The organism is Scrofimicrobium canadense (genome assembly GCF_009696615.1).
In the GTDB taxonomy this organism is placed as follows: domain Bacteria; phylum Actinomycetota; class Actinomycetes; order Actinomycetales; family Actinomycetaceae; genus Scrofimicrobium; species Scrofimicrobium canadense.
The window spans coordinates 57,672-115,342 of the sequence record NZ_VULO01000012.1 but is presented as its reverse complement, the minus strand read 5'-3'; the positions used below and the strand labels follow the sequence as shown (position 1 = coordinate 115,342).

General features: G+C 53.6%; 49 protein-coding genes, 1 tRNA gene, 1 pseudogene and 1 riboswitch (2 of these 52 cut by a window edge). Of the genes and pseudogenes, 19 read left to right on the top strand and 32 right to left on the bottom strand.

Going from position 1 to position 57,671, the window contains the following annotated elements; all coding sequences use genetic code 11:
• The 4 genes from FYJ24_RS10440 to FYJ24_RS10420 all read right to left on the bottom strand — a co-directional run.
• A protein-coding gene (locus tag FYJ24_RS10440; RefSeq protein WP_154546139.1) for a TetR/AcrR family transcriptional regulator crosses the window boundary here: on the bottom strand, positions 1-345 show its 5' portion. 267 nt of this gene lie to the left of the window's left edge; 345 of the gene's 612 nt are visible here — the first part of the coding sequence; the start codon lies at positions 343-345; the stop codon falls past the left edge of the window.
• Positions 346-496: 151 nt separating this feature from the next.
• Positions 497-1,270 (bottom strand): hypothetical protein, encoded by a 774-nt coding sequence (locus FYJ24_RS10435; RefSeq protein ID WP_154546137.1) that lies wholly within the window; start codon positions 1,268-1,270, stop codon positions 497-499.
• A gap of 282 nt (positions 1,271-1,552) precedes the next feature.
• Positions 1,553-2,218 (bottom strand): GNAT family N-acetyltransferase, encoded by a 666-nt coding sequence (locus FYJ24_RS10425; RefSeq protein WP_154546133.1) that lies wholly within the window; start codon positions 2,216-2,218, stop codon positions 1,553-1,555.
• Positions 2,218-3,429 (bottom strand): molybdopterin molybdotransferase MoeA, encoded by a 1,212-nt coding sequence (locus tag FYJ24_RS10420; RefSeq protein WP_154546131.1) that lies wholly within the window; start codon positions 3,427-3,429, stop codon positions 2,218-2,220. Before FYJ24_RS10420 ends, FYJ24_RS10425 begins: the two co-directional genes overlap by 1 nt.
• Before the next feature lie 57 nt (positions 3,430-3,486).
• Here FYJ24_RS10420 and FYJ24_RS10415 point away from each other — a divergent pair, with 57 nt between their 5' ends.
• The 3 genes from FYJ24_RS10415 to mscL all read left to right on the top strand — a co-directional run bounded on the left by FYJ24_RS10415 (position 3,487) and on the right by mscL (position 5,145).
• Positions 3,487-4,026 carry a 5-formyltetrahydrofolate cyclo-ligase gene (locus FYJ24_RS10415; RefSeq protein WP_318656658.1) on the top strand — a complete coding sequence of 180 codons (540 nt, stop codon included), beginning with the start codon at positions 3,487-3,489 and terminating at the stop codon, positions 4,024-4,026.
• 72 nt (positions 4,027-4,098) lie between these two features.
• The gene (locus FYJ24_RS10410; RefSeq protein WP_154546129.1) at positions 4,099-4,734 is read left to right on the top strand and encodes an SAF domain-containing protein; all 636 of its coding nucleotides are present in this window, start codon (positions 4,099-4,101) and stop codon (positions 4,732-4,734) included.
• Between the two features lie 3 nt (positions 4,735-4,737).
• On the top strand, positions 4,738-5,145 hold the full coding sequence (gene mscL / locus FYJ24_RS10405) for a large conductance mechanosensitive channel protein MscL (protein WP_154546127.1): 408 nt from the start codon (positions 4,738-4,740) through the stop codon (positions 5,143-5,145).
• 181 nt (positions 5,146-5,326) lie between these two features.
• Here mscL and FYJ24_RS10400 read toward each other — a convergent pair whose 3' ends face one another.
• The 6 genes from FYJ24_RS10400 to FYJ24_RS10375 all read right to left on the bottom strand — a co-directional run bounded on the left by FYJ24_RS10400 (position 5,327) and on the right by FYJ24_RS10375 (position 13,419).
• On the bottom strand, positions 5,327-9,400 hold the full coding sequence (locus tag FYJ24_RS10400; protein ID WP_154546125.1) for a DUF4011 domain-containing protein: 4,074 nt from the start codon (positions 9,398-9,400) through the stop codon (positions 5,327-5,329).
• Positions 9,401-9,410: 10 nt separating this feature from the next.
• Complete coding sequence (locus FYJ24_RS10395; RefSeq protein WP_206192651.1) at positions 9,411-10,355, bottom strand: hypothetical protein; 945 nt, start codon at positions 10,353-10,355, stop codon at positions 9,411-9,413.
• A 289-nt stretch (positions 10,356-10,644) separates the two neighbouring features.
• Positions 10,645-10,717 (bottom strand) — tRNA-Arg (locus tag FYJ24_RS10390).
• Between the two features lie 43 nt (positions 10,718-10,760).
• Positions 10,761-11,684 (bottom strand): universal stress protein, encoded by a 924-nt coding sequence (locus FYJ24_RS10385; RefSeq protein WP_154546123.1) that lies wholly within the window; start codon positions 11,682-11,684, stop codon positions 10,761-10,763.
• A 93-nt stretch (positions 11,685-11,777) separates the two neighbouring features.
• Positions 11,778-12,518, bottom strand: coding sequence for a C40 family peptidase (locus tag FYJ24_RS10380; protein WP_318656657.1), 741 nt, complete (start codon positions 12,516-12,518; stop codon positions 11,778-11,780).
• 6 nt (positions 12,519-12,524) lie between these two features.
• Positions 12,525-12,682: riboswitch (cyclic di-AMP (ydaO/yuaA leader) on the bottom strand.
• 101 nt (positions 12,683-12,783) lie between these two features.
• A complete protein-coding gene (locus FYJ24_RS10375; RefSeq protein ID WP_154546165.1) occupies positions 12,784-13,419 on the bottom strand; it encodes a metal-dependent transcriptional regulator in 636 nt (211 codons plus the stop codon).
• Between the two features lie 147 nt (positions 13,420-13,566).
• Here FYJ24_RS10375 and FYJ24_RS10370 point away from each other — a divergent pair, with 147 nt between their 5' ends.
• Positions 13,567-14,664, top strand: a complete 1,098-nt coding sequence (locus FYJ24_RS10370; RefSeq protein WP_154546121.1) for a phosphoserine transaminase — start codon at positions 13,567-13,569, stop codon at positions 14,662-14,664.
• Between the two features lie 12 nt (positions 14,665-14,676).
• Here FYJ24_RS10370 and FYJ24_RS10365 read toward each other — a convergent pair whose 3' ends face one another.
• The 5 genes from FYJ24_RS10365 to FYJ24_RS10345 form a co-directional block, all read right to left on the bottom strand.
• Complete coding sequence (locus tag FYJ24_RS10365; RefSeq protein WP_154546119.1) at positions 14,677-15,888, bottom strand: MFS transporter; 1,212 nt, start codon at positions 15,886-15,888, stop codon at positions 14,677-14,679.
• A 9-nt stretch (positions 15,889-15,897) separates the two neighbouring features.
• Positions 15,898-17,337, bottom strand: a complete 1,440-nt coding sequence (locus FYJ24_RS10360) for an NCS2 family permease (RefSeq protein WP_318656655.1) — start codon at positions 17,335-17,337, stop codon at positions 15,898-15,900.
• A 111-nt stretch (positions 17,338-17,448) separates the two neighbouring features.
• Complete coding sequence (locus FYJ24_RS10355) at positions 17,449-18,204, bottom strand: DUF3027 domain-containing protein (RefSeq protein ID WP_318656654.1); 756 nt, start codon at positions 18,202-18,204, stop codon at positions 17,449-17,451.
• Positions 18,197-18,574 (bottom strand): cold-shock protein, encoded by a 378-nt coding sequence (locus FYJ24_RS10350; protein WP_318656653.1) that lies wholly within the window; start codon positions 18,572-18,574, stop codon positions 18,197-18,199. Before FYJ24_RS10350 ends, FYJ24_RS10355 begins: the two co-directional genes overlap by 8 nt.
• Before the next feature lie 151 nt (positions 18,575-18,725).
• Positions 18,726-19,172, bottom strand: a complete 447-nt coding sequence (locus FYJ24_RS10345) for a pyrimidine dimer DNA glycosylase/endonuclease V (protein ID WP_154546117.1) — start codon at positions 19,170-19,172, stop codon at positions 18,726-18,728.
• Between the two features lie 74 nt (positions 19,173-19,246).
• Between FYJ24_RS10345 and FYJ24_RS10340 the strand changes: the two genes are divergently transcribed.
• Together FYJ24_RS10340 and FYJ24_RS10335 are read left to right on the top strand one after the other, a co-directional pair.
• A complete protein-coding gene (locus FYJ24_RS10340) occupies positions 19,247-21,172 on the top strand; it encodes a TPM domain-containing protein (protein WP_154546115.1) in 1,926 nt (641 codons plus the stop codon).
• Between the two features lie 43 nt (positions 21,173-21,215).
• Entirely contained in the window at positions 21,216-21,944 is a 729-nt protein-coding gene (locus FYJ24_RS10335) for a PspA/IM30 family protein (protein ID WP_154546113.1), read from the top strand.
• 181 nt (positions 21,945-22,125) lie between these two features.
• On the opposite strand, the gene FYJ24_RS10330 is transcribed toward FYJ24_RS10335, so the two are convergent.
• Positions 22,126-22,455: a hypothetical protein gene (locus FYJ24_RS10330; protein WP_206192650.1), complete on the bottom strand. Its 330-nt coding sequence runs from the start codon at positions 22,453-22,455 to the stop codon at positions 22,126-22,128.
• A 41-nt stretch (positions 22,456-22,496) separates the two neighbouring features.
• On the bottom strand, positions 22,497-23,087 hold the full coding sequence (locus tag FYJ24_RS10325) for a hypothetical protein (RefSeq protein WP_154546109.1): 591 nt from the start codon (positions 23,085-23,087) through the stop codon (positions 22,497-22,499).
• Between the two features lie 156 nt (positions 23,088-23,243).
• On the opposite strand from FYJ24_RS10325, the pseudogene FYJ24_RS13030 reads away from it, so the two are divergent.
• A pseudogene (locus FYJ24_RS13030) lies at positions 23,244-23,333 on the top strand (hypothetical protein); the annotation flags it as partial.
• Complete coding sequence (locus FYJ24_RS10320) at positions 23,328-24,200, top strand: LacI family DNA-binding transcriptional regulator (RefSeq protein ID WP_225872123.1); 873 nt, start codon at positions 23,328-23,330, stop codon at positions 24,198-24,200. The pseudogene FYJ24_RS13030 and the gene FYJ24_RS10320, both read left to right, overlap by 6 nt.
• A gap of 95 nt (positions 24,201-24,295) precedes the next feature.
• On the opposite strand, the gene FYJ24_RS10315 is transcribed toward FYJ24_RS10320, so the two are convergent.
• The 12 genes from FYJ24_RS10315 to FYJ24_RS10260 all read right to left on the bottom strand — a co-directional run bounded on the left by FYJ24_RS10315 (position 24,296) and on the right by FYJ24_RS10260 (position 43,528).
• Positions 24,296-24,904, bottom strand: coding sequence for a response regulator transcription factor (locus FYJ24_RS10315; protein ID WP_154546105.1), 609 nt, complete (start codon positions 24,902-24,904; stop codon positions 24,296-24,298).
• Positions 24,901-26,127, bottom strand: coding sequence for a sensor histidine kinase (locus FYJ24_RS10310; protein WP_154546103.1), 1,227 nt, complete (start codon positions 26,125-26,127; stop codon positions 24,901-24,903). Before FYJ24_RS10310 ends, FYJ24_RS10315 begins: the two co-directional genes overlap by 4 nt.
• 17 nt (positions 26,128-26,144) lie before the next feature.
• Positions 26,145-26,972, bottom strand: a complete 828-nt coding sequence (locus FYJ24_RS10305) for an ABC transporter permease (RefSeq protein ID WP_154546101.1) — start codon at positions 26,970-26,972, stop codon at positions 26,145-26,147.
• Between the two features lie 26 nt (positions 26,973-26,998).
• Positions 26,999-27,922 (bottom strand): ABC transporter ATP-binding protein, encoded by a 924-nt coding sequence (locus tag FYJ24_RS10300; RefSeq protein WP_154546099.1) that lies wholly within the window; start codon positions 27,920-27,922, stop codon positions 26,999-27,001.
• A 199-nt stretch (positions 27,923-28,121) separates the two neighbouring features.
• A complete protein-coding gene (locus FYJ24_RS10295; protein ID WP_154546097.1) occupies positions 28,122-30,911 on the bottom strand; it encodes a glycoside hydrolase family 43 protein in 2,790 nt (929 codons plus the stop codon).
• Complete coding sequence (locus tag FYJ24_RS10290) at positions 30,908-32,143, bottom strand: RCC1 domain-containing protein (RefSeq protein WP_154546096.1); 1,236 nt, start codon at positions 32,141-32,143, stop codon at positions 30,908-30,910. The genes FYJ24_RS10295 and FYJ24_RS10290 overlap by 4 nt, the downstream gene beginning before the upstream one ends.
• An 80-nt stretch (positions 32,144-32,223) precedes the next feature.
• Positions 32,224-36,573 carry a glycoside hydrolase gene (locus FYJ24_RS10285; protein WP_154546094.1) on the bottom strand — a complete coding sequence of 1,450 codons (4,350 nt, stop codon included), beginning with the start codon at positions 36,571-36,573 and terminating at the stop codon, positions 32,224-32,226.
• Positions 36,574-36,805: 232 nt separating this feature from the next.
• Positions 36,806-38,305, bottom strand: a complete 1,500-nt coding sequence (arfA, locus tag FYJ24_RS10280; protein ID WP_154546092.1) for an arabinosylfuranosidase ArfA — start codon at positions 38,303-38,305, stop codon at positions 36,806-36,808.
• A gap of 46 nt (positions 38,306-38,351) precedes the next feature.
• On the bottom strand, positions 38,352-40,124 hold the full coding sequence (locus FYJ24_RS10275) for a glycoside hydrolase family 35 protein (protein ID WP_154546090.1): 1,773 nt from the start codon (positions 40,122-40,124) through the stop codon (positions 38,352-38,354).
• Between the two features lie 73 nt (positions 40,125-40,197).
• Positions 40,198-41,571 carry an ABC transporter substrate-binding protein gene (locus FYJ24_RS10270; protein ID WP_154546088.1) on the bottom strand — a complete coding sequence of 458 codons (1,374 nt, stop codon included), beginning with the start codon at positions 41,569-41,571 and terminating at the stop codon, positions 40,198-40,200.
• A gap of 86 nt (positions 41,572-41,657) precedes the next feature.
• On the bottom strand, positions 41,658-42,569 hold the full coding sequence (locus tag FYJ24_RS10265; RefSeq protein ID WP_154546086.1) for a carbohydrate ABC transporter permease: 912 nt from the start codon (positions 42,567-42,569) through the stop codon (positions 41,658-41,660).
• A complete protein-coding gene (locus FYJ24_RS10260) occupies positions 42,569-43,528 on the bottom strand; it encodes a carbohydrate ABC transporter permease (RefSeq protein ID WP_154546084.1) in 960 nt (319 codons plus the stop codon). The genes FYJ24_RS10265 and FYJ24_RS10260 overlap by 1 nt, the downstream gene beginning before the upstream one ends.
• Before the next feature lie 181 nt (positions 43,529-43,709).
• Here FYJ24_RS10260 and FYJ24_RS10255 point away from each other — a divergent pair, with 181 nt between their 5' ends.
• Complete coding sequence (locus FYJ24_RS10255) at positions 43,710-44,732, top strand: LacI family DNA-binding transcriptional regulator (RefSeq protein ID WP_206192649.1); 1,023 nt, start codon at positions 43,710-43,712, stop codon at positions 44,730-44,732.
• Here the strand turns inward: FYJ24_RS10255 and FYJ24_RS13025 are convergent.
• Both FYJ24_RS13025 and FYJ24_RS13020 read right to left on the bottom strand, forming a co-directional pair.
• Positions 44,671-45,036, bottom strand: coding sequence for an ATP-binding cassette domain-containing protein (locus tag FYJ24_RS13025; RefSeq protein WP_318656652.1), 366 nt, complete (start codon positions 45,034-45,036; stop codon positions 44,671-44,673). The genes FYJ24_RS10255 and FYJ24_RS13025 overlap by 62 nt on opposite strands.
• Entirely contained in the window at positions 44,994-45,263 is a 270-nt protein-coding gene (locus FYJ24_RS13020) for an ATP-binding cassette domain-containing protein (RefSeq protein ID WP_225872116.1), read from the bottom strand. Before FYJ24_RS13020 ends, FYJ24_RS13025 begins: the two co-directional genes overlap by 43 nt.
• Positions 45,264-45,522: 259 nt before the next feature.
• Here FYJ24_RS13020 and FYJ24_RS10245 point away from each other — a divergent pair, with 259 nt between their 5' ends.
• The 3 genes from FYJ24_RS10245 to moaA all read left to right on the top strand — a co-directional run bounded on the left by FYJ24_RS10245 (position 45,523) and on the right by moaA (position 47,471).
• The gene (locus FYJ24_RS10245) at positions 45,523-45,807 is read left to right on the top strand and encodes a DUF2249 domain-containing protein (protein ID WP_206192648.1); all 285 of its coding nucleotides are present in this window, start codon (positions 45,523-45,525) and stop codon (positions 45,805-45,807) included.
• A gap of 111 nt (positions 45,808-45,918) precedes the next feature.
• Positions 45,919-46,455 (top strand): MogA/MoaB family molybdenum cofactor biosynthesis protein, encoded by a 537-nt coding sequence (locus tag FYJ24_RS10240; protein ID WP_154546080.1) that lies wholly within the window; start codon positions 45,919-45,921, stop codon positions 46,453-46,455.
• Between the two features lie 26 nt (positions 46,456-46,481).
• Entirely contained in the window at positions 46,482-47,471 is a 990-nt protein-coding gene (gene moaA, locus FYJ24_RS10235; RefSeq protein WP_206192647.1) for a GTP 3',8-cyclase MoaA, read from the top strand.
• Positions 47,472-47,488: 17 nt separating this feature from the next.
• Here moaA and mobA read toward each other — a convergent pair whose 3' ends face one another.
• A complete protein-coding gene (gene mobA / locus FYJ24_RS10230; protein ID WP_154546076.1) occupies positions 47,489-48,136 on the bottom strand; it encodes a molybdenum cofactor guanylyltransferase in 648 nt (215 codons plus the stop codon).
• Between the two features lie 183 nt (positions 48,137-48,319).
• Between mobA and FYJ24_RS10225 the strand changes: the two genes are divergently transcribed.
• The 7 genes from FYJ24_RS10225 to narH form a co-directional block, all read left to right on the top strand.
• Positions 48,320-48,739, top strand: a complete 420-nt coding sequence (locus FYJ24_RS10225; RefSeq protein ID WP_318656651.1) for a TOBE domain-containing protein — start codon at positions 48,320-48,322, stop codon at positions 48,737-48,739.
• Positions 48,730-49,539 carry a molybdate ABC transporter substrate-binding protein gene (gene modA, locus FYJ24_RS10220; protein ID WP_318656659.1) on the top strand — a complete coding sequence of 270 codons (810 nt, stop codon included), beginning with the start codon at positions 48,730-48,732 and terminating at the stop codon, positions 49,537-49,539. Before FYJ24_RS10225 ends, modA begins: the two co-directional genes overlap by 10 nt.
• A complete protein-coding gene (locus tag FYJ24_RS10215) occupies positions 49,526-50,335 on the top strand; it encodes an ABC transporter permease (protein WP_206192646.1) in 810 nt (269 codons plus the stop codon). The genes modA and FYJ24_RS10215 overlap by 14 nt, the downstream gene beginning before the upstream one ends.
• Complete coding sequence (locus FYJ24_RS10210) at positions 50,332-51,399, top strand: sulfate/molybdate ABC transporter ATP-binding protein (protein ID WP_206192645.1); 1,068 nt, start codon at positions 50,332-50,334, stop codon at positions 51,397-51,399. Before FYJ24_RS10215 ends, FYJ24_RS10210 begins: the two co-directional genes overlap by 4 nt.
• A 162-nt stretch (positions 51,400-51,561) precedes the next feature.
• Positions 51,562-52,914 (top strand): nitrate/nitrite transporter, encoded by a 1,353-nt coding sequence (locus FYJ24_RS10205; protein ID WP_154546069.1) that lies wholly within the window; start codon positions 51,562-51,564, stop codon positions 52,912-52,914.
• A gap of 14 nt (positions 52,915-52,928) precedes the next feature.
• On the top strand, positions 52,929-56,627 hold the full coding sequence (locus tag FYJ24_RS10200; protein WP_154546068.1) for a nitrate reductase subunit alpha: 3,699 nt from the start codon (positions 52,929-52,931) through the stop codon (positions 56,625-56,627).
• Positions 56,627-57,671, top strand: the 5' portion of a protein-coding gene (narH, locus tag FYJ24_RS10195) for a nitrate reductase subunit beta (protein WP_154546067.1). The gene runs 569 nt beyond the window's last position; 1,045 of the gene's 1,614 nt are visible here — the first part of the coding sequence; it begins with the start codon at positions 56,627-56,629; its stop codon lies off the right edge, out of view. Before FYJ24_RS10200 ends, narH begins: the two co-directional genes overlap by 1 nt.

Genomic DNA, 57,671 nt, shown 5'->3' with positions numbered 1-57,671 from the left:
GCCTAAACCATCAGAATTAGCTACTACCAACAGGTGACGACGCACTTTGTCACGGGACCGCCCATCGACAACTCTAATGAACTTCAAAAATGTCCAACAGAGGCACTCCAGTGCACCCATATGCAACGGTGCAGAGCTAACTAGGCGAATTAGCAGTGGGATGTCAATGTCACTGATCAACACATGAGCTCGCGTCGGAAAATTGCGAAAAAATGTCATATGGGAAACGCCAGCAGATTTGGCAATCTGCGCAACCGTTGTGTTGTCGTACCCTTGAGCTTCGAAAAGAGCATAAGCCTCAGCACTAATGTGACGGCGAGTTTGTTCTCTCTTACTCAGTCCCATAGTGACTCCTAGCTGAGCTTACAGGACCTGTAAGCGCGTATAATTCCTTACCCCAAGTCTAACTACCTAAATAGGCCCAGCAACTCAGAGGTAGCAGATAACCATAGAATTCGCCGGAAACACGCCACTAAGCCAGTATAAGTATTTCGTCCTATTGAGCGCGGCGTGATTCCAAAACAGCGTTTAGGTCGAACGTGAAGGTGGCGGGCGCGGGCTCACTCTCTTGTGGAAGTCGAGAGGCTGCCACAGGGCGTCCTGGGACTGCCTGGACAACAGGAATTCCGCGTAAATCCGTATCAGCATGTACCGACCTACGTTGCACTTTCTCTTTCGTGAGATAGGTAGGTTGAGGAAGCTGCTGGACATCCCAAGTACGTTGATCTGGCACTGTCTTGACCTGTGTCAGTTCCTCATCAGTGCGCTCTGAACGTACCCCATCGTCTCCCTCGACGGAAGAGATTTCGGCTATTGGTTCGGATAAGGTGATAGTTGATTCAACAACGTTCTTTTCTATTTCATCACGACGCGTCTTTATTTCCTCACCACGGGGTCGCTTACTGGGTGTTTCAACGCTCCCTGATACCCTACGAGTCAATGCTTCCAGCCGTTGCAGTTCATCGGAATCAGCTTTTTCGTTGCTGATAGCTGCCATCCGTGACGCGACAATATTTCCTGCGAGAAGGACCCCGGGCAATAGAAGGAACCACCAAGAAAGCACCGAAAACGCTCCGAGTATGGTAAATAGAACAACGAGACCAACACTGAAGCAGAAGGTAACAAACCTTCTGCGGCCAGCGGCAGCAGCGGAAGAAATCCGTGCAGCTCGTTTCGCACGCAGCGTCGCCAACTCTCTAGCTGCAGCGGCGTCAAGCCTGCGAAGCCTCGCACCTGGACTCACTGGTCTCTGCGGAACTTTGGTAGCCACATCCGTTCCTTCCCTCTGTGGTGACGGTAGCAGGATCGGAGCTGAATGATACCCCCGACTCGCGGAGCCCTGTCTATTCTCACCCTGGGGAGTGACCACACGCATTGCCCTGGAAAACCGGTCCCCCTCCCGCGACAGCATTACTGCTCGACGCTTAGAGGCCAGCATCGGAGTGAGGTACAACCCCAATACGACACACAGCGCTAAAAGCGTCAACCCAGCAATACTCACGTAAATAGAGTATTGGTTTACTACGCAAGCTGGGGGAAGCCACGCGGGTGTTTACTGTCTCTTCCTACGCAGTCTCTCTACGAGAGGCTCTTGCTGAAGCATTTCACGGTCGACACTAAAACCAACGTGGTCACGCCACTGACCACCAATACACATAAAACGTGGTTTAAGACCTTCGCGGCGCAGCCCAATACTGTGACAGAGCCGCAAGGACGGCTCATTTTCTGGGCGAACGTTTATCTCCAGACGGTGTAGACCTAACTGCAAAAGCGCCATGTCGATAACTGCGGCTACCGCAAGTGACGTGATGCCTTGCCGCGCCCACTGTTCGCCTATCCAATAACCCAGGACGCCTTGGCTCATAGCACCGTGTTGCACACCAGCAATCGAAATAGTCCCAGCAGCCTCTTCATCGGCTTCAATCACCATGTAGAGACCCAGAGAATCTCGCATCTGTTTTTCACAACGACGTTGGTATCCCCCCATACCGGGCAGACGCTCTGTAGAGCCTGGCGGCAAAGTTGCTTCCCACGGGGAGAGCCATGCGCGATTGGCTCTCCGCACGGATTCGATGGCTAGATAGTCACGACCGATAGCAGGCCTGACTACCAAGTGATCAACAGGTGTCCCTGGCTTGAGGTCACTACCAGAGAACTCGACCGCGAGGTGCTCAGGATCGTGACCCCATATCTGGGGTTTGGCGCCAAAAAATCCCATCAGTCCAACACCAAACAGCGCAATGCGTCCCCTGCCTGCACATTGGTGACGTCTTCGGGAACAACAGCGAGAGCATTTGATTCAGCTAGGGCAGAAAGCCATAATGCTTCGGGCGTTCCCATCACCTTAGCCGTGTAGCCGTTTTGTGGGCCACCCGATAATCGGACACGAACAAATTCCCTGCGCCCTCTGGGTGAATACCACGCCCTATCGACACGGGCTGAAACCGTGGGTCGAGAAAGATTCGTCCATCCCTGCATCCTCCGCAATGCAGGTCTGACATACACCTCGAAACAGACATTTGCTGATACAGGATCTCCAGGCAGGCAAAATATAGGAGTTCCCGATCCAACAACTCCTACGCCAAGAATATGGCCTGGCCACGCAGCTACTCCGTCGAATCGCACAGTCCCCAGGCCACTAAGTACCTCACGAACCGTATCACCCGATCCGAAAGAGATCCCTCCCGTAGTGATAATCAGGTCTGCACGAACCAATTGGTCTTCGATAGTCTCTGAGAGGATCCTATGGGAGTCTGGAACTGCGGCGACTCGGAAGACTTCTGCGCCCGCATCGGCAATTGCGGTAGACAGAGCATGCCCGTTGGCATCAAAAACTGTGCCCGGCCGAGCTTCATGCCCAGGTTCGACCAGTTCATCGCCAATCGAAATAATCACTACACGCGGACGAGGGTGCACGGTTACTCGAGAGCGCCCCACGCCAGCTAAAAGAGCAACCTGGCGGGAGCCAACACGCGTGCCTTTACGTAAGACGGTTGCTCCCTGACTCACGTCCTCGGCTCGTCTTCGAATGTTCTCGCCAACACCTGGTGCCGTACCGATAGCAACATTTGCGACTCCATTATCGGTAAATTCCAGAGCAATAACTGCATCAGCGCCTTCTGGAATTGGCGCGCCCGAAGCAATACGAATTGCTGAGCCAGGAACCAAAACGATTGGATTAATATCCCCAGCGCACACTTCTGCAACAACGGGTAGCAAAATGGGTGCGCCCGCCCGAGCATTGACAAGATCGCTACTGCGAACCGCATACCCGTCACACATAGATAGATCTGCAACTGGAACATCGAAGGGTGCTTGCACGTCTTCAGCCAGAACGCACCCCACCGCGTCAGCCAGGAGGACGTCAAGCGGCGGCTGCTGTACCGCGTGGTCCAAACAGTCTTGATAGAACTCGGTAACACTGCGCATGGTTCCAGTCTGGCAGAGCAAGCGCTCAGTGTCATATGCCTGGCATAGAGTGGAAGGGTGACTGATGATACAGATAGTAAAGACCGGTGGCGCCGAGTACTGCGAGCGCGGCGTCGCATTCGCGTGCTACGAGGAGATACGCCAGCGATCTCAACATCGGTTGCGCGGCTGGTAGCCTCGCTGGGTGCCCACCATGTCGCCTCATACGTACCGATGCCGGACGAACCGATTCCTGGAGTGGACGCGGAATTTTTACCTCGGCTATTTTCGGCCGACGGCCCGCTTCCTATTGGGAGCTGGGGAACTGGGCCTTTAGAATCGCCTCGCCCTCAATGGCCGTCGCAGCCTCAGCATCCCACCGATGTCCTAGGCGCAGACCTGGTTCTTGTGCCTGCTCTTGCCGTGGATATTTCAGGGGTACGCCTGGGAAAAGGCGGGGGATGGTACGACCGTACTTTGGGTGAGTTTTCTGCTCCCATCTATGCCGTGGTCTGGGCTGACGAGGTGTATCCACCACACACTTTGCCCCGTGCCCCCCATGACTACCCCCTTGACGGTTGCGTAACAGAAGAGGGGATTCATTCTTTCCACATGTGAAGGAACGCCGGTTTTCCACAATCTGCCAGAACGGTATTGTGCCCAGGTCAAGTGCGCTCACATACTGGCTCCATGAAACCCCATTGGAAAGAAGCCGCCTGGCAACTGCGCACCGCCTTTGTTGGAATAGCCGTGACAGTTGTCTTGGTGTTGACCATTTTGGCAATCCGTGGCAATTCAGAGACTGTCACCGCTTGGGTAAATGAACGCGACATATCGGAGGGCCAGACTGTTGCCGATGCCAGTCCGACACCAGTGGCGCTTCCACCAGGTGCCATTCCAGCAAGTGCACTCACCGATCCTGGTGATGTGAGCCAAGCCCGCTTTGCATTGCCTCTGGAGGCAGGCACAGTGCTCACTGAAAGACAACTGTTGGGTTCGCCGCTGTCACGCAGTCTAGGCTCTGACGAAGTGGTTATCACACTGCCCATTCCGCCCTCCCCCGCGCGCACTTTGCAAGTGGGCGATAGCATCGACCTATGGGGCACCAGCCCCGATTGTGTGGAGGTCACATGTGCTCCTTCGCTTCTTGCGGAAGCAGCGCGCATCGTGGACATCACACAATATGATGGAGCTGACTGGGGCGAGACGGAACATACGGGGATAACTGTGATACTCAATCGTCAGCACGTGGGTGCTGCTTTAGGTGCTGTATCACAAGATACTTTGCATTGCGTCCTGCGCCGGCCACAAGACTTGGAGGGGTAGCCCATGCTTAGCGGGTTTAAGGAGTTTATTGCACGTGGCAATGCCATTGACTTGGCCGTCGGCGTCATTATTGGTGCAGCTTTTACATCTGTTGTTGATGCAATAGTCAATAGTGTTTTCAATCCACTTATTGGCGCTCTTTTCGGCCAACCGAATTTTGACAGTCTTCTCAGCTTTGAAATTCAAGGCTTTGGAGAGCCTGCGGTGGTGAGTTTCGGGGCTGTGCTTTCGGCTCTTCTCAACTTCCTCATCGTCGCTATCGCACTCTACTTCTGTATCGTGCTGCCGCTGAACAAGCTAGCCGAGATACGAGCCGCAAAAGATGAAGACCCAGAAGAAGAGGAACTCTCGCAGGAGGCGGCTTTACTGGTGGAAATCCGCGATGCTCTTCAGAGATCTGCCAAAGAGTAGCCCGAGCAACGCTATTACCTAGAAGTCAGGCTCCCTCCAATGAGGGGGCCTTTCTTCTAATAGCCGTCGATCATTGTCAGTTTCTTTGTTGGTATCACTCTGGGGAGATTCTGACCAGGAAGGCAATCCCATGTCTAGCCTCTTCTGGTCAACTCGACTTATTTTCTTGACGAGGCGACGCCTAGGAGCGGTTGTCATTGTGCTGTTTCCGGCATCGTTTTATGACGTTGGATAGGACCGCATCAATCTGTGGTCCATGTCTGCCCAGTTCTAACGCCAGGCGCAGTTCTTCTACGGCCTCTTTATCACTGAGGTCTGCGGAAGAGAGAACCCAGTGTGCCATTTCATCAAGCTGGTCGTCTCCATATGCGGCCAGCGGCAAACCTGGAGCAATTGCCGGACGTATACCGCGCGTCTGAGATGTCTCTTGTCGATCGCGGACCGGCTGCTGAGATGGCGGTTCTTCTGCGTGAGTTTCCTCAGGTTCAGCATCTTCTGATGTCGGTTGAAGAATGCCCGTAACATCATCCTCAAAAACAGTCATTACTGTTCCTGTAGGGGCGTTATCAAAGAGGCTGTCAGTTTCTATAAGCTGGTCTTCAGGAACTTCTGTTGTATCGGCGCCACGCTGTTCATCGACAGCATCCAGCACCAATCGCACAATAGCTTCGGCTTCACGGTTGGGATCAATGAATACCGCCATTGACAGTTCTCTACGAACCTTCCACCCCTGGGATTCAAGAATCTGAGGTATCAGCCGATCCCGAACCCGTTGAGAAGGCTCATTCAAATACTCGTCGTCATCAGTGAGAATAGCGACCAAGAGTTGACCTGGTGCTTCTGGATGTCCAATTGCTAGAGGGATACGCATCCCTCCCTGGAATCCAAGGTTCGGAACTACATCGAGTCCAAGCCGATAGAGTCTCTCAGCTAAGTCCACCAAAAGGTGGTCGGGGGCCGCTTCCGTTGTCGGCCACTGTCCCGCGGATTCTTCCCCTTCACCCAATCTCAAGAGGGCCCTCAGCATCCTTGCACCTGGCTGTCGCAGACGTTCAGGATCGAGTTCGTCCGCTGACATCGCTGAGACCACAGTGAGGTCTCCCCGAGCACCGTGCAGTGCCTTCGCAAGAAGCAACTCGCCTCCCGGTTGGGAGTAGGGACCAAAATCGTGGATAACTCGACCGTGCGGGGTCTTTGCATATCCGACGGCTACGAGAAGATGGTCGGGCTGAATATCCTCCGCCTCGTCAACACTGAGAACCGGAACTTCCTGGGGGAATTCCTCAGGCGAACGCGAAACAGCACGTCCCAGTGCAGAAATAATACGATCTGCGTGGCGTTCATTGAGCGCCACGACAGCCAGTGATTCTCCTTCACGTTCTCGCGCGTGCTCACGGATAAGTTCGACAATACGGTCGACTTCTGCTGTCGACGACTCGATGGCGTGCTTTCCAGGTGCTGGCATACCGGTGCCCTCGACAACAACGGTGCGCACTGAACTTGCACTATGGCGGCCCGGAACAGACACTGAGTGTCCTGCAACACCAAAGTCGGACAGCAATTGCAAGACACTATTAGTCAGCGGGCGACTGGGACTATCCACCTTCACCGTCGGCAAAATGTCTTCTAGTGCCTGCACAGTAGGAGTATCTACCGATCCCACAACGATCACTTGCCTACCCCGCGCAATAATCGGGATGAGTTCTGCCAACTCTAGTCTCTCAACGCCCGCCAATATGACAGTGTCAACGTGGCGTCCCCAAGGGACCACGTGAGATGCGAGAGTGGGCGCCGTGATCACAATGGGCATCAGTTGCCACGCCATTGGCACCCGCGCATAATACGTTGCCGCGCTGGCAGGTGTGGCAAATGCCTGGCTTGCCTTGACGTAGGCATCAGCTTGAGTAGCTAGTGCCCCGGCCCTCCTGCGCAATATCTTGTGCCGTATGGCAGGTCCTAACGATGCAACTTGTGCCTCATCCAACTCACGTTCTTCAGACAGAGCATTCTGGAGGCTAGCCGGGTCCAAACCGCCCAAGCGTGGTTCTTCAGCCAACATGAGACCCAAAGCTGAAGCCCACCAAGCCAAGTCCAGCTCTAGACTTAGCATTTCGCCGTCTACGCCGCGCTCACGCAGGTCTGCAACCAACTCACCCAAGCCTATTTCGTCAAGCGCCTGGAGTGTCCTCACTCGAGCAGGGAGTTCTCGCGCCCCTTTCGAATCCTCCAACAACGTAGATATGAGTGTGGAGAGATCCTCGACATCCATATCCCACACATCACCGTATGCCGGAGCCAAATAGGGTTCTACAACCTTCAGATCTGCTTGCAAGGTATTGTTCAGTTCCACAAGAGAGTCAAAGTTTGCGGGCAACCTGGGCCAGCTACCCTCTTGGGCAATCTCACGCCACTCTTCACGCCTAGCTTGAGCCAGCATTAACTCTTCATGAAGATCTGGCACATAGCGTCCAGGAATCTGCAAATCTTTCGCTTGTGATACGAGGCGTCGACGTTGAGAACCTCTCATCTGGATCCCGCGTTCTTTGCGCCACTGTTTCGTAGCAGTGGCAATTACCATGTCAGCCGCGGAACGATCAAATATTTCCGGTTGGAAAACATCCAGCGATTCACGAATCCCACCCAGAATGCGGAGTTGATCCGACCACTGCCGCACCGTATAGGGAGTGATGAGTCCCGCCTCGCCAGAGACTGCACTCATCTGCATGCGCGTACGCGGAAGAAGATCCTCATTCAAACGCTCTAATGCGGCCAATGCCTGCTGGACAACCTCAGGGTCAGAAATCTCAACAGCGTTCCACCAACTCTCAGAGGAAGTGGGTGCGAAGACTCCCAATGCAGAAGCCTGCGCCAATAGATCGCGGGCTTGCTGGCCTTGATCAGCGGAGATTGCCGAAAGAACATCAGCAGGGAGCCGCACAGTTGTGCTGGGACCACCGGGGATCGACGTGAGATCGGTCAGTTCTTGCAGGGCATCAACCGCCGAAACGCCCCACTGGGGAAACACTTCGTGCAAAGAACTGGTGTAGTCAGCCAGAGACTCTCGCACGCGGCGCAAACGAGTCCGCATCTCGTTGACGGCATCAGCGTCAAACGTATCAGAGGCATCCATAAGAGCCGTCTTGAGTGCTTCTCTTACCTTTTCCGCGCTCTCACGAGATGACTGAATGACATGCGAGACGTCACTGACTCCCTGGTCCTCCAGACACTGTTGAATCTCCCTACTCAAGACCGGCGACCCCGTGACTACCAGCACCTGGTCACCTGCCCCTGCATGCTCAGCTGCTATCGACGCGGCCACATGAGGTGTTCGCTGTCCGGATGAGCGGATGAGTAACGAGTAGCCTGCGGTTGCCGCCTCGATGACATCTTGCATTGCAGGAGTTTGATCGCCTATCCCCTTTTCGCCCCAGGGGTCACGATCATAGGGATTGGGGTCAGGAAGTGTCACTTCAAGTTCCGCCTTCGCCCCCTGGTCACCAGCTAATGCCCGCGCAACTGGCGAAAGGCTAAGCCACTGTGGAGCACCCAGCTCACGCAGTAAAGCTGAAGTGGGGTGCACAAAAATCCCCAGAGTCAGCGTTTCCAAGACCTCAAGGCCCGGAACGGCGGCCGCAGCTGAACGAATCATTGCGATGCCATCGGTCGGTGAAAATCCAGTGGGAGAACGCACACCATCAAGGAGTTGGGCTGGTTCGATAGGAGCGCCCTGCCTGGCCAGCATATCGAGCAAACTGTTCGATACCTCAACACCAGGTCGCAAATCGAGAGTGATTTCTCCGTCGTCTTCAACCGTGAGCTCAACGGGCCGCAAAATAATTGGAACCCTACGCCTACGCTGTCCCTCCACCCACGTGGCAGAACCAATAGCCAGATGGATTGTCGCTGACCCGTGCTTATCAGTCATTTCCTGAGCTTGGCGGACTATCCCCATCACTGCAGCCGTGGCTTGTGCTAAGTCGACCTGGTCACGCACAAGTGCGGACAGCTTCGTGGGGCGCTCCGCGTAAAGCCGGGCTAAACCAGCCGGGTGCGGACTAGTGAGAAGTACCCTCGCTGGCCGATCTGCCCCTAACTCAGCTCGCACTTTCTTTGCTAACTGAGCGCGCCAAGCACCTGCCACCTCGCGAAATGGTGGGACACTTGCGGGCGCCGGGGACTGACTCGACGTCACCTCATCCAATGAGGTGGGTGCGTCAGGCAATTTCTCACCGCGACCAAAGATGCTAAAGCTCACGTGCCCCACTTTAACCGGCAACGATGGCTGGGGTGTGCAGGCGCGCCTTGGTATGGGCAATCACGGATGTTTTAGCAAGCAACTCAATGTGAGGCCGCCACAGCATGAAAATCTCCGACTGAGGTCCCGCCGCCAGGAGAAAAGAAAACCCTTTCGTATCCCCAGGATGTTGAGTGTCATAGAGAAGTGGGCGCAAACCACCTACTGCAGGAACATCTGATGGTGGAAGTATTGCCGAACAAGTAATCCACCGATCGTCACTGTTGGAATCTTGAAATTTCACGGTAAATGAGGCAGCCATTCGCGATGTGTTAGGTACCGGTAACGGCGCCTTTAACACTTCAGATTCAGTGAGAGTCCCTGCCCTAAGTAACGTTGAAACTACGCCTGCATTACGTTGCCGATGCTTTTGGGTGATGAATCTTCCCCATAAACTCATCAGTGCAAAAAGACTTAGTAGGCCAGGCAACCACCATTGAGCTGAATAGAATATCCACTCTCCAATTCCCCACGGCTCATCGCTGGAAAAAGTAGGATCAACTGCGACGCCAACGGCATCGGGCTGAGTCCACAGCATTGTCGAGAACCACGTTCCCAAGGCAAGCCCTATCAAAATTGGCGTGGCAGGCCCTAGTAACGCGTAATAGTTGGTTCTTCCCGTGTATCGGTGATTCCATTTCCCATATTGGCCTGCAGCAATAATCGAGGCGATTATACCTAGGGGAAGTCCCCATCCCCTCACTGCTACAGGAATTGTCGTGTCCCAATTGCCAAACACGCTGTTGATGTTCATCACCCGAAACTGGTCAAAAACTCCGCCGAATGCAAACCCGATAACACCTGCAGCAAGCATGAGAAATACACCGAGAACAAGTGTTGCAAACAAAGCACTTGGTTTTCCCACGAAAGTTGCATTCTTTCGCGCTTCTGCCTCTTGAGGATCTATTAAACTCACCCCGAAAGCATAGCGCTGTCTCATGCCCCCACGTACGGGGTCATAAAACTGTAAACGGAGCCGTATGCCGCACCGGCAGCTACCACATCGCCCAGGACGCGGAATTTGGAAGCGGAGTCACTCCGGCAACGATCTCAGATAGTTCAATGTGCATGGCGAGGCTTAGCACATTGGTATTCCCCTTGAGGGTTTAATGATGGTAGGTGTTTCAGACGTTGTGGCACGCCACAAAAAGAATAGAAACACCTGCGGGCACAGCCCCACCAAAACACTACGAGCTGTTTTGAAGTGCCCCCGAGACGATTCGAACGTCCGACCTACCGCTTAGGAGGCGGTTGCTCTATCCCCTGAGCTACGAGGGCCTGCTGCCTGATCAGGCAAGCGAGGACTAGCCTAACACGACCTCTACAGTCGATCCCACGCGGTGGTCGGATTGGGACGACGGTCACGGTGACGCGATGGCACCGTCATCACTGGGCATGTCGAGTGGTGCAGCACCGTATTAGACGTCGACCCAAGCAGCATTCCCGCAAAACCGCCACGCCCACGGGTTCCTACAACCACTAGGTCTACCGCGGTGGAGAATTCAGTGAGCAAAGCTGCAGGACTTCCATCTAGAGCATGACGGGCAACTTTCAGCTCCCTGCCTGCAAGAGCCTGTTCAATAGCCGCATCAAGGCCATTATGGATGTCTTCAATGAGGGCTTTACGATCAACAGCAACAGGCATCCACGACATTGCGCCCCCACCGGTCGCAATCGGTACAGCAGTAATCACTGTCAGTTCGGCGCCCCATGCTATTGCCACGTCGACTGCAGTACACAAAGCAGAGGAGGCCACATCGGAACCATCCACGCCGACCACGATTCTTTCAATCGGCATGAAAGGTTTGCCAGAGACGTGTTCAGGCACCATTGCTACTGCACACCGCGCATGAGCTGGCACAGAAGAGGATACTGATCCGAGGAGACGATCGGCTAAGCCTCCACCGCCTCGCGAAGATATAACAAGGAGGTCTGCCTCCGCAGAGAGTTCAGTAAGTACCACACTGGGGTCTCCCACCTGAACAATTTCTTCAACGTCAATGGGGTAGTCCGACACAGATTTCGCGGCTTCACTGACAACTTGTTCCGCTCCAAGCTTCAAAGCGCGGTCGTCAACAAGTGCGAAACCACCGTCGAGTGCGGCTGCGCTGTACGACGCCATCGAGTAAGCGCATACAATGCTGAGCCTGCCACCCAATTTTTCGGCCTGAGCAGCTGCCCATTGGGCTGCCGCAAAAGCGCCTTTAGAACCATCTACGCCGACGATTACTCTTTGAAGAGTCATGTGCACCTCCAGTGTTATACCTCTATTGTGCCCTAGACCACAGAAAAGCGGCACCGATTTCTCGATGCCGCTTCATCTATGCACTATTTTAGGTTAGCCAATACGGGCAAAAGTAGCACCGGGGCGCACATCCGAAACCTGAGATAGAGTTCCGTAATTGAGTGCTTCCACCATTCGACCATTGCCAATGTAAACCGCGATATGTCCTGGATACCAGACCACGTCACCCGGTGCAGCTTCGCTAGAAGGAATAATCGTTCCCATTCCTAGGATGCCCTCAGACTGATGAGGAACGTAAATTCCTACAGCAGCAAAAGCCATCTTGACCAGACCTGAGCAGTCAGCTCCGCTGAGGCTCTCGCCACCCCACGCATAGGGAATGCCGGTGAGGCTCAGCGCGGCTGCAGCCACCGAAGAGTTGTCAACAACGGGAACAGCCGCTGAAACCGCGGTTGTCTCATTTCCGTAGTCTGCCTCATAGGTTGTTTCGTTGGTCTCTTCAACAACCGGTTCTTCAACTACGGGTGCTTCAGCTACTGCTGAAACTTCTTCACCGGAGTCCCAGGTGGTGTCAAGAGAAACAATTGTTCCAGTCCCAGTATCACCTAGGGTGCTCACCAGCTTATCAACGGCTGCATCAACATCCGAGTCAGCAGGAGGTGTCGGCACGGCGTTGGCACCGGCGACCGCTGTGAGAGCCAGTCCAGTGGCAGTCACTGTCGCAGCGCCGCGGGCAGCTACCTTGCCCAGACTGGGCGTGTCGTAAAAATTCGTAATGGGAGTGATTGGGCGATTGGCCAAACGGTGTCTGGCCACATGCTTCACTGTTGTCACTAAGGCATATTCTCCTGTCTAAGCCTACGAAGTTAGCTGTCGGGTTAGGGCCGGAGCGCCCCGTCCTGGTGGACTTCACCCCTGCGAACTTTTTCGCGGTGGTTCCCCCGCTCTGCGTCATTCTTGGAAGCTAGCTCGGGACGCAGACTCGGCTGACGAACTAGCTCCAGCGCTTCCAGTAGGAAGTGCCGAGTAACAAGCTACCACTGTCCGCGACGAAATGTCACGTTTTGGTATCGACACATCGCTATGCGGCCTGCCACTATTAATTCACCACAAAGAAATGCGGAGCTAATTGGGAAGTAAGTCCTATAGAAAGCTCGGGATTATCCGCGACGGAAACTACATAGACATCAGCATCGTGTTGGACTGCCACTGCAGTTCCAACGCCTATTCCACGTTCCTCAAGGTCTTCCAATAGACTGCGTTCGGCCTGAATCGGCTCGCCAATACGAGCAACTGTGAAATTGCTCCCGTCCCGGGCGGCTTCTTCCAGACTCATCTCACCTTCCACCGGATCGCTTGCGCCAGGGATCGGGTTCCCGTACGGATCCACGGTGGGTGAGTTAAGGAGCGAGTTAAGCTTCTCTTCCACCGCATCAGACATGACATGTTCCCAGCGGCATGCCTCTTCATGTGCCAAAGTCCACTCCATGCCAATGACATCCACTAAGAGTCGTTCGGCGAGGCGATGCTTTCGCATCACCTCGATCGCTTTCTTGCGACCTTCCGGTGTCAGTTCGAGACGTCTGTCTCCTCGCACCCACACCAAACCATCGCGTTCCATCCGCGCTACTGTCTGAGACACCGTAGGACCAGAGTGACCTAGCCGCTCAACTATGCGAGCGCGCAACGGAGTCACACCGTCCTCTTCCATTTCGAAGACCGTTTTGAGGTACATCTCCGTGGTGTCGATAAGGTCTATTGAAGCCACCTCAGCCACCCCTTACACAATTATTAATACTGCATTCTGTCATCCACTTTATGTCCTTGGCCGCCAGTTGGTCGCCTCATTGGCTTCGGGCTGAGGCAAGCTACCGTTATCACCATGAATAAGCGCGGTATCCCCCCTCACAGTATTCGACCCCTCGATGGAAGGTTTGGCGCTGGCCCCTCGCTAATCCGAGCCGCACAGCTCAAAAAAATGTCCACTGCGCCTCAGTGGGGAACCAGCCATCGAAAAGCTCCTGTGATGGATATCGTACGATCGATTCAAGAAGGTATTTCTGAGCTCTTTTCGTTACCAGATAGTTACGAAATCGTTTTGGGCAATGGGGGAGCGACGGCATTTTGGTCGATTGCCACAGTCTCACTCATTCGCCAGCGCGCGCAGATGGCGGCTTTTGGGGAATTTGGTTCCAAGTTTGCCGCCGATGCAGCTTCAGCTCCGTGGCTCACGGTAGACGTGAGCGAAGCTCCTGCAGGAAGCGTGGCATTCGTCAACGATGGAGAGGGCGACGTAGGCGCGTATCCCCATAATGAAACTTCGACGGGCGCTACTTCTCCGCTCTATCGGACTGCTCAGGAACTGACTTTGGTCGATGCCACATCAATTGCGGGTGCCAGTGTTGTCGATCTTTCTCTTGTCGATGCCTACTATTTCTCGCCGCAGAAATGCTTTGGCTCTGATGGTGGTCTTTGGGTGGCGATTCTTTCCCCTGCCGCTGTTGAACGGGCTTTCCACCTGGCCGAGGCGACAGACCGCCCTCACCCTGGATTCCTGGACCTCAAGTCGGCTATCGTCGCATCGCGCAAGGCTCAAACAGTTAATACTCCAGCTATCGGCACACTCTTACTGCTCAATGAGCAGGTGCAGTGGATGCTATCCGAGGGAGGGCTTCCTGCAATGGCTTCAAGGGCGCAACAGGGAGCCTCGCTTATCCAAGCATGGGCAGAAAACCGAGATTACGCTTCACTATTCGTTGACAACCCTCAGTGGCGGTCCCCCGTGATCACGACAGTTGATCTGGACGAGTCGATTCCCGTTACAGAACTTGCATCCGCTTTACGTGATGCTGGAATCGTTGATATAGAGGGATACCGAGGATTGGGCCGTAACCAACTGCGGATAGCCAGTTTTCCGTCTATCGCAACCGACGATATTCAAGCGCTTCTTGATTGCCTAGATTGGGTAATCGGCAGGTAATAGATCGGTTGGCTATGCGGGGCGAAAATGTTTACGGCCCCATACGCCAACGATGAGACCCACGATGATACAGGTGATTGCACCAATACCGAGTGACCACCGCGCGCCGAACACCTCACCAACCCACCCGACAATGGGCGCTCCGATCGGTGTGGAGCCCAAGAAAATCATTGAATAAATTGCCATGACGCGGCCGCGCAATTCGGGAGGCGTGGAGAGTTGCACAACCGAGTTCGCTGAAGTAATAAGGGTGAGGGATACCAGCCCCAAGGGAATCGATAGCGCAGCAAACCACCAGTAGCCAGGTGACAGTGCCAATGCACCTTCCATGACTCCGAAGAGGATCGAAGCAATGACTATCATCCTTAATCGTGGGTGGGCTCGGCGCGCGGCAAGAAGCGAACCAGAGAGCGACCCAACAGCCATAAAAGTCCCTAATGCGCCATAGGCATCAGCTTCCATACCGAAAACTTCAGTTGCCATCATTGCCGACGTCATCTGGAAGTTAAGCCCGAATGCGGATACAAACCCCATGATGACCATGACAAAGATGATGTCGGGGCGACCCTTGACATACCGTAAGCCATCGAAAGCGGAGTCTTTTTTTCCAGGAGTTCGCTCTGGTGGAAGATTCAATTCGTCGTGCCGCATCAACTCCAATGTGAGAATTGGGACCATGAAAAGTAGCGCATTGACTAGAAATACTGGTCCGATCCCAATCCAATGGATCACCAGTCCCGAAACCCCAGGTCCAATAAGGCGCGCCAGGTTGAAGGCAGATGATGACAGTCCCACCGCATTGGGGAGTTCCTTTTGCGGGACTAGCTCAGAAACGAATGCTTGACGCGCTGGAGTGTCCATTGCCTGCGCGATACCGCCTCCCAGGGCAAAGGCGTAGACCATCCACAATTCAGCGGTTTCAGTAACAACAAGAATCCCAAGGATTAGCCCCAACAGCCCTGTCACGGATTGAGTCACTTGGAGCAGACGCCGGCGGTCAACACGGTCCGCCAAGATACCGGTCCATGGTGCCAGCAAAAGAAGTGGAAGAAACTGAAGGGCCGTGACGATCCCCACTTGGAAGCCACGGCCATCAGTCAATACGGTGAGAACCAGCCAGTCCTGCGCTACTCTTTGCATCCACGTTCCAGTAGATGCTACAAGATTTCCAGCTATCCATAGCCGAAAGTTGTAATAGCGCAGGGACCGGAAGGTCTTAGACAATGTTCTCCTTTATGCGCCCAAGAGACTCTGGATGGGTCCCAAGGCAAAATAGATCACGAAGAGTACGGACACAATCCACATTAGCGGGTGAATCTTCTTTGCGTGTCCCTTAGCAATCTGAATCACTACATAGGCGATGAATCCTGCCCCAATACCCACCGAAATTGAGTAAGCAAAAGGCATCAATGCGATAGTGAGGAATGCGGGAAGCGCCATGTCTGTGCGGGACCAGTCAATTTCTGTCACCTGCGTCATCATGAGGAAACCGACGAATACCAAAGCAGTTGAGGCTGCCTCGCCCGGTACCAGTGCGACGAGTGGCGAGAAGAAAATTGCCAGCAAGAAGAGAGCTCCCGTGACAACCGATGCGAAGCCAGTACGAGCTCCTTCCCCTACGCCAGCGGTGGACTCCACATAGGCAGTATTAGAAGAGACTCCGCTCAGGCCCCCTGCCATCGCGCCAAGAGAGTCAATGACCAGAATCGACATTGCCCGAGGAGGAACGCCCTCTTTGTCAAGGAGTTTCCCCTCCGAGCCCACTGCCACCATCGTTCCCATGGTGTCGAAGAAATCAGCCAGCATCAATGAGAAGATGAGTAACACTACCGAGAGAATTCCCAGCTTGTTGAAGGCGCCAAAGAAGTCAATAGCACCCAGCGATGAGAAGTCCGGTAGTGAAATTGGTGAGCCTGTAAGCTCAGGAACTGTCTGACCCCAACCGGTGGGGTTGTTCTCATCTTGCAAAGGCACATGCGCAAACAGTTGGATGATGAATGCCACGACTGTCGCAATGACGATTCCTATCAGCAGAGCGCCCGATACTTTGCGCGCGAAAAGAACCATAATCGCAAGCAGCCCGATGAGGAATACGACAGCAGGCCATCCGGCAAGCGACCCATCGATCCCCAGCTGGACGGGGGTTCCACCGGGCCGAATGATTCCCGCGTTAATAAAGCCAACAAAGGCAATAAAGAGCCCGATCCCCACCGAGATTGCCGACTTTAGTTGTCCTGGAACCGCCCGGAAAACTGCCTCACGGAAACCAGTGAGAACAAGCAGCAGGATAACAACGCCCTCCCAGAAAATGAGGCCCATTGCCTCTTGGAAAGTGAGGCCAAGCGCCCCGCAGAGAGAAAACGCAACCATGGCGTTAAGACCCATGCCCGCCGCGAGTGCCATGGGGAAGTTGGCCACGACACCCATTGCGATAGTGAGAACACCTGCAACAAGTGCCGTGCCTGAAACCAAAGCTGGCATGGGAATACCAGCTTGCTCGGCAGCGCCTGAAAGTATGATCGGATTGACGACCAGAATGTAGGCCATCGCGAAGAAGGTGACAAGGCCCCCTCGTACTTCGCGCCCTACGGTGGATCCGCGTTCACTAATGCGGAAGAAACGATCAAGAGCATTATCGCTCTTGGACTGTGTGGTGGTGTTTGCAGTACTCACCCAGGTGAGTCTGTCACTATAGGGCACCAAGTCCAAGCGAGTTTCACAACTATTCCTTTCAGGCGTACCTTCAAGGGAAAGTGATAGAATTACTTTTTAATAACGTAGCTGCTATTCGCGCAGTTCTGTGATCTCAATTTCACTATCATTGATGCGCGAGGGAACTATGGGCCATTGCGGCCTACGTCTCCTGGTATCTGTCTCAGAATGCGCCCCACAAGAATGCTCCAAGGCAACAACCGTGCCATCGTCAGCAGCCCAAGCATTCGCACACACGCCAAAGACCTGTCCCAGTGATCCCCCCATTTTAATAAGGAAGCCACAGGTGCCACACGTAGCCCCTGGCTTCACCCCAGAGGTCGGCCCGCGCTCTGACGCGTACCAACGTTCAGCTGCCTCACTGAGACCGTCTGGGGAAAGGACTCTGGTACGGCCAAAACCCATTTCATCAATGCCGAGGGCATCCATGGTCTCTTCATCTGTCTGCTCAAAGCCAGAGATGAGTCGAGGATCATTGGCGTTGTATGGCAGCACATCGTCACGGCTAACATCGCCGGGAAGCAGACGATCTTCCCAGGGAATCCACGGCGGCGCTAGAAGAGCACCATCACCTGGAACCAAATGAATTTCGCACACTGTTACAGTTTTTGCGCGAGGTGCCCGTGACAAAGATACCTCCCACACCCATCCCGGGTATCCCGGGTCTGCACACTCAAACCGGTGAACTGCTAGCCGCTCAGCTACCATTTCGGCTTGGACGTGCATGCCCACCGATGTTGGTTTGGCGAAGGCCTCCACAGCCTCGCGGGCAGTGTTCTGCGCGTCAAGGAGCACCGCATCTTTGCGCGGAGGGGTTAGCTTAGGCACCAAAATCCTCCGCTACGGCACGCAGCACTTTTGCGATTTGCCGTGAGTTCTCCGGGTATTTCCCGCGGCGCAGCGAATTAGAAGCCGAATCGAGCACCTTAATCAGGTCCTCAACTACAGTCACCAAGTCCTGTGGCTTACGACGATGAACACGCGCTAACGAGGGGGCCTCGACCGGCACTGACACAGAGATAGCCTGGGGGCCTCGGCGCCCCTCAGCAATTCCGTATTCTAGGCGCTGGCCTGCGCGAGGAGCGGGCAACTCAGGAGGAAGCGCCGAGGCGTGCAAAAAAACCTCAACACCGTCGTCTCCGCCGATGAAGCCAAATCCGCGCTCTTCATCGAAGAACTTCACTTTACCGGTTGGCACTTAGCTCACCCTCTCGAATGCAATATACGTCCATGCCATGATAGTCCCTTACCCCCATATTGGCGTACCCCACGCGTCACGCTGCACCGGTTTTTCTCCCACAAGCGAAGCCCATGGCATCAAAGTAGCCGCATTCGAGCTCGCAGTCTCTTCACGTTGCCGACTTGCCGACCACTTCCCAAGCCTCAACTGGGCCATCGACCAGATAGAACATCCGATGTAGTTCGAGGTGTTCGCCAACGGGCCATTGTTCCAGTTGCTCCGGCGAGCGCATGAGCAACTTATTGCGTAAATGCTGCAGTTCATACTCAGCTTGTCCTCGCGTGACGACAATTGACTTTTCTGCGAGTCTGCCTGATGCGATCTTCGAACCGTCGAAATGATAGCCCCGGCTAGTGGCTTCCAGGTGAATTCCCTCTAAGTATGTCCCTATTGCGCTCATCGGATCCAACGATTGTCGAAAACGAATGAGCTGCGGATGATTCCGATACCCTTTGGTATTTCCCAATAGCACGGCTTGAGCTAGGAGTGCCTCACGCCAGCACGCCAGAAGTCCTTGTCTGTCTAAATATCCGGGGGAAATACTCCATAACCGCATACACGTATTCAACCACGGTGTTCATCGACCGTAATATGACGCAATAATAGATAGGGCATACCCAAGGAGGCCCCGTGAAGCGACTGTCCGCTCTCATTGCCACATTGATGCTGGTGCTATTCGCTACTCCCGCGATGGCAACAGCACCTATCAATCTTTCAGATCGTATTAACGATCCTGCGGATTTTCTCTCATCTAACGAAAAGGCCCAACTACGTACCACTGTGGACGAGAACGCTAAAGAAGGTGTTCCTTTGGTGGCAGCAGTCGTCGATAGTTTTGGGGACATGACTCCTCAGGCTTGGTGTGAGGCGTCTGCTGTACAGTCCGGCACCTCGCGTAACACGGTGGTCTATGTGGTGGCTTTTGAAGACCGTCTGGCTGGCTACTGCCCCGGCTCGGATGTGAAACTTTCCGATTCTGCATTAGAAAGCGCCTTCCAGAAAGCAACCACTGAACTGGGGAAGGCGAACCCACTCACCTCTGCAGCATATGTGGCATCGGTCGAAGCTTTTTCACAAGGCTTAGGTTCAAGCGGTGCCTCAAATATGGGGGTGATCGTTGTCATCGTCATCGCAGTTGCTGCGATTCTCGGACTCGTATATTTCTCATCGAAGAGGAAACAAGATCGTCTTCGGTCGAGGTCATCTGTGGCAGCTACTCCTCAAAAGCAAAAAGAACAAGTTGCTAATGCGAAACAACAGCTTCTTTATGCGGACGAGGCGCTTCGCGGCGCAGAGGAAGAACTAGAGTTTGCCCGCGCCCAATTCGGTTCACTCAATACTGATGCTCTGTCCGACGCCATTGCCAAGGCGAAACCTCAGTTGCAACAGGGGTTCGCACTTCTCAACACGATGGAGCAAACAGCGGCATTACCAGCTCAATCGAAGATTGCCGCGCAAATCCTCACCTGTATTCGGGAGGGAATGACCCCGGTTAAGGCCGCCCTTGACCAGCTTAAAAATAAGCAGGATCGACAGTCCACGGTTACTTCGGAGATTGTCGAGGAGAGGCAACGCCTCGATGAAGCTCGTGAACGCATTCCCGTCGCTCAACGTGAATTGGTGTCCTTGAGCTCGGCGTATTCTGAAGATGCTCTTTCCTCTCTTACCCCCCGACCATCGCAGGCAACGGCAGCACTGGACGCAGCAGCACATGCCCTTGACCAAGCCAACGCAGTGGCGTCGACAAATCCAGCAGCTGCAGTTGAGAACGTTGATTTCGCAGCGGGACAGATCCGACAAGCCTTGTCGCTTTTGCAGAGCATCATGGATGCACGCAGTACCCTCGAACGTTCCACTCAGCTTTTAGGCAATGCAGTGGCGTCAATTTCTTCTGATCTTGACGACGTCGCAAAACTGGCGGCCGACCGCGAGAGTTTCGCTCCTTTGGTAGCAGATGCGAAGTCTGCGATAGCTGCCGGGCAGGCTGCCCGGTCTGGTAGCGGTGATCCTCTGGCTGCTTTGGAACAGTTGCGTGTCGCCGAGGATGCTCTGGACCAAGCCTTGGCACCTCTGCGATCTGCTGCCGAGCAAGCCGAGCGTTACAAGAGCCAAGCGCAGGCTCGAATCCAGTCAGCAGAAATTCTGGTTTCCCAGGCAGAATCCCACGTGGCTGCTGCGCGGTCATATGCCTCACTTGACCAACGCTCGCAAGCCGCAAATGCGCGCGCCTTCTTAGCGCAGGCGAAAGCTAGTATCACCTCTGACCCTGCCGCGGCTCTTCAGCAGGCTACTCAAGCAGAAAGTGCGGCACGTGCGGCTATGTCCGGGCCGAGTCAGCCCCCCAATCAAGGTGGCGGCTTTGATATAGGAACAGCCCTCCTATGGGGGATGATCCTGGGCGGTAATAATCGCGGGCGCGGATCGTCATGGGGCGGAGGATCCTCCTGGGGTGGTGGTCGTTCCAGTGGCTTTGGTGGTTTCGGTGGTGGCAGTGGCGGTGGCTTCAGTGGCGGCGGGGGATTTTCCGGTGGACGAGGCGGATCATCCGGGTTCTAGATAAGATCAATGTGAAGCAGTCAACTAGTAAGAGAGTGAAAACATGGCCCAAAAAGAATCAATCTTTGGACGCATCTCCCAGCTACTCAAGGCCAATATCAATGCGCTCATCGACAAGGCTGAAGACCCCGGCAAGATGATTGACCAGCTCATTCGGGACTACACCAATGAAATTGCTGAAGCGGAACAAGCTGTAGCCCAGACCATTGGTAACTTGCGTCTGGCGGAAAAGGACTACGACGAAGATCAGCGAGCCGCCGTCGAGTGGGGCCAGAAAGCGGTAGCTGCCTCCAATAAAGCTGAACAGTGCCGTACCTCAGGTGACACTGCTGGCGCGGACAAGTGGGATAATCTGGCTAAGGTCGCTATTGGCAAACAGATTAGTTTTGAGGAGCAGGCAAAGAGTGCCGAGCCCCTGATCGAATCACAACGCAAAGTTGTAGATCAGCTCAAAGACGGTCTCAACCAAATGAAGACACGCCTAGCAGACCTCAAGAATCGCCGAGATCAGCTGGTTGCCCGGCAAAAAACCGCTGAGGCACAGGCTAAGGTCAATGATGCAATCGGAAGCATCAATGTTCTCGATCCCACCTCGGAGCTTTCACGGTTCGAAGACAAGATTAAGAGAACTGAGGCTCTGGTCGCTGGCCAGCAAGAATTGGCCGCTGATTCTATCGAGTCGCAGTTTGCTGAGTTAGAGACCGATGCCTCTCAGATTGAGGTCGAAGCACGGTTGGCTGCTCTGAAAAATAAGAACACCCCTGACGCATAACCACCGGCTTGGCCCTTCAGCTCTAATGTAACCCACGAGCTGAAGGGCCAAATTGTGTGTATCGATTGTTTTACTCAAACGTCGTGATACTGGTGGGTGTGTGAGCACTGTTTGCAGCCAGAACTCACACACCCACATTCTGGTTCACCACCTTTGGGGGGAGAGACTGGTAGAACCCCCTTTACCGGTGTTGGTTTCGAGACAGGGCAACTAATCCCGATCCCAGCAAGACCACGCCAGCGATCAATGCAGCTAAAAGACCAATTCTGTGTGCGCCCGTGGTTGCCAGAGACGACGTATCTGCTGTAGTTGAAGAGGAAAGGTCCGTCGACTGTGGTGATTGAGACTGCTGGCCTGATTGTTCTCCAACGGGGTCAGTGTCGGGGCCGTCTGGCTTCTGCGGGGGCGCCGCCACGGTAATGGGTTGATCTTGGCATCCCTCGCACCCATCAAGCACCGTGCCATTGCCTTGTCCAGTTACCTCAACGGATACTTTTGCATCCCCTGGCATTCCGGTATTAGTACGTGCAACAAATGTTAGGTGCTCAGTGTCTACCAATGAGATATCCCTGTGCAGAACTTCATTACCGAGAACAGCCTCCCAGATGTGGGGGTGAGAGGGTCGGTGATGATCTGCGCGGCGTCAAGAAGATTGGTTAGATCGACCTCCACGGCTACATCAATGGCGTCTGGACCATTGACTTCAGACTCATCACTCAAGGACTCCTCTCCATTTCGTGATGCAGTAACCATGTATGAGATATCTTCACCAGCAACAACTGTAGAGCCAGCGGGAGGTTCAGAGACGACAGTAATGCTCCATTCTGGGGAGAAATCTATGACTTCTGGGATTGAATAACGCTGGACTTGACCGAAAAACGGCGCATGACCAAAGAAACGCAGGTACTGATCAAAATCCGAAAATGATTCAACACCTCGCGGTGAGTTCCAGGCGGCTTGAGCAAATACTGTCAGCCACGGCATCAGTGTTTGGGTCAGTAATGGTTCGGGCGCCCAACCATGCGCGTCATCCCAGATGGGAAAGAACTGCCCCAGTACTTGAGCCCGGTAAGACTCATCGAGATTAATGGGATCACCCCACCCACGTGAGAATTTAAAACCCGGGCTCCATTGGTACCTCACGCTGCTTGTCCACGTTCGGCATTGAGTCTATTAACTAATCCGGTTAATCCGATTCTGCAGAATAACACAATACCACCGTCATGATCGCAATAGGTAATAATAGCTTCTATGTCGCGTCCCACAATCCGAGATATCGCCTGAGTTGCTGGCGTCTCTCCAGCTGCTGTGTCTTTTACACTCAATGATCGTCCCGGAGTTTCAGAAGAAACCCGAAAGAGAATTGCTGCAGTGGCTCGCGATATGGGGTGGTCCCCTAATGCTGCCGCTCGCGCACTTTCGGTTCGGTCAGCGGGTGCTATCGGTTTAGTAATCGCCCGTCCAGAACAGTCCTTTTCTTCAGAACGATTCTTTTTTGAACTGATTGTTGGCCTACAATCCCAACTCAGTGCCGATGGCAAAGCACTTGTGTTACAAGTGGCGAAAGATGTCAACGAAGAATCCGAAATCCACAGGCGATGGTGGTCTGGGCGCACAGTCGACGGAATTATTCTCATCGACTTACGCGAGAATGACCCTCGTCCTGCGACTTTAGCCCAGCTTGGTGTTCCAACTGTTATTGTCGGTCAGCCCTCAGACAGTCTTGGTGCTGTCGTTGGCGACGAAGAGGGGATCATGCGAAAAATCTTGGAACACCTCATAGAAGAGGGTTGCACACGCATCGCATATGTCAGCGGCTTCACCTCACTGGCGCACATTACCCAGCGAGCCCGTACTCTCTCGCAGATCGGGCGAAAACGGGGAATAGAAGTTCAACTCTCAACAGCAACTGATTTTACCGAGGACTCTGCCTTAGAACACACCAAAGAACTATTGCAGGGACCTCGACGTCCCGATGCGATCATCTACGACAACGAGATTCTTACTTTGGGTGGCTATCAAGCGTTACGTACGCTAGGATTCACCGTTGGTGAGGATATTGCAGTCGTTTCCTGCGAGGATTCAGCCATTTGCCGAGTTCTCACTCCCGCGGTCACCGCGATCCATCGTGAGCCCAGCACGGTTGGCGTACACGCCGCTGAAGTCTTGACCTCAATGCTTGCCGGAGGTCCCGCCACAACGGTATTGGAGGAGACTCCTGAGTTAATAGTTCGCGCATCCTCTCAGCTTAGGTAGCCCTCCGGCCATCACTGCGTCGTAATACCCGTGGCAGTGAGATATTTGTTGCCGGGACACTGTTTTATTTAGGGGGATTCGGCGACCGGAGCCTCCTAAATCCAGCCTCTTTCATAAGCTCTTTCAGCAGCGGCATGGCGATTTGGCGCATCCAGTTTGATTGCGGCAGATGATAGGTAGTTGCGGACCGTTCCCACACTGAGGTGCGCTCTGGATGCAATGTCTTCAACAGTCGCCCCATCGACAGCCAAAGCCAGGACTTCAGCCTCTCTGGAAGTGAGCGGTGAATCGCCCGCCGCAATTGCCTCAGCGGATAGTTCAGGATCAACATACCGCTGTCCCGCGTGGACTTTGCGAATAATTTCAGCGAGCGTGCGCGCTGATGTACTCTTCGGAATGAAGGCTCTTGCCCCTGATTCCAACGCATGTTTCAAATAGCCGGGACGTGCGTGAGAGGTCAGGATCATGCAGTTAGTTTGCGCGGACGATTCTCTTACTGCTTCAGTTACTTCAATGCCATCTTTACCAGGCATTTGCAGGTCGAGGACTGCAACGTCGGGACAATATCTATTGATTTGCGCAACTGCCTCTAATCCATCAGCAGCCACAGCAACTACCTCAATATCCCTTTCCAACCCCAAAATAGCTTCGAGAGCATCCCGCAGAAGACGTTCATCATCGGCAACAACGACAGTAATCATCATCCCTCCTTTTCGCCGCCAAGAGCCGGGCCGAGGATCTTCGCTACCACGGTAAATCTGTCAGCAACCACACCGTAGTCTAATGTGCCGCCAACGGCTTTCAACCGCTCAGTCAACCCCACCAAGCCTGACCCGTCTCCGTGTCCATCGTCCAATGCAGGGCGATTAATCAGTCCGTCGTTACTCACGGTCAAGCTCACCGACTGTGGCTCCACTGTGATTACAAAGACCGCTTTTTTGGCGTTAGCATGCCGAACAATATTTGTGGCAGCCTCACGCAAGACCCACGACAGAGGCTCGCCAGCCCACGAAGGAATCTCGGTCGTCTCCCCCATAATGCGGGACTCGACACCGGCTGAGCGAAGCAGCGACTGAGCGCCAACTAGCTCCGCTGCAAGGCTCGGTTTCCGATATCCTGCAAGGACACCGCGCAATTCTGCCAACGATTCATTGGCTAGGTCTCTTACCGCATATACCTCTTCAAGTGCACGCTCCGTAGCACCAGTCTGCGTCAAGGCACCCGCTAGATCTGATTTGAGAGCAACCGCGGTGAGAGTTCGCCCCATGACATCATGCATATCGCGAGCAATCCGCAAGCGTTCTTCTGCTACTGCCAAATCTGCGCGCATATGATCCATCTGCGCTTGGTCTTTTACCGCTTTAAGTAACACAAGGGACCAACGCGACGTTCCTATCAGAATAAGAGCAACGATGAATATGGGAACGCCGACTGCCAAGGCAATAGTGGTTACTCTGGCAAAAGGTTGCATGGAATCTAATCCGCCTTCGCCCCATACTGCGACAGATAAGAGGACGGCGATGAGAAAACTGACGAGCACTATTCTTGCAGTGGATAAGAGAGGCCCTAGAACGGTACCGGCCAAAATCAGTACCGTTGCCGCAGGCCATACTGCTAATCGATTTTCGTATGTCCAATACAGTGCAAGAATAACTGAAAGAGTTGTTGAGACTGCTAGCAGCGGCATCACCCACGCAGAGAGGTCGGTTCTATTGACTTCGCTATCTACAGTGCGCTGCAACGTCACCGACGCAATGATGCAGTGTGCGGTGAATGCAGTAAGAAAAACTATCCCCGCAGCATCGACCCCCAGATGTACTACCGATAGGCCAAGTGCTAACGGCAGGAAAAGAATGAGAACGTGAAATGACCCTAAGAGATAACGCCTGAGTTGTTTTGAGGCGTCTACAGGATCACGTTTCTTCATTCTTTAGTCTCTCGTCGTCAACGCCGCTTGGCAAATCGCATGGTGGAACGGGCTAGAACTACCGTAGCAATACTCCATGCGAGCAATACCAAAAGAGGCGTGAGTCCGTGGGACCATGACTGGATAAAATCGAACGTCTCAACAGAGTTCGTTGTGTACCCGGATAGACCTAGCGACATGAGTTCACCCACGGCGTAGAGCGGCGTGTAAGAGGCCACCGTTTGGACGGCATCGGGAAGGAAGTCCAACGGAAAGTTGACTCCAGAAAAGAACATCATCAGAAAGAAAAGAGGCATTGTAGAGTATTGGGCACCTTCTACGGTAGAGGTAAATGACGCCGTCCATGCAGCGAGACTTACCATGACGATGCAGCCCATTATGACAGCACATACGACGAGGATCAGGTTGGTCAGGGGTGGCATTCCAAATACTATCGACGCACTTACTCCTCCAATGACAATTTGGAGCAGCACAATCACAAACGACGGCAATGCGGCTGCAATGACACCCTCCCATGGGGTTACTTCCCCCGTGGACATTCTTTGGAATACTCCTTCTTCGCGGCGCGCCACAAAAACGGTGGTGAGGTTGTAGTAGACCACGAGCAGTAGCGCCCACTGCAATAACGTGTTGACCAGGAAGGTAGTGAATCGGGAACCTGAGTTAGCGTCTCCCATGATGGCACCAAAAAAGACGACCATCACGAGCGGTAGTCCAAGCGCAGTGCCCATAATGACGGGGGTTCGCAAGAAGAGACGTACTTCTCCTACGCTGACAGCCCGTATGCGGCGCATACTCTTTGCAACCTTGTGTTGAGGCGTTGTTGATACGGTCTGTGATGTCATTGAATTCTCCTACGGATTTGAGATCGTTAGGCAACGGCAGGCTGGTTGTCCAAGGCAAGGAATGCTTGTTCAAGTGAGGCTGAACGAGCATTCAGATCACTCAAAGAAATGTCGCGGTCTTCGCACATTTTCAGAAGTGCTGTGAGAGTCACCTGGAGATCATCACTGTGTATCTCAATTTTCCCTCGGATCTCTCGCACATCTCCTATAACCGAAGGTAAGAGCTCCACCTCGTTGGGATGCAGTTTTCCATCATCTGTAAAACTGATGATGGAAGGTTGGGCAGCTACAACTTCGGCAACGGTTCCCGATGCAACAACTTTCCCAGAAGACATCATGAGGACACGATCAGCAAGTTCTTCTGCCTCCTCAAGGTAGTGGGTGGTAAGCAGAACCGAGGTTCCCCCGCGCAACATCATCCGCACAAGTTCCCAGGTTCGTTGACGCGAAGCAGGATCAAGACCAGTTGTCGGCTCGTCAAGAAAAAGAACCTGGGGGTTCCCTAGAGTGGCCATTGCAAGATCTAGTCGGCGCCGTTCACCACCAGAAAGCGCCTTAACACGCACATTTGCGCGATATGTGAGGTCGGTGAGTTCGAGAGCTTCATCGACGGGGCGAGCATTGGTGAGGGTTCCCGCCCACATCCGCAATGTTTCTTCTACTGTGAGGTCACCGGCAAAACCGGCTTCCTGCAGCATGATCCCCGTATGCTGGCGCACATGCGCTCGTTGGCGTATAGGGTCAGAACCGAGTACTCTCACCGTGCCGGAGGACGCAGGAGCTAATCCTTCAATCACTTCTACTAAAGAAGTTTTGCCAGCACCGTTGACTCCCAGGATCGATACCAGTTCACCGGCTTGGACCTGAAACGTCACTCCATCTACAGCAGTGAAAGCGTCCCGCCCTTTGCCGTAGGTTCTTTTCACATCCAAGACTTCTATTACGCTCATTTTCCCTCTTTCCGTCGCGTGTTCTCACTCTATGAGGCGGTGAAGCCCACTAACGCTGATGCACGTCACCGCTTTTTATGAGAAATACACATGTAGCTCATGACATTTGTCATGAGCTACATGTGGTGAAAGACTGCGCTTTGCACAGACCGATGTTTGGGCCCAAGGACGACCAGAGAATCCGAATAGTGTCGTGCGCCTAGTCCCGAGCTACCATCAGCCAAGAAACTTGCACGTCTGTTCCTTCGCCGTCTCCCACGGGCTCGAGAACGAATGCGATTTCTCCGTCTTCTGGCTGAATGTTCGCATAGATCCCCACAGTTTCTTCAGCAGGAATGGGGCGTTTTTGCTCCACTACTTGACCATTGATGTGAACGCGTGCGCTACGGTCATGTGCCCATTGAGACCAAGGATCATAGAATCCCGCATAGACCGTGTAGGTCCCGTCTTCCAAACCTGAAAAACGGTATTCCAGGCTGCGGTTATCGGCGCTAGAGAGAACATACCGGAGACTTTCTGTCCACGATGCTGACGCGGAACCGCTGACTTCTGTATTGTCGCCTACGTACCCCCACGAACGTCCTGTCGCAGGGTCTGGCCCGTAGGACTGATCGGGAACCGACGTCGCAATCTCAATGCCTGCACCCTGCACAGCCTCAATTATCTTGAGATAGTCAAGCCCAGTCCCGTCCCCGCCCGAGTCAACGATATGACTGAGCCCTTCAGGCACGACAACTACACTCGCGGTGATAGTTCTAGACTTACCTGACAAGGAGGTAACTGTACCTTCGATGGTCCGAATCCCTGGTAATGCCAATTCTGAGGTGTCCCAGTCAACCTGCGCCGTGGTGGTCTGCCCGCCTTCGTTCATTACGATTTCCGACGGCAGATTTGGCTCCTCGCCAAGCGCAACAACAGTAGGGAGTTCTGCGTCCCAGCTGAATCGGCTGCGCCCTTCAAGGTCTTCTAGTCTCCATTCATCCATCCACGGCAGGCTCATAGATTCTTCCTCACCAAAATCGAGAGGCAACCATACATATGGAGCATTGGCTAGGTCAGAAGGAGTCCAACGGTCTCCCATGTAGATGAATTTGCCAGCATCTTCATCGATGGTGATGACAGAAGTGCTTTGTGATCCATGCGTAGTCGCAGGTTTACCCCCGTTCTCGGCGGTGGCTGGGTTGCCGTGGCGTGTCCAAGGCCCGAGAGGATTGCTCGCGGTGGCATAGTCAGCAGGATTCGGGTCCCAGCCGGTAGCTCCCGATGTAATCATGTAGTAGGTCTGGTCGTACTTGAACATGGCGGGAGCCTCGCGCTGTCCACCCGGCCAATTGTTGGTGAAATCTACGCCTTTTTCGGCATCATCGGGGTATGTCTGCAAAAATGTGTACGAGGCGTCCAGAGACGACACATACATGGTCAGGTTCTCTTCCGAAGAATAGACTATGTATGCTTCGTCCCCTCCAGAATCCGTATCGCCAGTGTCGACAAAGAGATTCATGTCCCGAGCCATCCCAAGCTGACTGGGGTATTTGTTATCAGGATCGTCCGCTGGCACATAGTTCAGACGATAGGAGTCCACATACCGGTAAGGCCCGAAAGGCTCATCTGCGACTGCAACACCTGCAGTGGCCTTGGCGTATTGCGCTGACGAGAACGGGGTTGGCCCATCTGTGTGAATCCACATCACCCACTGGTCGGTGGCACTGTTGTACGCGACCTTCGGACGCTCAAATATCACGGCTTGTCCGTGGTCGTAGAGTGTCCCGTCCCGATCTAAGTCGAGGAAGGCAATGTCTTTTTGAATGTCGGTATAGTCTGCGTATAAGTCGCTGAAGTAGGGGTCTTCATCAAGCTGTGCGCGGCTAGTAGCCGCCCGCATGACGACACCTTGATCATCCCAGTTGTACAGATCAGAGCTAGAGTATGCGTGGATGCCATCCATGGGCTGGTATCCATGAGTGCGGTCTTCGCCAAACCAGTAATAGTTTCCGCTACCTGCCGGATCCGGCAAAACCTGTCCCCCATGCCCCTGAATGGGTTTCCCCGAAGTGTCTAGCCACGCCTGCCCCGGACGAAACGTATCGTAATCAAGAATCTCTCGGCGCTGAGCCCACGCGCTGTCGATCGCTGCTCTGGCCTCAGCTATCTCTTCCAGCGTGGGCGTCCCTTCCAGAAGAGCTGCCGCGTTAGCGAGAGCCTCGTCGAGTGGAATGAGACTGTCAGGAGCATACCGGGCTCGTTCTTCCGCGCTCAAGGTGCGTAGGTCGATGAGAGCTTGCAGCTCTTCAACGCCAAATGACACTGGCAAACGCACTTCGATCCACCCCACAGCTGGATCCGTATAGCTATTGGTGCGTCCGGGTTGGGAGTTCACTCTGACGTTGAGCTCCCCATCAACTACTTCAATGCCCTTATGAACGTATTGTGTTCCCTCCGCTGTCGCTTTATGGGTGCCTACAAATGTCTCTTCCATGTACACGTCCATGGATCGATCGGTCCATCCACTGGGCATACGATATCCGACAGTGACGTCATAAGTTCCGTTGGGTAGGCCAAAAGCATAGGTTACGTTTCTTTTTTCGTAGTCGGATACCGGCGTGTCCTGCGGTTTTGCGTCATATCGAACCGAGGCTTTCTTATCATTGGAAGAGTTAGAGTTAGCGCGTGGATCCGACGTATCTGAAACTATGTACCCCCAGGACGCTCCGGTTTTTGCGTCTGGTCCGTAGGCTTGGTCGGTCAGCGTCTGGTAAAGCCCCATGAAGTCGCCTTGAGCGACAGAATCGACTTCAGCAGCTCCCGAGTTGGCAAAGTAAAGAACGTAGTCGTGTTCGATAAGTTCCTCAATCGTAAACTCTGGAAAAAAATTGTCGGCATGTGCTGGAATGGCGGCGACCATGCTGGCAAGTCCCAACGCCAAAGTGGCAACACTGCCTAGAGCCAATCGAGTGAAAGAAGTTCTTTTCGCTGTCGAAATATGCCTCATTGGATATTTCCTTTTCTTGTCTTGATGGAAAGAAGGCCTATTCCCACCGCCAAGGCGAGTACCGCTGCAAGTCCTGCGAGAATCGGTGTTACGGCTCCCGTGCTAGATAAACTGTCACTTTGTTGCCCACCTGTTCCTTGGTCCGGGATGGTGCTATCTGGGTTGTCAGGGGCGCTTCCTCCGGGCTGAGGTCCGGGTTCCGGAGTTGGACGAGGTGGCGGAGCCGTCTCGCCATTGACTGGCGTGAGTCCTGCAACAGCAAGGGTATGTCTCTCGCCGCCAACGACCTTGATGGTGTCGCCCGAGCTCTCTTGAGTCTCCGTGAATTGTTCTACGGTTTGCGGCCCAGCCTCATCCCACCCCCAGACGTGCAATGTGCCGTCAGTAGTGATCGCGGCGGTGTGGTAGGCACCCGCTCCAATGGCCATGACAGAACCAATCCCGGAAGGAACCTTGGTCTGACCTTGATCACTTAGCTGGATGTCATCATGTGCATTCGCCTTACGGGCTCCCCAAGCGAATATCTCTCCGTCATTGGTTAAGGCCACTGTATGGGCAGTTCCCGCGGCAATCGCCTTGACAGGTGGCAGATCATCAGGGATACGCGTTTGTCCCAAGTCATTTCGTCCCCACCCATACACATGTCCTTCAGAGTCAAGAGCTACGTTGAATCCGCTACCCACAGCGATATCCGTGATAGTAGATTCTGCAACCTCTTGAGGAATAAGACCTTGACCAAATGCGGTCTCACCCCAATACACCACGTTGCCGTCGCGATCGATTGCTAAAGATCCACTACCGCCTGCAGCAATCATTGCCGCTTTGAGCCCTTCCGGAGGGCTGATCTGGCCGTCAGCGTTCCTTCCCCACCCTATGACCTCCCCATCTTTAGTCAGCGCTAAACTGTGGTTCGCGCCTGCAGCCACCGCGATTACTGTCGTTTCTGCCAGTCGAGCGGGAATGTCTGTCTGCCCCTGACCATTGTCACCCCAGGCATTCACAGTGCCAGCAGAATCGAGCACCACCGTGTGCTTGTTTCCTGCAGCAATGTCAGCTAAGGACGTTTGGTTCAAGCTTTCGGGGGGCGCACCTACGTTTTCAGGACCATTCCACCACATGTTCGCTGCGCTCTGGAATGTCTCGCGTTGATCTGTTGCTTCAGCATCGTGAGGCAACGCCCAGGGGACTGCAGCGAGCAACAATGCTGCAGCAAATATACTTTTTCTTTTCATACGTCTTCCTTTTACGCACTCATGTTCTTTGAGATCAATGGGCCGTGGTGAAGGATTCTCATTCCTCCACCACGCCACCCTCAGAGCTCCCGACGGCGCAATGATGCGCCAGCTGCGCACACTCCTAGAATCAGCAAGACTGCCACCACGCCGATAAGTATGCCCACGCGAGCCCCTGTTTCACTCAGTTCATTGGGCTCTTGACTTTCGCCGCTTGCCTCGTTGTCACCGAGTTCTTCTATAACATTGCCATCATCCGCGCCCGCTACGATAGTGACGGGGTGAGATTCTCTAGTACCGGGTAGGTACCCCGCGTGGGACGCAGTTACCTGGACCGACAGACTCTTGCCGATATAGTGCGGTAACACTACCAAAGACTCAGTTGTGCCTTCTGCGATAGGATCTCCATCCACATTCCACTGGAAACTCATGTCAGCTGCATCTGGGTCAGTATCTGTTTCTACCACTAATGTCTGTCCGGGTATCGGGTTTCCGACAATAGCCAAGGATGTCACGTCTACTTGACGTTGGATGCGCACCCGGTAGATCCGAGACTGCCCATTTTCTGCCGTCACAGTGATAGAGGCGGTCCCCGACACGTCATCAAATTCGTGTTCAACGCGTGCCTGAGAATCTTGGGGAATCCCCGTTACCACAGGCCATAGACTCCCTACAACCGTGACGTTATATTCTGTTATTTCTGGGGAAAACCCAGCAACTTCTTCGCTTCCAACCACGATTGACGCCAAAGAGTTGTTGGAAGACAGAACACCTATTTCGAGACCAGTCCCATCGGGATGTGAAGCGGACGGTTCTGACGACAGGTATCCATCGGACGATGCAATCACTCGGACAGCAATCGAATGCCCCTGATCTGAGGGGATCACACTATAGTGATCAGCAGTGGCTCCCCTGATTTCTTCCCCATCTCTGAGCCACTGGAACGTGTATGTCGCATCGGCAGGATCGCTCGCCACGACTGCACGCAAGTCTGCGCCAACAGCAGGTTTTCCGTCGATGGTAACCGAGAGGACGTTTACCTGATGTTGCACGGTGACGTGATATTCCTTGTGAGTAACCCCGTCTGCGGCAACGACCCGAACGAGAAGAACATCGCCACTCCACGCATATTCCACAGTTGCCTCTCTATCGACAGGCAACGCGGTGATAGTGGGTGTTCCACTTCCAAGAATGTCTACATGATATTCCGTTTGATCAGGAGTAAACCCCTCTACAGGCACGTTGTTGATATAGACGACTCCAAGATCAGCCAGACTGCTGGGGGCGGCATCAAGACTGTAGAGTTCAACTTCGGAGACGGTCAGATAATTCGTCGCATCCATATGAATGCGAACCCTATCTGTTATTACCGCCCCAAAATCGAGGTCAACAGTGAGCGGGTCACGGCTGGAATCGACATTTGTGGTGTCGGCGGTTATCCATTCTTCGCCGTCCCAGTACTCGGCACGCACGGTGTCGGCCCAGCTCTTGTTTGTCCCATCACGGTAGAAAAACACCTGCGCCGACGATATCTCTACCGCAGACGGAAGACGATATTCGAGGTAGTCGCTAGAGTATTGTCTTCCAGGCCCCCACGTTGACCAAGCTTTGTCACTGCGGTCGCCGTTGCGCGTATTGGCGGGGTCGTAGGTTTCATATTCAGTTTGCGAATAGGAGGCCGTTGTCTGCACTCCCTCGGCAGTCAAAATATTGCGGTTTGAAGGTTCGGTAACGATGATCGTTAGACGAGCTTCCAGAGGACGTCCGTGGTTGTCCTCTGGCGCAACGGTTCCACTAACTGAGTAAAACCCTATTTCATCAAGAACGTCAGGTATTCCTGAGAAATCCCACGCCACGGGTATCTTGTGGGTCGCAGCTGAGTTTTCCATTCTTGCTGTGACTGTTCTTGGGGCCCGCTCAACCACTCGCTCACGCGAGTTCCCGGCAGCAACGGTCACGGAGGATGGATCGGCAACGTCAAGAGGTCCCACGTCGACGAGCAGTTCTGCATTGTTGAAATGGTTCCCAAAAAGGTCTTCTCCGCTGCCGTGAAGAACCACCGCACCTGCTCTGTCCCACGCAGCAGAATCAACATCCCACGAGACGGGAACGGGGTCTCCCTGCCCCCACGCATATAGGGGCACTACTGTGGCGGGAAGCTCAGGCGGTACGCCGACAGGGGTAGCACTCTGACTGGGAAGGATTCCCTGCAAAACGGGCTGATATACGTACCATTGCTGGTGGGCACCCCCTGATGATGACCACGTCCCGACGGGTGTACCAGACTGATTCGATTCTCCGTTGACGTCAAGGACCTGTTCCAATGATGCATTCAAAAGACTTACCGACGAAGCATCAGTCGTATTGAGTATCCACACCGTTTCCGAATCGGCAGCAGCCTCAGCACCACTAATATCTCGAAGATCCGTTCCAGCAGACGTTGCTCCAAGGAATCTACCGTCACCATTCTCAATGGTGTACCGCAGGGCACCCGCGTATGGAGAATCACTGAGCCGGTGGAACGTCCACAACTGTGTCTTCACGTCTTGCGGTGTGGCTGCGGGATTCTCTATGGTGACACCTCGCTCTGTACCAGTCAGTGGCTTCCCACTCTTCTTCCCATTGACCACATAGGTCTTCCCATCGCCAATGAGTTCAGCATCGTCGGCAATGCCGCTGACCCCATCCACAACGAATGTTGTGACGGACATGCCAGGGACCGTAATAGTGGCTTCCTCGTCGGCTATTGCTACTGGAGTCCCCTCTACCAGGGCATTGCCCTCCAAATTGTTAGGTCCGGGTGCCTGCGTGGTAACGACGGGAGTGACCGTTGCTCCGGTGGCAAATGTGTCAAAGTTTGAAAGATCTACAGTCACTGCCTGTGGTTCACTGCTGGGATTGACATGGACCAGGCGGAGCCCTTCAGGGGTAATCGCAGCCGTAGTGTTGTGCTCATCGACAGCGATGAGATGCGATCCGGGTGTGATGTAGTGGGTGAAATTTCGCATCGCATTGTATTTTGAGTTGGTCACGATCTCACATTTGGCACTCTCAGGCAGCTCTTCGCCACTCACCCACCCGGCGTCTTCCAGCCGACGAGTCGAATATCCGCGCGTTTCAACACTATCGTTGCAGTCAAAATCAACGAAAACAGAACCCCAATTCAGTCGTTCGACCTTCTCCATGTTGTAGTAGTCTTCAATTTCTTGCCAGAACACGTAATTGTCGGGCTCCAGTTGGCGCAAGTCAGAGATGACCTTTTGTGCGAATCCAACGGCAGCAGAAAAATGCACTGGGTCAAATTCCCTAATGACGGCTCCGTTCTCGTCGCGTTTTTGCAAGAAATCTCCGCCAACTTCACTCATCCACAGTGGCCGGTCGTTGGCTTTTGCTATGTCGCGTGCCTGCTGTATTCCGCCCGTCCCATACGTGTGGACATTAATTTGCCCGACCAGAGAACGAATGTCCGGTGAATACTGTGCCCACGCTCGATTGAAGTTCGCCGGGTTAGTCTCGTCATTAGCCGCAACACGTGCGTCAACGCCTCGCCCAGCTAGGGCTTGGGATAGTTTAGCGATAATACTTTGCTGCTGTCCCTCGCCCTCCCCCGGGCAGATCTGGGCGCCTTCTTGAACGGTGCCCCCTTTTCTCGGCCACTGTTCTCCTTCCACAATGGTCGTTCCCCAATAGCCAGCACAGGGCTCATTGAATGGGTCAACACTCGTAAACTCGATACCGTACGTCTGCTCCATGTGCGAGACAACTGCAGCAAGATACTCGGCAAACTTCGTTGGCGCATCGTGAACGGTTGCGACTTGCTCATGCCTGCTATTAAAGTTTCCCGTTACGAATCCGCTGTTAGTCATAAAGTAGGGAGGAGAGTTGCTAAACGCCTCCCACACCATGTCATCTCGCTTTTCCGCGAGTTCCCCAACCCACCAACGCTGGCTTTGATCAGCATTCCAGTTGTAGCTGGAATCTTCGGTGGGATCCCATTGCTCCAAGAACAGATCTCTTTGGTCGTATGTCGATAGTGGCCCTGACTCTGGGTCGTCATTGGGGGCCCACCACCCCTCGACGGCAGCACCGTAGCGCAAATAGTCAGGCACATCGGAAGCATTGCCACCGCCGACGTTGTACCTGGCAATATTGAGATTCATACCCTCGGCGGAAAAGACTTTCTCATACAGCTCACTTCTGAGTGGTTCCGGATAGTCTCCCGTAGCATTCGCAAACCACACTAATGACGTTCCCCATCCTTGAAATTCCCGACCTCGGTAGGACGGATTCGGGGTGATGGTCACTGTAGATTCGTTTTGAGCAGCCTGTGCGGGCACCGCCGCTGGCCCCGAGATTCCCCACCCCACAGCCATGACCGCAGCCAATGCAAGGCTCGTAACACGTGGGAGGGTTGTGCGCCTAAAATTCACCTTTACTCCTTCTCTTCTTTGTGATGGTGTTCAGTGGTTCAAAGATCGATAAAATGGTTACGTAAAAATAGAAGCGTCTTTGCTCCCACGCATGATTAGTCCCCGCCGTCCCTGAGGAAGGAAATCGGCAGTCCACAACTGTTGATGGGCCAGAAGCGTTACTGTCAAACCAATAGTTCTACGATCTGTATCTTCACCTGCTCTCCTATTTCGTCGGTGGATGCTTCAGAGATCACGCTTGCGGCATTCTGATCACATTCCAAGACACCGGCGGCAATGTCACCTTGACGCATTTTCCCTCTATGCGAGCAGTCGCATTCACCACCGGAAGCACACTCGCGTCATCAGAAGGCCCTGCTTTCCAATAGGGGTCAGCAGACGCGTACGTTGTCGCCTGCACAGATCGCACCTTATGGCCTGATCTGACTGTCAGCTCCATTTGTTCATGCTGACTGCGGTTGACCGCAAAAACCACTTCTTCCGAATCGTTGGCCACGCTCACCGCATCCAATACATCGACGTCTCCGTATCTGTTGGTTTCGTATGTAGGGCTAGAAATGAGCGTCTGCAAAACTTCACCACGCGCCATCTGAGAGACGTGCTGGAACGGATGGTATGTAGTCTGCTTCCACATTTTTCCGCCAGGCTCAGTCATGATGGGGGCAATCACGTTGACCAACTGCGCCAACGACGCAGATTTGATGACATCGGAATGTCGGAGTATCGAGATCAACAGGGAGCCTACTACCACTGCATCCGCAACCGAATAGTTGTCCTCTAAGAGCTTGGGAGCAACTGGCCAATCATCACCTTGCGGAACTTGCTCATCTTGACGAGATTGATACCAAACGTTCCATTCATCTAAAGAGATATAGACGCGTTTCTGTGAACGCTTCTGAGCCCGCACTGCCTCAATGGTGGCCGCAACAGATTCCACAAATCCATCGAGATCGACGGCGGAGGCAAGGAAGGAACCCAAGTCGCCATCATGTTCTTGATAGTAGCTATGAGCGGATATGAAGTCGACGTCCTCATACGTTTCTTGAAGAACCTCATACTCCCACCGCCCGAACGTGGGCATTCCCGAGTTCGATGATCCACATGCCACTAGTTGCAATGTTGGATCTACTGCGCGCATCGCCCGAGCAGTTTCTGCCGCTAAACGGCCGTATTCTTGGGCGGTCTTATGGCCCGTCTGCCATGGGCCATCCATCTCATTGCCCAAACACCACATAGTGATCCCGTAAGGCTTCTCAGCGCCATGAGATCGACGCAGGTCAGCTAACGCGGTGTGAGTCCCGCCATTGCAATACTCCAGAAGGTCAACCGCCTCCATAATGCCGCGAGTACCCAAGTTGACAGCCATCATGGGCTCAATGCTTGCGCGCGAAGCCCATTCCATGAATTCGTTCGTTCCAAATTCGTTTGTTTCAGTCGTATGCCAGGCCAAATCGAGGCGAACTGGGCGTCGTTCAAGGGGCCCGACACCGTCCTCCCACCGGTAGCCTGAAACGAAATTGCCGCCTGGATATCTCACTGTGGAAATCCCCAAGTCTCTCACCGCGTCTATGACATCCTTGCGGAAACCTCTATCGTCAGATTCAGGATGTTCCGGCTCGTAAATTCCTGTGTAGACGCAACGCCCCAAATGCTCTACGAAAGCCCCAAATAGCTTGCGGTCAACTGGAGCTACTCGGAAGTCATGGTGAGTGGTAATAGTGGCAGAAAGCATAGTGACTACATCCTCAATCTCGGGGTCAGGTCGGCAACGATGGTGCTCACCAATCTATTGGTCCTAGGTCAGGGCTGGCGGAAAATGCTACGCGTGGTCGTGGTGTGGAACCCATTTCCAGAATAAGGATGTCGTTCTTTCCGGGGCGCAACAGTGGCCCTGGCACATACAAGGTCTTCTGTGGTCCCCGTGAATTGAAGCGCCCTAGCAAGTACCCATTGATCCACAACAATCCGTGCTGCCAGGGAGGGATACTGAAAAACAAGTCGTTTTGCTGGTCACACTCAAACTGATATTGAAGCAGTGTTGGTTCGACGACAGGCTCACTACTGTTGTTATTCTCCCAAGTCTCCACCAGGGCTGTAGCTTGCTCCCCTTGCTCGAAAGGAAGTGGCATAATCTCCCATTCGGTAACTTCTCGTCCACTAATAAGGGCTGGTCCAATGAGTCCCTTGGCTTCACCAATACGTGGACCGTAATTCACTCTTCCCTGGTCCTCGACGACCAAAGTTACAGAACTCGTTCCCCCGGGAAGGAGGATCGAGTTTTGGTTATCCATTCTTTCGATAACACCGCACACTCGGCCATCAGCGAAGACAACAGCTCTGTCCCGAACATCCACAAACTCCAGAATTTGCTCGCCGACCAGGGGGGCGAAGGAAGCACGGTAAGCCATGAACCCCTGATAGTGTTCTACCTGGTCCATGGTAGGCAGTTCAGTGAAGCGACGCCACGCATTCGACGAGTCGATTGCTGACAAAAACCGAGCTCTAGCAATCTCGCGAGGCTGGGGGGTCGGAGCCGGGTGGAATCCCTCAGGCTGACCCACTTTCTGGTCGGTGAAATCTTTCAGAACATCCTGAAATGCCCAGTACTTTTCAGTCGGGTGTCCCGCCTCATCCAAAGGAGCATCATAGTCATACGAAGTAGCGATGGGTCGATAGAGTCCCTTGTCATTAGCTCCATTGGTGAAACCGAAATTGGTGCCCCCATGCACCATATATATGTTGACGCTTGCCCCCAACTCCAGCAGTGTCCGAAGCTCAGCTGCTGAGTCTGTAGCCGAGGTGACATGGTGGTAGTCTCCCCACTGGTCGAACCATCCGTCCCAAAACTCAGAGCACATCAATGGGCCCGTAGGCTGAACCTCTCGCAGATTCTGTAGGCGCTCTCGGGTGCGAGAACCAAACGACGCTGTCGCTAGAAGATCAGGCAGAGTCCCCCGCTGCAACATTTCTGGCCTTGGCTGGTCAACAGTCGTCAATGGCACTGTTATTCCCGCTGATCGAGTGGCATCCACCAAGGTGCGCAAATAGACCGCGTCTTCGCCGTAGGCTCCGTATTCGTTTTCAATTTGGACGAGGATTACCGGCCCGCCACGATCAATTTGCCGCGGTGCAACGATGCCGTACACCGTGTCCAGGTATTCAAGGGTGGGCTCCAAATACCGCGGATCGGATCCGCGAACTGGAATGCGCCCTGAATCGGACAACCATCCTGGCAGCCCTCCACCGTTGAACTCTGCACAAATGAACGGGCCAGGCCGCACAATCGCCTTCATGCCCTCATCCGCAACAGCATCCAGGAAACCTGCCAGGTCCAGCATGTCAGTGTCGATCCACTCACCGCGGCGTGGTTCGTGAAGATTCCAGGGAACATAGGTCTCGATTGTATTCAGCCCCATCTGGTGGGCTTTATGAATACGGTCTCTCCAATACGCGCGAGGAACCCGGAAATAGTGAATGGCTCCCGAAAGCACTTGAAAAGGTTGACCATCCAACTGGAACTGGTTACCAACCACTGCGAAAGTAGCGGACATACGCCCTAAATCTCCTTGTTTGAGTGGGGCGGCCTAGTGACCGCCCCACAGTCGTTCTTTACAGCACCAGCAGCTATTCGCCGGTTACTGTGAATCCCTGAGCATTGCCGTATTCAACCAATGCTTCCTGCCAAGCCTTGAGCCCCGCATTGATATCGGTCTTATTGGCATACGCGCTACCCACTGTGTCACCGAAGATAGAGTTGGCATACACCTGGTAGGGCAGGTAATTCCAGCCCGCGAGAACGTCAGATGCGCCAGCAGCCAAGACTCTGTTGATCTCTTGACCGCCAAAATACTCAGGTGTCTGTGATAGGAATTCTTCCGATTCCAGGTCAGCCACGGTGGCAGGGAATCCACCCGATTCCAGGAAGATCTTGATTGATTCCGGATCGTTGTTGAGCCACTTGAGGAAGGCAGCTGCCAACTCAGGATTCTGAGACTGTTTGACGACTACCTGGCCGCCGCCACCGTTCTCAGCATTAGCTGCTGTTCCGTCGTATGTTGGAATTGGAGCCACCCGCCAATCCCCAGCTGTTTCTTCGACCGCGCTCATCAGCGTGCCGGGCATCCATGCTCCCGTGATCAATGAGGCTATTTTGCCCTGGTTAAGGCCTTGATACCACTCATTTGACCACCCTGCAATGGGTGAAATCAGACCGTCTTCGACTAGCGGACTCCACATGTCGGCCCATTTCTTCGCCCCCTCGTCCTGCAGATTGATAGTGACGTCGGTCCCCTCAACAGAGAATGGGTGTCCCCCAGCCTGCCAGATCATCGAAGTCGTGAAACCTGCATCGCCAGAGTCATTGGTGATGTAGACCGAAGAGTCATGTTCGTTGATTTTCTTCGCTGCTTCGGCAAATTCATCCCAAGTCTTGGGGGCTTCAGTGATGCCTGCAGCATCGAATACTGCCTTATTGTAGAAGAGTGCCATGGGGCCTGAGTCTTGGGGAAGTCCCCAAACCTTGTCGCCTTCAGTGACTGATGACCACGGTCCAGGAGTGTATTGATCAGCCAAATCGCCAAAACCGTACTCTGAGAGATCGACAAGAGAATCCGACAAAGAGAACTGCGGTATTGCGTAGTACTCAACCTGGGCCACATCGGGAGCACCTGAGCCTGCTTGAATCGCATTTTGAAGTTTAGTGTATTGCTCGGTGTTCGTTCCTACATTGGCAACGTTGACCTTGACGTTGGGATATTTGGCTTCAAAAGCCGCAACCTGAGCTTCCGCAGAGGGCGTCCATGTCCAGTAGGTGAGCTCACCTCCCTTTTCTAGCGCCTCTTCGAGGACATCACTCGAAGGAGCAACAGCATCTCCTGATTGATTGGCGTTTGAAGAAGGAGCATCTTTGGCTCCCCCACAAGCTACTAATGCCAGCGAGGCAACGCCAAGTAGGGCCACCATTGACCCGACCCGACTCCGTGTGTATTTACGTACCATGACGGTAGGTTTCCTTTTCTTTTGTTTTCTGCTGGTTCACAGGTTTTCTTAAGGGATTTCTGAGAGCCCGGTTGCCACTCAGACTTCTACTGCTTGACGCTGCCGGCAGCTAAGCCAGATTCCCAGTAGCGTTGTAACAGTAAGAAGATCAATACGATCGGAATGACCGTCAATAGTGATCCCGTCACAACCAAGTTGTAGATCGGTTCTGCCGCGGATCCGTTTGCTTGTGAATTCCATTGGCTAAGTCCCACAGTGAGCGGATACCACTCAGGGTCTGAAAGCATGATGAGAGGGAGGAAATAATTGTTCCATGTTGCCACGATTGCGAACAGTAATACCGTGACCACACCCGGAGCTAACAGGCGCAATGCGATTGTGAAAAAGATACGCAGTTCTCCCGCGCCGTCCATGCGTGCAGCTTCAAGAAGTTCATCTGGAATCGCGTCCTTTGCATAGGTCCATATCAGGTATAGACCGAAGGGACTGACAAGTGATGGAAGGATAATGGCCCAGGGAGTGTTGGTAAGTCCGATCTGTGCAAAAAGCAGGAATGTTGGGACCGCTAAAGCTGTTCCTGGTACTGCTACAGCGCCGATGACCGCCGCAAACACTGCGCCGCGTCCTCGGAACTTATATTTTGCTAGACCGTATCCTCCTAGGGCAGCCAGCAACGTGGCTCCGCCTGCTCCAACCACGACATACAACAAGGTATTGCGCAGCCATTTGGCGAAGATACCGTCGCGATAGGTCAAGGTCTCATAAATATTGTCAAAGAGATTGAAGTCTTTCCCGAACCACAAGCCGAATGTTGAAAGCAAATCGCCTTGGCTCTTCGTTGCATTGATCAATAGCCACAGCAAGGGGATCACAGTGTAGAGAACAAAGAAAAACATGAGGAGGCCGAGCGCCGGGGACTTCCTAATAGTCCTGCCCTGGGCAGCTACTTTACGAGAACGACCTTTGCGCACCTGTGGGTGAATGGTATTGACAGTCATCACTTGGCCTCCGATTTCACACTGCGCATTTGTACGGTGTAGGCAATGATTGCGGTGAGGATTCCCATGACGATGGCAACCGTCGCCGCGTAGTTGTATTGGCCACCCGCGATTGAAAGGTTGTAGGCGTACATGTTGGGCGTGTAATAGCTAGAAATCACGCCGTCACGCAGCGGTTTGAGGAGATTAGGCTCGTTGAATAGCTGGAAACTTCCGATAATCGAGAAGATGAGAGTTATTAGGAGTGGGCCACGCACTGCAGGAATCTTGATTGATTTAACGATCTGAAATGGGGACGCACCATCAATTTCGGCAGCCTCATACAGTTCGGTGGGAATAGTCTTCAATCCCGAGTAGATGATGAGCATGTTGTAACCCATGAACTCCCAGGTCACAATGTTTCCGATGGAAACCAGTATCCATTCACTGGAGAGCGGTTGGAGCCAATCCGAGTTCAAGAACTGGTTGATTGATGCAACGAGACCGAACTGGTCGCCGTAAATGAAACCCCAGATAAGCACAGCTACTACTCCAGGCACCGCATACGGAAGAAATACCGCAATGCGGACGAAACCTCGGCCATAGAGGCGAACCGAATCTATTGCCAAAGCTGCCACCAACGCCAACCCCAGCATGATAGGAACCTGAACGACGAAGAAGATCGAGACGTGCCCGAGCCCAGACCAGAACTTGCCATCTTGAAACAAAGTCGCATAGTTCGACAAGCCGACAAACGCATTGCCCCCGACTAACTGGTCGCGAAAGAAGCTCAAGTAGAGAGAATAGACAACTGGGATGACAATCATCGCGATAAAGACGACCAAGAAAGGGAGAACAAACATCCATCCCGATCGGGCCTGTCGACGCGAAGATGTCATACGCTGACGACCTTTTTTCTTCGTATTCCCGGATGAAGCAGCACTTCCCGGTGCAAGTGTCGCCGTTGCTTGTGTCATCATGGCGTCATTACCTGCCCTATTCGCTAGACATATGGTTACGCAACCAGAGAAGTGTAGAAGTTATCTGTTTACGCAACCAATTGGGTTACTATTAGACTGCCAGTAGCTTCCCAGCGTGTCAAGCTACGCTAGGTTACAAGTAGATTAAGCGTGCTTCACAGTGACGGTAGGATCAGAAAAAATGGCGAAACGGCCTTCAATGAGCGACGTTGCCAGACACGCAGGAGTGTCAGCGCAAACAGTGTCACGAGTATCGAATGGTGCCCCCTACGTGTCCAAAGAGAAACGTGAGCGAGTTCTAGCTGCAATGCGCGAACTCGGGTATCGCCCCAACTCGGCCGCGCGCGCCATGAAAAGCGGAATGTTTCGCACTATAGGCGTGATCTATGAGAGCCTACACCCCGTAGGAAACCACCGTACCCTTGAGGCTATCTCTGAAATTGCTGCCCATAAGGGGTACACGATCACCCTCATGCCATTGGATGCGGAAACCCGAAATGCGGCAGACGGCGCTTTCACACGTCTGGGTGAGATGCTCATTGACGCAGCAATTGCCATTGTCCCATCGGATTTCTATCACCAACCTGATTGGAAGCTGCCCGCCGATCTACCCAGCGTCATATTAGGTCCGCCCATCTTTAGCGATGTTAGCACTGTGGATTTTGATCAATCGATTGGGACCAGGCAGGCAGTCAATACGCTGCTAGACCTGGGACATGACACCGTCTATCACATTGCGGGACCACAAGAGTCGTATTCCGCGCGATCCCGCGAAGCAACCTGGCGTGACACGCTCACTCAGCGCGCACGGAAAGTGGTTCCACCTCTGCACGGTGACTGGACACCAGATTCGGGATACACTCTGGGCCGCACACTCCTTGACGAATCGCAACCGACTGCCGTTTTCGTCGCCAACGATCAGATGGCACTTGGGCTATACCGCGCGGTGATAGAAAAAGGACTTCGCATCCCCGACGATATTTCCGTCATCGGCTTCGACAACATCGATGAATCTTCAGCGTTCCCTCCCCCGCTAACAACCGTATCCCAAGATTGGGAGCGTATCGGCAAAGAGGCACTGTCATCTGTGTTGAAACTTCTTGATGGAGAGAGCCCAGGCCGCACAGTGCTCCCCACCGCACTCATCGAGAGAGAATCCTGCGCCCCTCCACCTCGCGAGGAAGAAGCCCTCCGTCATCTGTAAAACTGATGGTTGATGGTTGGGCAGCTACAACTTCGGCAACGGTTCCCGATGCAACAACTTTCCCAGAAGACATCATGAGGACACGATCAGCAAGCTCTTCTGCCTCCTCAAGGTAGTGGGTGGTAAGCAGAACCGAGGTTCCCCCGCGCAACATCATCCGCACAAGTTCCCAGGTTCGTTGACGCGAAGCAGGATCAAGACCAGTTGTCGGCTCGTCAACAAAAAGAACCTGGGGGTTCCCTAGAGTGGCCATTGCAAGATCTAGTCGGCGCCGTTCACCACCAGAAAGCGCCTTAACACGCACGATCGCTGACGGATTGGATCATAGCCCAGTACTTTCACCACGCCCGAAGACGCCGGCGCAAGGCACTCAATGACTTCGACAAGTGATGTTTTGCCCGTACTATTGACCCCAAGAATTGCAACAAGTTCACCTGCTTCCACCTGAAACGTTACTCCGTCGACAGCAGTAAAAGCGTCCCGTCCTTTGCCGTAGGTTCTTTTCACGTCCAAGACTTTTATCACGCTCATGTGTGGCCTTTCGCTCGCCTACTTTGACACTAGGGCACTCCACTACGAGAAAGCCCTGATCAGCGTCATTGCTTTCTGTGATGACCTCACAGATGAGCGATGACATTTGTCATAGATGCAGATCATCGCACCGTCTCAATATCCACGACTATTGCGGCTCTCAGAGAGTTTTAGATTTTTTAAACTAAAATGATAGTATTTAATCAAGCCGGGTCCTGACAGGGGCATCCTGCGCAATACTCATAAGAAAGTAGATGCCGTGAGCGAATTCGTAGAGATTCAAAGTAATAAGCCAAAGTCATGCGGGTGCCATGAAACCGCAACCGATATTCCCGTTTTGGACGTCCGCACTATTCCTCATCAAATCCGCCATGCAACGATTCACGGCGCATTCGACGCGGTTGCCCCAGGCGGCTCACTCATACTCGTCGCTCCACATAAGCCTCTCCCACTATTGGCCGAACTTGAGTCGCGGTTCCCCATTACCGTTGAGTATGTGGAAGAAGGTCCAACTGAGTGGAAACTCTTGATCACTCGTCAATAGGCGAAACAAACGGCAACCGCACCTATCCCACAAGTAGCCCATCACAAAGGAATCTAACGTAGTCTATTAACCCGATAAGAGCGTGATAAACAAAAGTCATGAGGTGGTTGTATGCGGCCAGTTGCCGCAGTCATTGTTGCTTCTGACCGGTGCGCGGACGGCATAGAGACCGATACATCAGGAGAGTTCCTCGTCCGATCACTGCGTGACTGCGGGTTCAGCTGTGCATCGGCAACCATTATTGACGATGACGAGTCGAAGATACGTGCCGCATTAGCAGAAGCCCTCGACCAAGGCGCAAGGCTCATAGTCACGTCGGGAGGCACCGGAATAGGGCCACGAGACATCACACCTGAGGCTACTGCACCATTTATTCACCGACCACTTCCAGCTTTGGCTCAGCTCATCACAGCTGCCTCACTTGAGCAAACACCTCTGGCTGCCCTCAGCCGAGGCCTCGTGGGCCTTACCAAGGATTCTCCCAAGACGCTTATCATCAACGCTCCCGGCAGCCTTCGCGCGGTCGAGTGTGTTATGACCACGGTTGCCCCACTTCTCCCTCATCTCTTTTCTCAACTTGATGGAACTGACGATTCTGCAGGAGGATACCGCCCTCACGAAATGGCTGTCACCGAGGTACTAGACTGATGCATCCCACATTGCCACAAGGCACGGTGACCGAGTTAGTGGACTCCTACGGCCGAGTCCATCGCAGTATGCGTATCTCAATCACAGATAAATGCCAGTTACGCTGTACGTACTGCATGCCAGCGGAGGGGCTTCCCTGGATAGCAAAGGATGACCTGCTATCCCCCGAAGAAATCTATTTCCTGGCTAAAGCTGCGTACAGTGCAGGTATTCGAGAGTTTCGACTAACGGGTGGTGAGCCACTGATACGTCCCGAAGTGGTCGATATTGTCGCACGGTTGGCGACCCTTTCAACGGCCGAGGACCCCGTTGACCTATCTATGACTACCAATGCGGTACTTCTCCCGCGCTTTGCTGTACGCCTCAAGGAAGCCGGCCTCAATCGACTCAATGTTTCTCTCGACACCCTCCGTCCCGAAAGATTCGCTAAGTTAACCCTGCGAAATAGCCTCGAACAGGTACTTGATGGGTTACATGCTGCTAAAGATGCCGGTTTCACCCCTATCAAAATCAACACCCTGATCATGCCGGGGGTGAACGATGACGAGATCCTGGACCTTACTGATTTCTCCCTGAAAAACGGGTATGAGTTGCGGTTTATCGAGCACATGCCGCTGGGGATTTCAGCGTGGGATGCGGACACTATTGTTACGCAGGCTGACATTCTTAGAGAATTGTCGCAGCGATATACCCTGACCGAGATGCCAAATCGGAAAAGCGCCCCAGCCGCACGGTGGCGAATTGATGACGGTGGAACAGTGGGCATTATCGCTTCGGTAACGAATCCTTTCTGCGGGGATTGTGACCGCCTTCGATTGTCGGCGGACGGAAAAATGCGGACCTGTCTTTTCAGCGATGACGAAACTGACCTTCGAGAAAGCTTGCGAAACGGGGCAGATACCCAAGCAATACTCAGGATTATGGCCCTGGCAACCTTGGGTAAAGGCCCGGGCCACTCAGTTGGGCAGGCAGACTATGTTCGCCCCAAGAAAGGTATGAGTCAGATCGGCGGATAAATCGCGATCAGTGAGCTTCAATTATCGATAGACGATTGCGAACACTTGGTCGCTGCCCAACGCCGCGCCCATCGGAGATCTCCGGGCGTATCCACATCCCGAGCTGCCCCTTGCTCAACACTCACGCCTTGCAACGACGCCTGTCCGATAAAACTCCGCACAGACATCCCCCGCCCCGATCCCACTGCTGCCACACGCATGCGAAGAAAACTGGCACTGTAGATTCCTAAAAGGAGTTGCGGTATCCCTTCATCATTATTGGCACAGACTCCCTCGGCATGATCCTGCTCAGCTAAGAGGCGACTAACGGCCGAACTCGCACCAGGCACATCACATGACGCAAGCACAACGCGTTCAATCGTCTTCTCCCTATCTATCTCATCCACCTTCTTCACACCCGCTACAATTCCCGCCACCGGGCCCCCGAAAGGCGGATCCTCCAGAGTCTGAACAACATAGGGAGGAATACCATCAGGAAATGCGTCACAAAGAGTCTGATGGGGAGCAACGACAACGATGAGGGAAGCCCACTCGACGGCAGCAACTGCAAGGCTCAGTAGAGACGTCCCACCAACGGGTGCTGTCGCTTTGTTCATCCCAAGACGGCGGGAAGCGCCTCCCGCAAGGACGACTGCAGCAATGTGTTCCTTGGCTCGCGTAGCCATGAAAATCCTACATTCACTAGTCTTAGTTTCTCTCGCATCATACCCACCGATCAACACCCCACACGAACATGAAACTCGATTCTTCAACTTTTTCACGGTACTTCTGTGCTAATTAGTGCAACAAGCGCGAATTCGACATCTATTCGATCTTTTTCACGCATACTCCGTGTTATTGTCATGTCTGTGACGAATTACAGAATCTCGCGCGCTGCCAACCTTTTAGGGGTAAGTAGCGATACCGTCCGACGTTGGATACAAACCGGCCGCCTTGCAGCCATGCATGACAACGCCGGAAGACAGACGGTCTCAGGACAAGAGTTAGCCCAGCTTGCTCAAGATCTGGCTACTGCAGCTACTGCAGATAGCACCGTAGCCTCTTCAGCGCGGAACCGCGCTACGGGACTGGTGACCAGCATCATCAAAGATACAGTCATGGCTCAAGTAAACCTTCAATGCGGGCCGTATCGCTTCGTGTCTCTCATGTCACGAGAGGCAGTCGACGAACTCCAACTCGATGTCGGCGACACAGCCACAATGGTTGTAAAGGCAACTAACGTCATCGTCGAGAAAAACACTAATCCCAAGGAGCGCATATCATCGTAAAAAAGACAGCAACCGCAACCCTCGCCGCACTGATACTTGCGGGATGCAGCTCCACGGCAGAGACAGCCACAAGTTCCGAGCAATCCAGCGCTCAGTCAGCAGCAGTTGAAGCCAGCGCTATATCCGGCGACTTGCAGATATACGCCGCCGCTTCCCTCAAAGGAGCATTCACTGAAATCATCGCCGCTTTCACGGTCGAGAATCCTGGAGTGAATGTCCTCCCCCCGGTCTACGACGGGTCCTCTACCCTAGCGACACAAATCATTGAGGGCGCCCCCGTAGACGTATTCGCGTCGGCAGACGAAAAGAATATGGAAAAGGTCCTTGCCGAAGACCTCACGGCCACGCCACCAACAATATTTGCAACAAATGACATAACCGTTGCTGTAGAGGCCGGTAACCCACTTAAAATCACCTCTTTGACTGACCTGATGAATCCAGATATCTCAGTGGTCATATGTGCCCCTGAAGTGCCTTGTGGCGCAGCTACCACACGGCTATTCGAAGCTGAAAACATCTCACTCACACCCGTCTCAGAAGAACAAAATGTCACGGCAGTCGCAACCAAAGTAGCTTCTGGAGAGGCTGACGCAGGATTGATCTACCTCACGGATGTACAGGCCAGCGACGGGGCACTCGAAGCGACTGAGACTCCCACCAGTGCAGAACTCACCAACTTCTACCCCATAGCAACACTTAAAGACGCCCCTAACTCTGAAGCCGCAACAGCCTTCAACAACTTCATCCTTTCAGATGCCGCTCAGTCTATTCTCAAGGAATACGGCTTTGGCCAACCGTGATACATCGAAGCTGCCACCATTGCTCAGTCTTTTAGCAATGGTGGCAGCTTTGAGCATCCTTCTACCTATCGTCGCAATGGTGGGCCGTGCCGACTGGACTTCATTATTTTCGGACATCACCACGCCTGCCGCGCTGAACGCTTTAAAACTCTCATTTGCTACCGGATTGATCACTACCGCGCTCTGTCTCCTCTTGGGGACTCCTCTAGCATTTTATCTAGCCCGCTCCAGCTCGTGGGTGTCAGCGATTCTACGAGTCGTAGTCAACCTTCCGCTGGTCATGCCCCCACTGGTCGGAGGTTTAGCATTACTCATGCTGCTAGGCAAACGCGGCCTCATCGGCGCTCCCCTCTACGAACTCACCGGCATTTCACTTCCATTTTCGACACCAGCAGTAGTGATAGCTCAAGTTTTCGTATCAATGCCATTCATGGTGATCTCAGTGGAAGGCGTGCTGCGCGCACAAGACCCCGGTTTCGCGCTGACCGCAGCCTCACTAGGCGCAGGCCCTTGGACAGTTCTACGACGGGTCACACTTCCACTCATCAAGTCTGGACTCGCCGCGGGAACTGTCCTCACTTTTGCGCGAGCTTTAGGGGAGTTCGGGGCAACAGCACTCTTTGCCGGTAACCGCGAAGGTGTCACACAAACGATGCCACTAGCCATCTACACAGCTTTCAATGGAGGAGGCGTAAGCACCTCTGCGGCGATTGCATTGGCACTTCTTCTCATGGCAACCGCTTTTATCATCATGATGCTGACACGCAGCTGGTATCCAAAAGGATCAGTACAGTGACGAACAGTAACGAACTGCGGGTATCCATCACAGCGCAACGCGGAAATTTCTCCCTCGATATTGACCACACATTTCCCAGCCAATCAGTGACAGCAGTTATCGGACCTAACGGAGCAGGCAAGACAACTCTCTTAGAATCTGTTGCTGGATTATTACCAACTGCCAGAGGAGTCATTGCGCGCGGAGACACCGAGTTGCTCAACACCTCGTCAAAAAGACGTGTTTTTGTCCCACCTCATGTGCGCAGGACCGCCCTTCTTCGTCAAAAACCTCAACTATTTCCCCATATGACGATCGGAAGCAACATTGCTTTTGGTCCCGAATCCCAAGGATGCGACAAGAACACTGTAACGAAGATCGTCCAGCATTGGGCTGAAAGACTAGACCTCACAGACTTCCTAACACGGTACCCCTCGCAGCTCTCTGGCGGCCAACAGCAACGTGCCTCACTGGCGAGAGCACTGGCTTCTCGACCCGAAACTCTTTTACTTGACGAGCCGACGACCGCACTGGATGTCAATGCCGCCACCTTGTTTCGCCGCATCGTAAAAGAGCAGATCATAGACGTTCTCGTGACAACTATCTTGGTAACGCATACAGTGGAAGATGTCATCGGTCTAGCAGATCATGTGCTGGTCGTTGACCACGGCAAAGTGGCTCACTGTGGTCGAACAGCTCAGGTCTTGGAAGAACCCCGCAGTACCTTCGTCGCAGATTTTGCGGGAGTTAACTATCTCCACGGGACCGCCTCAGACGACTCCATCAATGTCGATGGCATTGCCCTGCATAGTTCCACTTCGACCGCCTACGGAGATGCCTTGACCGCGTTTCCTCCCACAGCAGTCACCCTATTGCCCTCCACTGATTACATATCTCCATCGCAGTGGACTAGCCGCATTGTCAGCATCGACGCCCGCCTCTTTGGCTTTGCCATCGAGGTTGAACAGCCTCGAGGCCTCTACGCATATGTTGACTTGCCCTACTTTCACCAGTACGGGTTCGCCGTCGGAGACTCAGTATCTCTCAGCGTCGACCCGAAGGTCGTGCGCATTTATCCACGATAGCCATTGCGTATTTTCGCAATAACTTTATGCCGCATTGACGGACGCTGCGCTCAAAGCCAACTCCTCTGAACTGCATGGTTACCGCTAGACTATATTTCCACGGAACTTCCGTGATAATTAATGTATCGACGTTGATACATCACTGAGCAGTGGGAGTAGATCTTGAGCGAGTCACATACACAGCCATCTAGTCGATCACGAACCCTACAGAACTGGAATCCTGAAAACCCCGAAACATGGGACTCCAAAATCGCGTGGAGAACCCTGTGGATCTCAACTTTTTCTCTCACCATCGGATTTTGTGTTTGGTATCTAGTCAGCGCGGTTGCACCTAAACTCAACGAAGTTGGCTTCGACCTCTCCACCGGCCAGCTCTATTGGCTTGTCGCTATTCCTGGATTGTCGGGCGGACTACTGCGACTCATCTACATGTTTTTACCACCGTTGGTTGGAACTCGTTTATTAGTAGGTGTCACTTCCCTACTCTTCATCGTCCCCATGATTGGCTGGTTTCAAGCCATCCAGAACCCTCAAACGCCCTATTGGTGGCTAATGGTTCTTGCCGCTATGACAGGCATTGGGGGAGGATGCTTTTCTGGCTATATGCCCTCAACCGGGTACTTCTTCCCCAAGCGCTTAGCGGGAACCGCCCTGGGATTGCAGGCAGGGCTAGGTAATTTCGGCGTCTCGTTAATTCAGTTCTTAGGGCCTTGGGTTATGGGATTTGGATTGCTGGGAATGGGGATGTTTGCGCCTCAAAAAGGTGCCGATGGGACACCCCTACACGTATACAACGCAGCAATTGTTCTGGTGCCATGGGCGATTCTGGCATCAATTCTTGCCTTCGCAGTCTTGAAGAATGTGCCCGTCAAAGCTAACTTTCGCCAGCAAATCGATATCTTTGGCAATAAGAACACGTGGATACTCACCCTCATCTACATCATGACCTTCGGTGCATTTGCAGGATTCGCTGCCCAGTTAGCTCTCATTATCAATAACACTTTTGGTAAAGATTCAGTCTTTGCAACATCAGGCGAATACGCCCTGTCAGAACTCCCACTGGGAGCGTCATTCGCCTTCCTAGCACCACTCATCGGGTCACTGGTCAGAGCCCTATGGGGTCCACTATGCGACAAATACGGCGGTGCTCTGTGGACATTTGTTGGTGGAGTAGGAATGACTCTCAGCTGTGCCGTTGCAGCATTCTTCCTCAACCCCACTAGCCCCTCACAGTTCTGGTACTTCCTCGCCGCAATGCTGGTTCTCTTCTTCTTCACCGGGATAGGCAACGCAGGAACCTTCAAACAAATGCCAATGATTTTGCCTCCTCGCCAGGCCGGTGGAGTAATTGGGTGGACCGCGGCGATTGCCTCATTCGGGCCTTTCGTAGTAGGTGTTGCCCTCACAATGACCTCAGTCCAAAGCTTCTTCATCGGAGCCACCATCTATTTCGTTATCTGTACCGTACTGGCGTGGATTTTCTATGCCCGCCCTAACGCACCATTCCCAGGCTGATCGAAAGGGTCGCCATGACAGACACACAACCTGACGCTCTCCCTGAATCAGTCGCGCGGCTTGGAGCCTTCCTTCGCCCCTCCGCGAAGGCCGTGAATACACGACAAATTTTCCTTGAAGGCGGCCGTGGAGCTGACCAGTTCTACCGCCAACGGTGGAGTCACGACAAAGTAGTTCGCTCAACACACGGAGTCAACTGCACCGGATCATGTTCCTGGAATGTATTCGTCAAAGACGGCATCATTACGTGGGAGACACAAAACGTCGACTATCCAACAACCGGCCCTGACCTACCCGAATATGAACCACGTGGCTGTCCGCGCGGAGCCGCGTTCTCCTGGTACACCTACTCCCCCACTCGTATTCGTTATCCTTACATCCGCGGCCGACTCTTGGACTTCTACCGCGAAGCCAAAAAGAAGGTCGGCGATCCCGTGTTGGCATGGAAAGAGGTTGTCGAAGATCCCGTAAAGTCCCGTGAATACAAGCGTTCACGTGGAAAGGGTGGCCTGGTTCGCGCCACTTGGGACGAAGCGATGGAGATCGCTGCAGCCGCGCACGTCTATACCACCAAACGCTACGGTCCAGACCGTATGGCGGGATTCAGCGTCATCCCAGCCATGTCCATGATTTCCTATGGGGCTGGTTCGCGCTTCTACGAACTCATGGGCGGCACAATGTTGTCCTTCTATGACTGGTATGCAGACCTGCCAATGGCATCTCCTCAGGTTTTCGGAGATCAAACCGATGTCCCCGAGTCCGGCGACTGGTTCAACGCTGGATACCTCATCATGTGGGGATCGAATATTCCCCAGACCCGCACACCCGATGCTCACTTTATGGCCGAAGCGCGCTACCGAGGACAAAAAGTTGTTGCAGTATCACCCGACTATGCAGACAACACTAAATTTGCGGACGAATGGCTGCGCGTTGCCCCCGGAACTGACGGCGCTTTAGCGCAGGCAATGGGGCACGTCATCTTAAAAGAGTTCCACGTGGGGCGCCAAGAACCATATTTCTTGGACTACATGAAGAAATTTACGGACTCACCATTCTTGGTCACTTTGAAGGAAAAGGATGGCGCCTATGTGCCCGGAAAGTTCCTCACCGCAGCCGACCTTGCTGACAGTGACCTCGCAAACACCGAAAATGCCTCCTTCCGTCCACTGGTGTGGGACGCCGGTAAAGGCATCACCGATCCGGGTGGCACTTTAGCTGATCACTTTGGCAGTGAGGGCGAAGGCAAATGGAACCTCACAATGGAGAATATCGACCCTCTTCTCAGCGCCAGCGACTTTGGCACCGAATCTGCAGAAATATTGCTGCCTCGCTTTGATCTTCCCGCCAGCGTCGATCAGAAAACCCTAGGTGCGGGTGTTATGAGTCGCGGCGTTCCCGCAGCGCGCGTCGGATCTGTCCTAGTTACCACCGTGTATGACCTTCTTCTCGCCCAGTATGGTGTTGAGCGTCCCGGCCTACCCGGACAGTGGCCAACTGGATATGACGATGCCGAGAGCCCGGGGACACCCGCTTGGCAAAGCCAATTCACTGGTGTCCCTCCCGCCGCAGCTGAGCGTATTGGCCGTGAGTTCGCGCAGAATGCTGTTGATTCCCAGGGCCGCTCAATGATTGTTATGGGCGCGGGGACCAACCACTATTACCATTCGGATACGATCTATCGCACCTTCTTAGCTTTGACAACAATGTGTGGAACTCAGGGGGTCAATGGTGGAGGTTGGGCGCACTATGTGGGGCAAGAAAAAGTTCGCCCCATCACTGGGTGGGCGCAATATGCTTTTGCCTTAGATTGGATTCGTCCGCCTCGTCAGATGATTTCCGCCGGGTTCTGGTATCTGCTGACAGATCAGTGGCGATATGACGGTACACCAGCGGAGAAACTACTGTCACCTCTTGCTGAGCTCGATTGGAGTGGGAAGTCCACGGCTGACACGTTAGTTGAGTCAATGAAACGCGGGTGGATGCCTTCGTACCCGACCTTTTCTAGGTCAACTCTACTTTTGGCCCAAGAGGCGCGTGAAGCAGGAGTTGATCCAGCCAAGTGGATTGTCAAGCAGTTGGAGGAAGGGAAACTTTCTTTCGCATGTGAGGACCCGGATAATCCGGAGAATTTCCCGCGTATCCTCGCGTCGTGGAGGACAAATCTGTTGGGGTCCTCAGCGAAGGGTGCCGAATTCTTTTACCGGCATCTGGTGGGATCCGATTCTGCCGCTACCGCGAAGGAACTACCAGAAGACCAGCGTCCCGAGTCGATAGTGTGGAGAGATGCGGCCGGAACTGGAAAAGTCGACCTGCTGATGACTGCGGACTTCCGTAATACTTCAACCACGTTGTATTCCGACATTGTCCTGCCCGCAGCCACCTGGTATGAGAAGGACGATCTTTCCACCACGGACATGCATCCCTTCATCCACGCTTTCGATGCCGCGATTGATCCTCCGTGGGAGACCCGGACAGATTTTGCAATTTTTCAAGACCTTGCCGCGCGGGTAACTGAACTGGCAAAGACACATTTAGGAATGCAAACTGATGTGATTCCGACGCCGCTCAACCACGACACTCCTGACGAATACGCAACGCCGCACGGCATAGTTCCCGATGTTGCGGAGGTGGGCCTCATCCCTGGGAAAACTATGCCGAAGCTGGTGGTGGCTGAACGCGACTATACGAAACTCATTGATCGCTTCAACTCGATGGGACCTCTGCCTGAAAAAGCTGGGATGGTTACTAAGGGCATCTCCTTCGATCCTTCCCCTGAAGTCGAGCAATTGAGGAAGATGAACGGTATGGCTGACACTGGCAGACCACTACTTGACACTGCCGAAAAGGCATGCGATATGGTCCTGTATTTTTCTGGGGCCACTAATGGACGCCTGGCAACCACCGGATTCGAGACCCTCGAAAAGCGCACTGGCACGCCGCTATCTGACCTATCTGCTGGGGACGAAGAAAAACGTATCAGTATTCACCAGTTACATTCCAAGGGTGCTCAGGGAGTTATTACAACTCCAGAATGGTCGGGTTCTGAACATGGAGGTAGGCGGTATTCCGCATTTGTGCAAAATATTGAACGCGGACGTCCATTCCACACATTGACTGGTCGCCAACATTTCTACCTCGACCACGACTGGATGCGTGACATTGGTGAAGCAATGCCAATCTTTAGACCACCATTAGACCTCCAGGTCCTCTACGGTGAGGCGGCGCCCGGCGATACGGGCAACACCGGAGATGGAGTGCATGTGGCGGTCCGCTACCTGACGCCTCACCATAAGTGGGCTATCCACTCTCAGTATTTTGACAATCTCCACATGCTCACTTTGGGGCGAGGCGGTCAGACGGTATGGATGAGTCCTCAAGACGCTGAAATCATCGGTGTTGCTGACAACGACTGGATCGAGGCATGGAACCGCAATGGTGTGGTCGTAGCTAGAGCGGTGGTTTCTCACCGCATGCCACAGGGCACGGTGTACATGTATCACGCTCAAGAGAGAACAATGGGAACACCCATCACTGAGACCTCAGGTAAACGCGGTGGAATCCACAATTCTCTTACCCGTATCCTCATCAAACCTTCGCATTTGATCGGCGGTTACGCACAACACTCATACGCATTCAACTACGTTGGCGCCACTGGGAACCAACGCGACGAAGTGACCTTGATCCGCAAGCGCAGCCAGGAGGTGAGCTACTGATGAGAGTCATGGCCCAAATCGGTATGGTGATGAACCTTGACAAGTGCATTGGATGCCACACGTGTTCTGTCACCTGTAAACAAACGTGGACCAACCGTTCTGGAACCGAATACATGTGGTTCAACAACGTGGAGACCCGCCCAGGGGGCGGTTACCCTCAAGGGTGGGAAGACCAGGACCGCTGGAAAGGCGGATGGAAACGTACTGCAAGCGGTCGCCTTGTCCCTAAAAGTGGTGGTCGACTGCAGAGTTTAGCGCATATTTTTGCAAATCCTCGCCTGCCAGAGTTGTCGGAGTATTACGAGCCGTGGACTTATGAATACGACAAGTTACTTTCGGCTCCCAGGGATTCGCAGCATTTTCCTGTTGCCCGTCCGATCAGCCAAATCACCGGCCAACCCATCGACACTGTCTCATGGGGGCCAAACTGGGACGATGATCTTGGCGGCGGAGAAGATGTCCTCAAGGCAGATCCGATCTTGGATTCGATCAGCACGAAAGTCAAAGCGGAAATCGAACAGAGCTTTATGTTCTATTTACCGCGCATTTGTGAGCACTGTTTGAATCCCACCTGCATGGCAGCCTGCCCGTCAGGTGCAATCTATAAGCGCATGGAGGACGGCATTGTCTTAGTCGACCAGGACCGCTGCCGCGGCTGGCGCATGTGCGTATCTGCCTGCCCTTACAAGAAAGTGTATTTCAACCATCAAACAGGCAAGGCTGAGAAATGCACACTATGCTACCCACGTCTTGAAGCTGGCCAACCGACTGTCTGTTCTGAAACATGCGTGGGCCGCCTACGCTACCTGGGCATCATGTTGTACGACGCAGATCGCGTCGCTCAAGCCGCCGCGGTCAAGGACGAAAAGGATCTCTATCAAGCTCAACTAGATATTCTCCTCGACCCCCATGATCCTGCTGTGGTCGAGGCGGCAAAGGCTTCTGGAATCAGTGATGAATGGCTTACTGCCGCTCAAGAGTCACCCCTGTATGCGCTGATAAAAGAGTATAAATTGGCTCTTCCCTTACACCCGGAATATCGGA

Excerpts from the sequence above, each read along its gene's own strand:
- FYJ24_RS10425 (WP_154546133.1), bottom strand. The coding sequence starts at position 2,218 with ATGGGATTTTTTGGCGCCAAACCCCAGATATGGGGTCACGATCCTGAG.
- FYJ24_RS10420 (WP_154546131.1), bottom strand. The coding sequence starts at position 3,429 with ATGCGCAGTGTTACCGAGTTCTATCAAGACTGTTTGGACCACGCGGTA.
- FYJ24_RS10410 (WP_154546129.1), top strand. The coding sequence starts at position 4,099 with ATGAAACCCCATTGGAAAGAAGCCGCCTGGCAACTGCGCACCGCCTTT.
- mscL (WP_154546127.1), top strand. The coding sequence starts at position 4,738 with ATGCTTAGCGGGTTTAAGGAGTTTATTGCACGTGGCAATGCCATTGAC.
- FYJ24_RS10385 (WP_154546123.1), bottom strand. The coding sequence starts at position 11,684 with ATGACTCTTCAAAGAGTAATCGTCGGCGTAGATGGTTCTAAAGGCGCT.
- FYJ24_RS10375 (WP_154546165.1), bottom strand. The coding sequence starts at position 13,419 with ATGTACCTCAAAACGGTCTTCGAAATGGAAGAGGACGGTGTGACTCCG.
- FYJ24_RS10370 (WP_154546121.1), top strand. The coding sequence starts at position 13,567 with ATGAATAAGCGCGGTATCCCCCCTCACAGTATTCGACCCCTCGATGGA.
- FYJ24_RS10345 (WP_154546117.1), bottom strand. The coding sequence starts at position 19,172 with ATGCGGTTATGGAGTATTTCCCCCGGATATTTAGACAGACAAGGACTT.
- FYJ24_RS10335 (WP_154546113.1), top strand. The coding sequence starts at position 21,216 with ATGGCCCAAAAAGAATCAATCTTTGGACGCATCTCCCAGCTACTCAAG.
- FYJ24_RS10330 (WP_206192650.1), bottom strand. The coding sequence starts at position 22,455 with ATGCCAGGGGATGCAAAAGTATCCGTTGAGGTAACTGGACAAGGCAAT.
- FYJ24_RS10320 (WP_225872123.1), top strand. The coding sequence starts at position 23,328 with ATGGGGTGGTCCCCTAATGCTGCCGCTCGCGCACTTTCGGTTCGGTCA.
- FYJ24_RS10315 (WP_154546105.1), bottom strand. The coding sequence starts at position 24,904 with ATGATGATTACTGTCGTTGTTGCCGATGATGAACGTCTTCTGCGGGAT.
- FYJ24_RS10310 (WP_154546103.1), bottom strand. The coding sequence starts at position 26,127 with ATGAAGAAACGTGATCCTGTAGACGCCTCAAAACAACTCAGGCGTTAT.
- FYJ24_RS10305 (WP_154546101.1), bottom strand. The coding sequence starts at position 26,972 with ATGACATCACAGACCGTATCAACAACGCCTCAACACAAGGTTGCAAAG.
- FYJ24_RS10300 (WP_154546099.1), bottom strand. The coding sequence starts at position 27,922 with ATGAGCGTAATAGAAGTCTTGGATGTGAAAAGAACCTACGGCAAAGGG.
- FYJ24_RS10295 (WP_154546097.1), bottom strand. The coding sequence starts at position 30,911 with ATGAGGCATATTTCGACAGCGAAAAGAACTTCTTTCACTCGATTGGCT.
- FYJ24_RS10290 (WP_154546096.1), bottom strand. The coding sequence starts at position 32,143 with ATGAAAAGAAAAAGTATATTTGCTGCAGCATTGTTGCTCGCTGCAGTC.
- arfA (WP_154546092.1), bottom strand. The coding sequence starts at position 38,305 with ATGCTTTCTGCCACTATTACCACTCACCATGACTTCCGAGTAGCTCCA.
- FYJ24_RS10275 (WP_154546090.1), bottom strand. The coding sequence starts at position 40,124 with ATGTCCGCTACTTTCGCAGTGGTTGGTAACCAGTTCCAGTTGGATGGT.
- FYJ24_RS10270 (WP_154546088.1), bottom strand. The coding sequence starts at position 41,571 with ATGGTACGTAAATACACACGGAGTCGGGTCGGGTCAATGGTGGCCCTA.
- FYJ24_RS10265 (WP_154546086.1), bottom strand. The coding sequence starts at position 42,569 with ATGACTGTCAATACCATTCACCCACAGGTGCGCAAAGGTCGTTCTCGT.
- FYJ24_RS10260 (WP_154546084.1), bottom strand. The coding sequence starts at position 43,528 with ATGATGACACAAGCAACGGCGACACTTGCACCGGGAAGTGCTGCTTCA.
- FYJ24_RS10255 (WP_206192649.1), top strand. The coding sequence starts at position 43,710 with ATGGCGAAACGGCCTTCAATGAGCGACGTTGCCAGACACGCAGGAGTG.
- FYJ24_RS13020 (WP_225872116.1), bottom strand. The coding sequence starts at position 45,263 with ATGAGCGTGATAAAAGTCTTGGACGTGAAAAGAACCTACGGCAAAGGA.
- FYJ24_RS10240 (WP_154546080.1), top strand. The coding sequence starts at position 45,919 with ATGCGGCCAGTTGCCGCAGTCATTGTTGCTTCTGACCGGTGCGCGGAC.
- mobA (WP_154546076.1), bottom strand. The coding sequence starts at position 48,136 with ATGGCTACGCGAGCCAAGGAACACATTGCTGCAGTCGTCCTTGCGGGA.
- FYJ24_RS10200 (WP_154546068.1), top strand. The coding sequence starts at position 52,929 with ATGACAGACACACAACCTGACGCTCTCCCTGAATCAGTCGCGCGGCTT.